Genomic DNA, 56,926 nt, shown 5'->3' on the forward strand with positions numbered 1-56,926 from the left:
GCAACATGCTTTACAGCAAGGTGCTCAAGACCAAGAGCTTGCTCGCGCACAAAATCTCGTTTTTCGTTTAGCATGGGGAGGGCTACTCTGCATTGATGACGATTCTGTCTATGACGGTTAGTCCTCTGCCTTTTTCACTTCTATAAGGTTTTTGTTCAGAAGATTCAAGAAGGATTCTTCTACGTGATTTATTGTAGGGGTGGTACGCTGAGGGTGATATTTCTAGGTGTTTTTGTCTTCACCTTTTAGAATGTCTAGAGACATGACCGGTAATTTCCGTTGTTTAAGGAGCAGTTATGGACGTTAAATTTGGTATTAGAAATATGCCTCGCGAAGTAGTTATCGAGTCCGATAAAGACCCTGTTGAATTGCGTCAGCTCATTGCACGCGCCATGGATAAAGGTGAGGTTCTAGAGCTAGAAGACGACAAGGGTAACGTCGTATTGATTCCTGGAGATAAAATCGGTTTCGTTGAAATTGGTTCAGAGACAAAGCGTCGCGTCGGCTTTAATTTCTCAGCATAATATACCGTTGATATAGACGGTGAAGACGATAGTGGAGGGCCTATATTTTTAGGCTCTCCACTTTTTTCTTGTCAGCTTTGTTAGAATGGCTAAGATAAGACGGTTGTCCGGTCGTTATCCACCAGTAATGTTTAGTAGTGTCACCTGCTGAGATAAGGTGACTTGTTTTCTCACGATCGGCGTACCTCCATAGTTGCGCTTTCGCGCCTTTTCTACAGGAAACACATACGTGAACCAAGACCCCAAGACTTTTGCCGATTACGGACTACGCGAAGATATTTGCCAAGCTTTAGCTGAACGTTCCATCATTCATCCGTTCCCTATTCAGTCTCTCACGTTGCCTGTTGCTCTCGCCGGCAATGACATCATCGGGCAGGCGCAAACAGGTACCGGCAAAACTCTAGGTTTTGGTCTGCCCGCAATTCAACGAGTAATCGGCCCCGAAGATCCCCGTTGGGATTCGTTACACTCCCCTGGCTCCCCTCAAGCGCTAATTATTGTTCCGACTCGTGAGCTTGCTGTTCAAGTAGGCGAAGATCTCTCTGCTGCAGCAGCAGGTGCGGGAGTTCGTGTTGTGACGTTATACGGTGGTGTTCCGTATGAACAGCAGGTTAAACTTCTTGACCGCGGAGTTGAGATTATTGTTGGCACGCCCGGCCGACTCATTGATTTACAACGCCAGCAGAAGATGAATCTTTCGCAGGTAAAAATTGTGGTTCTTGATGAAGCCGATGAGATGCTTGATTTAGGGTTCTTACCCGATGTTGAAAAAATTCTTGCAAGTTTGCCCGAGATTCGCCAGAGCATGCTTTTCTCAGCAACCATGCCTGGGCCTGTGCTGACAATGGCACGCCGTTATATGCGTAAACCAATGCATATTCAAGCACAGTCTTCCGAAGATGAGTCGTTGACAAAGGCGTCTATCCGTCAAGTTATTTATCGTGCTCATCCTCTCGACAAAGATGAGTTAGTGGGTCGAGTTCTGCGCGCCAATGGGCGAGGACGTACCATTATCTTCACCAAGACAAAACGCTCTGCAGCAAAACTTTCTGATGAGTTACAGAATCGTGGTTTCCGTGCGGGTGCTCTTCACGGCGATTTGCCTCAGGTCGCACGCGAAAAAGCATTACAAGCGTTTCGTGATAATGCCGTTGATGTCCTTGTCGCTACAGATGTAGCAGCCCGAGGTATTGATGTTGATGACGTCACTCACGTGATTAATTTTCAGTGCCCCGACGACGAGAAAACCTATGTACACCGTGTGGGTCGTACAGGCCGTGCCGGTCATACTGGTACCGCAATTACTCTTGTTGATTGGGAAGATATCCCTCGTTGGTCTCTCATTAACAAGGCCTTAGAATTGGGTGTTCCAGAGCCTGTAGAAACGTATTCTTCTTCTGAGCATCTTTTCCGTGACCTTGATATTCCTGAAGGCACTCGAGGTAAGATGCCTCATGCTCAGCCTAAGGATTCTGATGCTTCTGCTCAACGTTCACCGCGCAGAGGCGAGCGCCGCTCAGAACGTTCTTCCTCTTCTCGTCGCTCGCAGAATAATGGGCAAAGGCAGCGTCGCCCTCGCCGTCAAGAACATGACAATACGCGTTCAGACTCCCCCGTTGTGGAGAAAGATGCTTCTGGTCGTTCACGACGTCGTACCCGGGTAGAGGGCGAGCAAGCTCCGCGTCGTCGTCGGCGCAAACGCATCGTTAATGATGGTGATTCACAAGACTAGCCTGTATTGATGGGGGCGGTGTTCTTAACCCAAGGGGTTATGGGCACCGCCTTTTATATTGTTTGGGTGTGTTGAGGTGTGGTGTTCTTCTGGTGGTTCTGCCGGATGATTTCTTTGATACGTTCGACAGTTTGAGTTGGCGTGGTGTTTTCTGCTAGTCGGTTAGGCTTTCCGGCGCCGTGGTAATCGCTAGAGCCAGTTATGATGAGGTCATATTTTTGGGCAAGTTTTTTGAGCCAGTTGCGGTCTTCTTCGTTGTTGTCTCGATGATAGATTTCAAGTCCGTTTAGTCCGGCCTCAATCATCTGTTCTATGAGCTCTGCAGAGGCAACTTGTCCGCGGATACGAGCACGGGGGTGCGCCATGATGGGTACTCCTCCGGCAGCTTTAACCATGGTGACGGCTTCAACGGGGTGTACGGCACGGTACGGAACATAATATGCTGAGCGCTCTGCCAGTAATCCGGAGAAGGCTTCGCTGCGGGTTCTGATAATGTTTGCATTCACGAGGGCGTCTGCGATATGGGGTCTGCCGATAGTTGCTCCTGGTGATGCTTGAGCTAAGACGTCTTCCCATGTGATGGGGTATGTTTCAGAGAGTTTTTGAACGATTCTTTGAGCTCGTGTCCGACGAGAAGTGCGAGCCTGCGTAATGTGTTCGTTCAGGACGCTATCGTTTTGTTGATGTCCGTAGCTTAGTAGGTGCACGCTCAGCGGGCCGATAGCACACGATATTTCCATTCCGGGCAGAAAGTCTAGCCCCCATTGTTCAGCATGTTTTTGTGCGCTGCGCCATCCAGCGGTCGTGTCGTGATCTGTCAGGGAAAATCCGATGAGTCCGCAGCCGGCGATTTCGGCGACGAGTTCTTCTACGCTCTGTGTACCGTCTGATAGTACCGAATGAGTATGCAAATCATATGACATATTTCTATCTTAGGTTGCTTGTCTATGACAAAGATAGGTGTATAGATACCTCTGAACGTATTAGAGTTGTATCTATGGTTACTGATGAACATAAATCTTCTGATATGACAGATGAACAGCCCCTTGAGCAAAGAGTGAACAATCGCTCTCAGCCTCCCCAGTCTGAAGCTTTTATTGAGTTTATGGCATCGAATTGGGCACCGGATGAGACGCCATTGCCTCAGCGTGCGCAAGTAGCAGATTATGCGGCTGAACGTCGCGCCCGTATTTCGCGCCTTTTCCCTGGTGAGCGTCTTGTGATTCCTGCTGGTGCTTTTAAAGTGCGTTCTAATGATACCGATTACCGGTTCCGTCCTCATTCTGCCTTTGCGCACCAAACGGGTCTTGGGCTAGACCAAGAGCCTGATGCTGTACTCGTTTTTGAACCAGTTGAGCAAAACCACGGAGATAATGGTTCGCATCACGAGGTGACGCTTTATTTCCGGCCTCTTGCTGGACGAGATAGCGCGCAGTTCTATGCTGATCCTCGCTATGGTGAATTCTGGGTTGGTCCACGTCCTACCCTCGCAGCGGTGGAAGCAGAGTACGGTATCCGTACCGCGGACCTTTCGGAGTTAGAAGTCGCTATCACTAAGAATGCGGGTAGTCAGGCTCTTGGTGGTATTAATATCCGTCTTGTGCGTAACGTCGATCTGAATATTGATGCGCTCGTTGATACGTCCCGTTATAACACTGGGGTGAATTTAGAGAAAGCTGACCAGACCGATGCTCTTTTGACAGAGGCTCTTTCTGAGGCGCGTCTTGTTAAAGATGAGGTGGAGGTCAAGAATCTTCGTCGTTCTGTACAGCACACTATTGAGGGCTTTGAGAATGTGGTTCGTGCTCTGCCTCGGGCGGTAGGCCATCATCGTGGTGAGCGTGTGGTTGAGGGTGCGTTCTTCGCAAAAGCACGTGAAGAAGGCAACGATCTCGGCTATGACACTATTGCGGCGTGTGGAAATAATGCCACTATTTTGCATTGGATTCGTAATAATGGTTCGGTTGATGAGGGAAAGCTGATTCTTGTTGATGCTGGTGTAGAAGATGACACTCTATATACTGCTGACATCACTCGAACGCTACCGGTGAGCGGGCGTTTTACTGAAGTGCAAGCAAAGATTTATCAGGCGGTTCTTGACGCTGCTGACGCGGCTTTTGAAGTAGCTGTTCCTGGTCGCCGGTTCCGTGAGGTTCATGAGGCGGCTACTGCTGTCTTAGCAGAGCGTCTTGAACAGTGGGGTTTGCTTCCTGTATCGGCAGAGGTTGCTTTGTCAGAGCAGGGAGGTCAGCATCGTCGTTGGATGCCTCATGGGACAAGCCACCATTTAGGTCTTGACGTTCACGATTGCGCTCAGGCCAAACGTGAGCTGTATCTTGATGGTGTCATTGAGCCGGGTATGGTGTTCACGATTGAGCCAGGGTTGTATTTCAAGGAAGAGGACTTAGCTATTAGTGAAGAATACCGTGGTATTGGTATTCGTTTAGAAGACGATATTCTCATCACTGAAGATGGTCCGGTGAATCTTTCAGCAGATCTTCCACGTACTGTTGCTGAGATTGAACAGTGGATGGATTCTTTGCGTTCATAGCAGAGGATTATGCCAACGGGGTGTGGGGTGTTCACCATGTCTGGTGAACACCCCACACCCCGTTTTATGGTGATGGACAGTTGTTCCTCAGCTTTTCAACTCACCAGTTCAGATGATTCTGGTAGTTATTCTTGAGTACCAGCACTGTTGTCGTGAGGTTTGGTGTTAGAAGGTTGCGGTTGAGGTGGCGTTGATTGCCCCGGCTGACGGATTGCTTCTTGAAATTGTTCGGGGTTTTCGATGCGGATTCCGTAGCGTCCAGTTCGTTGTTGGGAACGAATTTGTTCAATGCGTTCGTTAGGTTCTGGTGCTGGTGGTTTTTGCCGAATCGTTTGTGCGTATTCCTCGGGGTCTTCTATTCTCAAACCAAATTTTGATGAAGATTCTTTTTGAGGGCTGTTAACGGTGGGGGAAGGAATCGGTTCAGCCGTTTTTTGTGGAGGAGGGGTGTTTCCGTCAAAGCTCTGTGGTGGTGTGGGCGGGGTAAAAGGTACGGGGCCTTCTGGCACCATTGGCGTAGGTTGAGTGCCTCCGAGGATATGTTGAGCTTGTCCTGCGGTGCTGGGGTGAGCCATCAGAATATATTTTTGAGGAACTAATTGTGCTCGGGTTTGGAAGTTTCCTTGTTTATTGCTTCGAGAATAAGACAGAACACCAAAAATCATCCATACAGCGATACCTAATGGGATGGAAGATAGTAGGTTAGCTGCGAAGTTTCCGTTACTCAATAATGCGGTAGCAAGACCGATGAAGGCACCGAAGAAAGCACCTTGAGCGGCAGAAGCTAAAGCAACTTTCGGATAAGAGAGTTTGTTACCAAGAAACTCGATTTGTTTCAGGCTTTCTCCTTGAATGAATAAGGTTCGTAGCGGGAAGTTGGCGTTGTTGAGGGTGTTGAGTGCTTGGTTGAGTTGTTGTCGGTTGTTGTATTCTCCAACGGGGATTCCTTCGGGAAGGTTACCTGTGTTCGAGAGAATTGCTGATATGTTTTGTTCGTCCATGCTCTATATTTTCGCGAAGTCACCTTAGTATTTCCTGAAAAAACGGCGAGTATCGCAAGTGGCGAAAATTTTTCCCTACATTGTGTCGTATTCAGAGGTGTTTTGAACTAAAGATTATCCGTTTCTTGTCACAGATAGGCTATGGTCTCTTCAAAAATTGGTGAGAACGCGTAGTCTATTAAGGGTGAGTACAACACCGAATAAAATTTTTATTGCCCGCCTACTTGGTATGGACGTTTTTGACCCTATGGGTGACCGTCTTGGTCGTCTACGCGATGTTGTTGTGCTCAAACGAAGTTTTGGGCCTTTAGCTGTCGCCACAGGAAATATCTCGCAACGTGGTAAAGAACCTATTGTTGTGGGTATTGTGATTGAAGTACTCGGCAAAAAACGTATTTTTGTGCCGATGACTCGTATCACCTCTATCGATTCTGCTCAGATTATTTGTACGGGGCTTGTCAACCTTCGACGTTTCGAACAGCGCGGTTCTGAAGCGCTTGTGGTTGCAGAAATTTTTGACCGTAAAGTTCGTTTGGCAGATGGTTCTGGAGAAGCAACGGTTGAAGACGTTGCAATGGAACAGCGACGTAATGGTGATTGGTTCATCTCAGAGCTGTTTATCTCACGTATCCCAGAAAATGGTGGGCTACTACGTCGCCGAAAAGCTACCCTTGTTGTTGATTGGGATGAGGCAATTCTTTCAACTGATTTAGAACCTCAAGCAGCGACAACATTCGTTGCTAATCATGAGCACGCTAATGCTGCAGACTTGGCAGACGCTATCCATGAGATGAACGATAAACGTATGGTTGAAGTCGCCCATGAGCTACATGATGAGCGCCTTGCTGACGTTTTACAAGAGTTACCTGAAGATGATCAGGTTGAGATTCTTTCGCATCTGGATGTTGAGCGCGCGGCTCAAGTTCTTGATGAGATGGAGCCAGACGATGCAGCTGACTTGCTCAATGAACTATCTGACGCTCAACGTGAACAGCTACTAGTTCTAATGGAACCAGAAGAAGCAGAAGACGTACGTCGTCTACTTGAGTATGAAGAGGGAACCGCCGGTTCATTGATGAATCCGGTGCCTATTATTCTCTCCCCTGAGGCTTCTGTGGCTGAGGCTTTAGCGCATATCCGACAAGAGGAGATTCCTCCGGCAATGGCGGCAGCAGTACTAGTGGCAAGACCTCCATTAGAGACTCCCACGGGTAAATATTTGGGTATGGTGCATATGCAACAGCTGTTGAGGTACCCGCCCAGCGAACAGGTCGGCAATCTTTTAGACTCTTCCATTGAGCCAGTCTCAGATATGACCAGTCTTGAAGAAATCTCTCGTGTATTAGCAACCTATGATTTGACTATTTTGCCAGTCGTTAATGAGTCACAGCGTCTTGTTGGGGCGGTGACTATTGATGACGTTCTAGATGCGCTCTTACCTGAGGACTGGAGAACATACGATGATGGCACACCCATACGAAAGGTAGGTCGCCGCTTTGAGTGAGAAAAACCGCGAACGTCATAATGACCGTCTAGCAACTCCCCAAGCTGCTCGTCATCGTATCGCTACCGGGGGGAAACCGAATCCTGACCGTTTTGGGCGTGCTACCGAAGCTATTGCTCGTTTTATGGGAACCCCACAATTTATTTTGTGGATGACCGTTTTTTGTACGCTCTGGCTTGGGTGGAATACTCTAGCCCCAGATGAGTTACAGTTTGACCCTCGAGCCTTAAATTTTACCCTTTTGACGCTGGCGTTATCTTTACAGGCTTCTTATGCTGCTCCATTACTTCTGTTAGCGCAGAACCGTCAAGATGACCGTGACCGTGTGATTGCTGCTCAAGACCGTCAGCGAGATCAGCAAAATCTTGAAGAAACACAGTACCTTACTCGCGAAATTGCCTCTTTGCGTATTGCTCTTCGTGAGGTGGCAACACGTGATTATGTACGTAGTGAGTTGCGTGATGTGATGGAAGAACTTCAAAAATTACAGCAGGTTCTAGATCGTTCAGAATCTCAGGGGTTAGAGAATACTCCTGAAACACAGTCTACGAAGATAGTGACGGAAGATATAAGTACTCCTAAACGACGTTTGTCTCAGATTAAAGTCAAAGATGTCGATGAGCTCTCGCAAGAACATGGCGAGTAGTCTTCTGTTGTTTTCTGTATTTTTCTAAGGATATTGATGTCTTCTATCGACGAAACACTATACGAGGCGTTGTGCACGGTCCATGACCCAGAACTTCGTCGTCCAATTACCGAGCTTGGGATGGTCGAGAAGGCGTACTTTGAGCAGGGAGTTGCTCACATTCACGTTTTATTGACGATTGAAGGGTGTCCACTTAAGACAACGATTGAGCATGATATTACGCAGGCGTTATCTGGTATCGAGGGTGTCCAGCAGGTTCAGGTTCATATTGGGTATATGAACCCTCAACAACGGCAAAAGTTACGGAGTACGTTGGGGCATAAGTCTAAGAATCCGTTTAGTGCTGAGGATTCTTTGACTCGTGTCTATGCGGTGGTCTCAGGTAAGGGCGGTGTGGGAAAATCGTCGATGACCGCTAATCTTGCGGCATCTTTTGCAGCTGATGGGCTATCTGTGGGTGTGGTTGATGCTGATGTTTATGGTTTCTCTATTCCCGGCCTTTTTGGCATTGAACAAGCCCCGACACGTTTTGAAGATATGATTCTTCCGCCGGTGCTCTCTGTTCCAGAGAATGTTTCGGGGCATGGCTCTGGCTGTGTCAAAGTCATTTCTATGGGAATGTTTGTTGCTGGTAATAAGCCGGTGGCCTGGCGTGGTCCGATGCTTCATCGTGCTTTAGAGCAGTTTTTGACTGATGTTCATTTTGGCGCTATTGATATTCTTCTTCTTGATTTACCGCCGGGTACGGGTGATATTGCTATTTCGATGGCTCAGCTTTTACCGACAGCAGAGTTGGTGTTGATTTCTACTCCGCAAAGTGCTGCCGTTGATGTTGCAGAGCGTGCTGGCACGATGAGTGTGCAGACTCAGCAGAAGGTTGCTGGTGTTATCGAGAATATGGCAGCGATGCGTATGCCGGATGGATCGATGCTTGATATTTTTGGTGCAGGAGGCGGCGTGAAGCTTTCTGAGCGTCTTTCTGCGACATTAGGGTATGATGTTCCGCTTCTTGGTTCTGTGCCTTTAGATGTCTCTCTACGGACGGGAGGGGACGCTGGTGTGCCTCTGGTCTGGGCTGATACAAGCTCAGAAACAGCTCAGTCTATTAACCGTATTGCTCGTCAGCTATCGCATCGTGCGCGGAATTTGAATGGTAAACCGTTACCGTTCAACGTCTAAGGAGATTCTTCTCTACGAGCAGTAAGGTTTTCGCCAATGATGATGGATTTTGCCTAGCTAGAGGATAAGAGCGAATACAGTATTGAGAAAAGGTATCGGTTTAAGTAGCTTCAATATCGAAAGGTGCGTATGCGCCTTGAGGTAAACGCTGAGTATTTTGTGCTGGTGGCTTGTTCTCAGCTTCTCGTTCTGCTGCCAGACGTGCGCGTTCTTCATCGTCTTCAGCGAGAGCTTCACGCACGATAGTTCGCGGGTCGTATTGGCGTGGATCATATTGTTTCCAGTCAAAGTCGCCTAGCGGGTTATCCCCCATGACTTCTTTGAGGTCGTCTTTTGCCTCAAATGCCATGGCGCGAACCCATTTAACGCCTTCTTTGAGTTTTTGGGCGTACTCAGGCATGCGTTCTGGCCCGATGACCACGAACACCAGGATTACAAGGACGATAAATTCCATTCCGTTAATACCGAACACAATATGGAAGATTACCAGTTAATTCGGAAGAAAACCGTCAAGCGTCGCACAGTTCATCATCTTTGCCCAGAAAAATATGAGCGATACACTCTGCTATTGAGCGCGGTGAGGCATAACAATTCAAGAGCTGTTATTTTTGTCAAAAGTGTTCAGGCAACAAAACTGCCGTGAAAACCGGAGAAGTTTTCACGGCAGTACAGCGTTATATGGTGCTTTTATGAAGTGCTGGATTGGTCAAAATCTTTGAGACAGTTCTTGAGGTCTTCAATTTCTTGTTCTGATACTTCAAGCACGAGTCGACCGCCTCCTTCAAGAGGTATTTTAACAATAATGCTCCGGTTTTCTTTGAGAATCTCTAAAGGTCCGTCACCGGTGCGTGGTTTCTGGGCAGCCATCTTTTTACTCCTTAATAATGAGTCCCATGGTCATGGTTCAAACTCATGTGACAGCAACCATAATAAACTAGCTGAGGTTTATTGTCTCGTTATGTTGCTCAGTTATCGTAGTATTCCTCAGAGTTCATAACTTTTAAGGTGGATAGTCTCCCCCACCAGGTAGCTCTTTCCAATGCCAGAGCCAGCCAACCCACACACTTTGGAAGATAGCTGAAGCGACGATCCAAAGAACTCTATATGCTCGTGAACCGCTCAACCCGATAAAGACCAAAAGTACGGGGAATAACGGCAAGAGAAGCCGGAATGTGGAGCTTTGTGGGTATAAGAACAGCAGAAGATATATCAGGTAGCTATAACACCAGAGGTTAAGCACCGGGTGTAATACACGACGAGCACATCGCGAGGCCATCAGAAAAATAAAGCCGAGAATGCTCATGATGAGCACAGGAACACCCGCTGGCCCAAAATATTCTTGGCTTTGAGCTATCCATGGTTGAAATAGGACAAGATGGCTCTGCCGCCATGCAGTTTCTGTTGCGGTATATGCGTCGACTTTTCCGGTATAAGCCCATGCGATAAGAGGCCAAGAGATAGCAGCCGCACATATGCTGATTGCACTAACACCTTGTCCGAGATGTTTTATAAGAACTCCACGTAACGTACTGACGGTGGAACGTGTTTGTGGTGTTTGGTGGTAGCTACGGTACATGCAGAGAAGCCACCAGATTCCCGCTAAAGCCCCTAATGGTACCCCTACTGGGCGAGAAAAAGCGGCGAGGATTCCAGCTATTGCCCCTAGTGCCCATCGTTGGGTCATTATGAGGTAGAGAGTCAACCCAAGAAACACCATATTTAGCGCTTCAGCATAAGGCACTTGAAGGACAGGTGCTACTGGCGCCCACGCAAAAGCAGCGGTAGCCCATAACGCTAAATGGTGTGGAGACTCTACAGCAGGATTAGAACCGTTATTCAGGTGTAGGCGGTGCTGTCTGCACCAGCTGATAGAACGGTTAAAGAGGAGATACACCACAAGGGAGGCAATAAATCCCGATACGGTAGCCAGTGCTATAGCTGCTGGATAGTATGCGCTACCAGTAAGTTCTTGGATGAATTTTACGCTCATCGGGTAGAGCGGATAGAACGCCCAAGTATTTTGGGTCACCGTGCCTTCGCTATTCGTGGGTAGTGTATGAGGGTACCCGTCGAGGGCTATTTTTTCGTACCATCCAGAATCCCAAATACTGATGAACTCAGCATAGGACATGGGCCCCGTTTTCCATGGAGTGTATTGATCTTGAGCACCAATAACGCTAAAAATTACCCAACCCCATATTCTGCTGAGGGCAAAGATGCTCAGGACTTGAATACTCCAGTGGGTTTGTTGCCAGAAAGCGAAGACTCTGCACCATAGAAGATAAAGATGTGCACTAAAGGTTTGTGCATACGTGTTGATTCGATGAATGAGCTGTTGCATAACAGGTGAGGGCTTTTATCTTTCGTGCATAATGTTGCAGTATTTTAGTCGTGAAGATTTCGTAGCATATAATGCTCAGCTATTGTGTGGAGGAGGTCTCTATCTTCTCTATAGCGTCTCGCGACTTCTCTAAGGCGTCTCGCAATGCGAGATTATCATGTTCTGTTTTAATAAGTGCGGTGATTAATTCTTCACGAGAGAACTCTTGATATTCGGCAAAGTTTTTTGAAGATTCAGAAGCTGACGAAGAGACTTTCTGTGGCAAATCGATTCCGTCTTCTCCCATATGAATCAAGGCTTTACGAAAAGGATAGAGCCGGTCACTACCTAATACGGCAACGCCCATCATTGTCACAGCAAGAACAAGAAAAGTGACGCCGACTAGAAGATAATTCATCTTTTTCCTCTCGTTTTTCTCCCCCATTGAGAAAAAAATTTATGTGTTTTACTCTAAGCTATCTTAAGCGCGCTTCTCATGATGAGACAGACCGCTCTAAGCTTGTATTCCGTGGCTGTTTTCAGTCTCACGATTTTTGGCTTAATAAAACTCTGCCGTAACCGATAAACGTCATCTGTAACATGCAAGTTACATAAGCCCGTGTACGGTAGAACTGTATATTTCAGGTGTCTGCATTCTCAACGACTATTCCCTCTTTATCGCATAGGGACTTTTCTCTGCAGACATATCTACTTTCGTCAGGAGGAACCTAGTGAACGATTCGCTTGTTCAGCTCACATCGGTCAATAAGCACTATGGCGATTTGCACGTTCTCAAAAATATCAATCTTGAGGTGGGCAAAGGAGAGGTCATTATTCTGCTAGGACCCTCTGGTTCTGGTAAATCTACGCTATGCCGTACCATCAACCGTCTTGAAACTATCGATTCCGGTGAAATTCGTATCGACGGAAAGCTCCTTCCCGAAGAAGGCAAAGAACTCGCAAAGCTACGTGCAGAAGTAGGAATGGTCTTCCAATCCTTTAACCTTTTTGCGCACAAAACAATCCTCGAAAACGTCACTCTTGGTCCACGTAAAGTCCGTGGCATGAGCAAAGCAGATGCAGATAAATTAGCCATGGAATTACTCACCAAAGTGGGTGTTGAGTCCCAAGCTCATAAGATTCCAGCTCAGCTCTCTGGCGGGCAACAGCAGCGTGTCGCCATCGCCCGTGCTCTAGCAATGCAACCTAAGGTGATGCTCTTTGACGAACCAACTAGTGCACTCGACCCAGAAATGGTTAACGAAGTTCTCGACACCATGGTATCCCTTGCACGTGAAGGTATGACCATGATTGTTGTAACTCACGAAATGGGATTTGCACGTAAAGCAGCAGACCGCATCGTCTTCCTTGCAGATGGAGAAATCCTCGAGCAAGCAACCCCAGACGAGTTCTTCACCAACCCCAAGTCTGAGCGTGCAAAAGATTTCCTTTCCAAAATTCTCAACCACTAATTAGGAGGTAGTATGAGCGTCATTCACCGCCTCAAAAGTAACGTTGTGAAGACTCTTGCGCTTATAGCAAGTGCTACTCTCGTTCTTTCTGGATGTGCAGCAAACTCATCAGAAGGCGATAAGCTACGCATCGGCATCAAATACGACCAGCCTGGACTAGGCTACCAAGATGGCAAAAACTACACCGGCTTCGATACCGATGTAGCCCGCTACGTAGCGCAAGAACTCGGTTACCCAGAAGACCGTATCGAGTGGGTTGAGTCGCCCTCAGCAAACCGTGAAAACATGCTGACGAACGGTCAGGTAGACATGATTTTTGCAACCTACTCCATCTCAAAATCTCGTCTTAAAACTATCGACTTTGCAGGCCCCTACTTTGTTGCAGGTCAAGATCTTCTTGTTCAAGCAGATAACAACGATATTAAAGGTCCAGATTCCCTCAACGGAAAAAACCTCTGCTCTGTCACGGGTTCAACCTCAGCAAAGAAAATTCAAGATAAATTTGCTTCAAGTGTTCAGCTTGTTCAGCAAGGCTCCTACTCAGACTGCGTTGTGGCACTCAACGCAGGAATGGTTGATGCGGTAACCACCGATGACATCATTCTTGCTGGACTCGGCTCCACTAAAGCAAATAAAGGACATCTCAAACTCGTCGGCAACACTTTCACCGACGAACGTTATGGAGTTGGTCTGCCTAAAGGTAGCGATAAGTGCGAAGCTATTAATAAAGCTATTAACAAAATGGTAGAAACTGGCGAATGGGAAAAGGCACTGGCCAAGAATGTCGGTGACTCAGGTTTCGTCTATAACAAGGAGCTTAATCCTCCTCACCTTGGCACATCATGCGCCACATCCTAACCATTCATTCTTAGATTTACGGAGACTAACGTGACTTTTAGCGAACAGCTCTCCACGCTCTTTAGCACCTATGATGTGCTTGGTGCGTTTTGGGTTAATATACAGCTCACTTTTTGGGCAGCTATTGGATCATTTGTTATCGGCTCCATTCTCGCTCTCATGAGAATTTCGCCGGTACCTTCACTCCAACTAGCAGGAACAGCGTATGTTCATATCTTCAGAAATACGCCGTTGACTATTCTGATGACCCTCGCTATTTTGGGCGTGTGGACACAGTTCCAGCTACAGCTGGTTTCAGATTTTCAGATGAACTTCTTCCTCTACGCAGTAATTGTCTTGGCGCTATACCATGCGGCTTTTGTGTGTGAAGCAATTCGTTCTGGCGTCAATACCGTTCCTATCGGACAGGCAGAAGCGGCACGAGCCATTGGGTTAGGATTCTTCCCCGCTGCTCGTCATATCATTTTCCCTCAGGCGTTACGCGGTTCCATCACTCCTTTGGGCAACACGTTGATTGCACTTGCAAAGAACTCTACAGTGGCAACAGTTGCTTCAGTAGCAGAGGCATCGGGCATGATGAAATCCATGATTGAATTCAACTCAGACATGATTTTTGTGATTTTCATGGTCTTTGCAGCAGGATTCGTCATCATCGTTGTTCCCATCGGTTTATTGACCACATGGTCCTCACGTAAATTGGCGGTGAAACGATGAAAACTCAACAAACGACTTCGGTCCTCTTTGATACTCCAGGCCCTCGCGGTCGAGCGCTCACACGAGCTTTCAATATCATTGCGATTATCGCGTTGCTTGCGTTCTTCGGTTATGTTCTTATGGTCATGAACCGTCAAGGGCAGCTTGAAGCCGAAAAGTGGACAGAACTTTTCACCTACCGTGCGTGGGAATCATATTTTATCCCCGGCATTATCTCAACCTTTAAAGCGGCCTTTATCGCTGTGATTACCTCAGTGATTTTTGGGATGATTTTTGGGTATATGCGTCTGGCTCAAAACGCTTTTGTACGCGCTATCGGCACAGTAGTTGTTGAGTTCTTCCGGGCAGTTCCCGTACTCATCATGATGATTTTCTTCTGGCTCTTCTTGGGACGTTTCTCCGTGTTCTCTCCCTCAGAGCTTCCTTTTATTGCGGTAGTTCTCGGATTGACACTGTATAACGGTTCAGTCATCGCTGAATTACTTCGTTCAGGCGTCAAACAGCTCCCTAAAGGCCAAGGAGAAGCCGGCGTAGCAATTGGCTTGACTCCTGGTCAGGTTCTTCGCAATATTTTGATGCCTCAGGCGATGCTCACGATGATGCCTTCCTTGCTTTCACAGTTTGTGGTCATTCTCAAAGATACTGCGTTAGGTTATATCATCTCTTACCCAGAGCTTCTTGCCGCAGCACGTCGATTTGGTTCGGGTGAAGGCAATATTCTTCAGAGCCTACTCCTAGCAGCCGTACTCTTTATCATCATCAATTTTGCTTTGACGATGTTCGCAAGCTGGCTATCTGGTTTCTTGAGCTCACGTTCGTCCTCAGGTATTAAGAAATCTGATGGTGTTCCAGGTGAGGTTGATAATCCGAACCCCGACACAATTCAGATGTTTAAGATGCCTAAAGCCTAGAAGTTTTTTAGCTTCTTATGCATAAAGCTTTGGTGTTGTCGACGATAACTTCGTCGACAACACCAAAGCTTTTTCTATGTCCAAATAGAAGAAGCTATTTCTGTGATAGCCACTCTTTGAGGCTCGTAAAGCAATGATAGATTTCTTCAACGTCAACATGTTCATCATCAGTATGAGCAAGTAAGGCATCACCGGGCCCAAAGTTCACCGCAGGAATACCCATCTGAGAAAAACGTGCAACATCGGTCCAACCGTATTTAGGTTTTGGTTCTTCTCCGACGGCAGTTATCAGTTCTTGCGCCAGAGGAGCGTCAAGTCCTGGGCGGGCAGCTGCAGATTGGTCAACAAAGTCAAGTTCGTATCCGGCAAAGACCTGGCGCATATGAGCGGTAGCTTCTTCAAGAGTGTGTTTTGGTGAGAAACGATAATTGATGTGTACTGAACATTTGTCAGGAATAACGTTGCCTGCTACTCCCCCAGAAATTTGAACAGCATTTAGCCCTTCTCGGTAGGCAAGGCCTTCAACCTCATAGGTTTGAGCTTCGTAAGAGCAAAGGCGATTCAGCACATCATTCATTGCATGAATTGCGTTTTTTCCGACCCATGACCGTCCAGAATGTGCGGCGATACCTTGACAATGAACCCAAAAACGCATGGTTCCGTTACAGCCACCTTCAATGGTTCCGTGGGTAGGTTCAAGAAGAACTGCGAAATCTGCGTCGTTGAGAAGATGAGGATGATGCCGCATTAATCGTGCTAAACCGGATAGTTCACTGGCAACTTCTTCGTGATCGTAAAAAACATAGGTGATATCGTATTGGGCGTGTTGTAGGGTTGCCGCTAAAGCCAGTTGTACGGCAACACCTGATTTCATGTCGGTAGCGCCACGTCCATAAAGTTTCTTCGCCCCGTTCTCTTCACACCATTGGGAGGGCACAGTTCCTTTGGATTCGGGGTGGTGAGGTAGTGGAACAGTATCAAGGTGACCGGCAAGAATAACTCGCTGTTTCTTTCCCCATTCAGTTCTGGCGATGATGGAATCTCCGTCGCGAGTAACAGACAAATATTCTCGTGAGTTTAAGGACGCTTCAACGGCATCGGCAAGTTCAGTTTCGTGGCCGGAGACTGAGAAAATATCGATTATCTGAGCGCATAGCTCTGCTACGTCGCCGGAGAGATTTAGGGTAGTGGGCTGTGGGGTATGTTCTGTTCGATAATCTTCACTCATAGGTTTTATCTTACTCAGTTGCGTATCTTTGAGGTGATTCTCTGTGAGCTTTTCTCAGTCGGTGATACTGGCTTTAACGCACAGCAAGAACAAACTACACTAGAGGGTATGAGTGATAATAATGTACGTTTAGCTTCTGGAATCGGTATTGCAACAGTTGTTCTTCGTGGCGACAATGCTGGAACTGTTCTTGATACGTGGTTCCCTCGTCCAACGTTGGGAGATACTCCTGTTGACCTTCGTTCAGAATTAGAACCGTTAGTTGGCTCTGATGAGTCTCGTAATGTGCGCACCGAAATTGTTTCTGTGCGTATCGATATAGATCAGCCACCGGCTGATGCTTCTGACGCTTATCTTCGGTTACATTTGCTATCGCATACGCTGGTAGCCCCTAATAACATTAATCTTGATGGTCTATTTGGGCAGTTAGCTAATGTTGCTTGGACAAATTTTGGTCCGGTTCTTGCCAGCGAACTCCAAGACCTTCAGATTGGTCTTCGTGCTCGTGGACATCTTATAATTTCTCACGTGGATAAGTTCCCCCGCATGATTGATTACGTTGTTCCGGCCGGTGTACGTATTGGTGATGCAGATAGGGTACGTCTTGGCGCTCATCTATCTGCAGGTACTACGGTGATGCACGAAGGATTCGTCAACTTCAATGCTGGTACGTTAGGTGTTTCTATGGTTGAGGGGCGCATCTCTCAAGGTGTTGTTGTTGGTGATGGTTCTGACATCGGCGGGGGTGCTTCTACGATGGGTACTCTCTCTGGTGGTGGCACCGAACGTGTCAGCATTGGTGAGCGTTCTTTGCTTGGTGCTGAGGCAGGTGTTGGTATCGCTCTTGGCGATGATTGTGTCGTTGAAGCTGGTTTATATGTAACAGCTGGTTCTCGAGTGACCTTATTACAGCCTGGTCAAGATCCTGTGACGGTGAAGGCTGCCGAATTATCGGGAGTGTCGAATATCCTCTTCCGCCGAAATTCAGTTTCTGGTGCGATTGAGGTATTACCTCGTGCGAATAATACGGTTCAGCTCAATGCGGACTTACATTCAAACTAATCATTAGCTAATCTAAGGCGTAGTATTTATCTGATACTACGCCTTAGGTGGTGCTTGGGGTGTTTCGTCCTTTGTTGTGGCTACAGATGTAGTACAAAGTCTTCTAGAGTTTCTGAGAATAAAATTGCAGAGAAACAGTAGAGTTAAAAGAAGAGTTTGGTCTTGATCGGATTCGTTGACTGTTGTTGAAGACTATTATTGAGGGAGAAAAATGAAAATTCTAGTTACTGGTGGTGCCGGATACATTGGCTCACACACTGTTTTAGAGTTGCTAAATGCTGGTCATGAGGTTGTTGTGATGGATAACCTCGCTAACTCTTCTGAGGAGTCTTTACGTAGAGTCAGTGAGCTCAGCGGCAAAGAGGTTGCATTCCATCAAGTTGATCTTCTTGATATGCCGGCGATGCGGAAGCTCTTTTTAGAGCAGAAACCTGAAGCTGTCATTCATTTTGCAGGTCTTAAAGCTGTAGGTGAGTCTGCTGAGAAACCGTTGTGGTATTACCAAACGAATGTGGCAGGTACTCTGAATCTTCTCTACGCAATGGAAGAATCTGGTTGCCGTTCTATCGTCTTTTCTTCTTCTGCTACGGTGTACGGTGAACCTGAAGAGATGCCTCTAACCGAAAAAATTAATATGGACGCCCAGTCTTGTTATGGTCGCACTAAAGAACATATTGAAGATATGCTCCGTGATTTAGGTGCTTCTGATGAGTCTTGGAATATTGCTCTTTTGCGCTATTTTAATCCTGTCGGTGCACATGAGTCTGGCAGAATCGGTGAGGACCCTTCCGGTATCCCGAATAATCTGGTGCCGTTTATTGCGCAAGTTGCGGTGGGCCGTCGTGAATTCTTAAGTATTTTCGGCAATGATTATCCCACCGTCGATGGTACTGGCGTTCGGGACTATATCCACGTTGTTGATTTGGCTGACGGCCATTTGAAGGCTCTTGACTACATCACTACTCATGGCGGGGTACGCACCTGGAATTTAGGCACTGGTAATGGTTATTCGGTACTTGAAGTTCTTCACGCCTTTGAGAAAGCGTGTGGCAAGGAGCTCCCCTATCGTATAGTTGCACGTCGTCCGGGCGATGTGGCAGTGTCTTTTGCTGATCCATCGTCTGCTCTTGCTGATTTGGGTTGGTCTGCTCGTCATGATATTGACACGATGGTACGTGACCACTGGAACTGGCAGAAGAATAATCCTCAAGGTTATGGGCAATAATACGAGATTATAAGACCTGTTATATCTGCTTCCGTTAAAAGGTTGGGGGTCGATAGCGTTGACGCTATCGACCCCCAACCTTTGATTTCTTGATACGAATACGGAACGGTTAGGCCCGTTTAGGAGTGGTTCTCTTGACTTCCGGGGTAATGTCGTAAAGGTTCTCCAACGTACACTTGACGTGGGCGCCCGATTCTAATTTCGGGGTCGTGAATAAGTTCACGCCATTGAGCAATCCAGCCTGGCATACGGCCAAGGGCGAAGAGAACGGTAAACATTTCTTCGGGGAATCCCATTGCTTTATAGATAAGTCCGGTGTAGAAGTCTACGTTGGGGTAGAGTTTCCGTTCGATAAAGTAATCGTCGGCTAGCGCTTTTTCTTCTAGTTTTCGGGCGATGTCGAGGAGTTCGTCGTTACCGCCTAGTTTGTTGAGCACTTCGTCAGCAGTTTTTTTGATGATGCGAGCGCGCGGGTCGTAATTTTTGTATACGCGATGCCCAAATCCCATTAGTCGTACGCCGTCTTCTTTACGTTTGACTTTTTCCATGAAGGCTTCGGGGCTGATACCTTCTGATTGGATGCTACGTAGCATGTTCAATACGGCTTCGTTTGCGCCTCCGTGCAGTGGCCCGTGGAGGGCGTTGATGCCCGCTGAGATGGAGGCGAAAATATTGGCTTGTGCTGATCCGACCATGCGTACGGTAGATGTTGAACAGTTTTGTTCGTGATCTGCGTGCAATAAGAGCAAGGTGTCTAGGGCTTTAGCTTTGACGGGGTCTACTTCATATTCTTCGGTGGGGAATCCGAAGCACATCCTTAAGAAGTTCTCAGCGTAGTTGAGGTTGTTTTGTGGGTACATGAAGGGTTCGCCTTTAGATTTTTTATAGGCGTACGCTGCAAGTGTTGGGACTTTAGAGAGAAGTCTGAATGTTGATATTTCTACTTGACGTTTATCGAAGGGGTCTAGAGAGTCTGCGTAGAAGGTGGACATGGTTGAGACGGAGGACGCTAAGACGGCCATGGGGTGTGCGTCGCGGGGGAATCCGGCGTAGAACATTTTGAAGTCTTCGTGCACCATCGTATGGCGGCGAACCATGGTGTCGAAGTCTTCGTATTCTTTGACGGTGGGTAGTTCACCGTAGATGAGAAGGTAGGCGACTTCTAGAAAGCTGGCGTTTTCGGCGAGTTCTTCGATGGGGTATCCGCGGTATCGTAAAATGCCGGCGTCACCGTCGATGTAGGTGATGGCAGATTTGGTAGTTGCGGTGTTCATGAATCCGGGGTCGTAGGCAACCTGTCCGGTATTTTTCATCAAACCCGCGATGTTAAATGCGCCGTTGCCTTCGGTGGGAGTGACGTAGCTTAGTTCTTGTGCGGTGTCGTGATAATGCAACACAGCGGTATTATTTTCAGACATTCTTTCCTCCGTGTATCGAGAAATGTGGTGTCTCGGTAGTAGCTATTTGTGTGGGACGCTATGTATGCCATGGTGGTGGCTTTTTCTACCGAGAACACTAAAGTAATCTCTATTACACCCTACAGGTAAGAATGTTATAAGTCACATCCATGTGGGCTTGTTGCGTATTTTTCTAGTCAAATTGACATTTATCGGCGCAACCGCTCTACTGCACGGTCAATGTCTTCATCGCTTCCGGTGAGAGCGATACGCACGTATCCTTCCCCTTCAGAACCATAAAACACGCCTGGCCCAACCAAAATACCCAAACGAGCAAAACGCTCAACGGTACTCCACGTATCTTCGCCGGCACTACCCCACAGGTAGAGCCCTGCTTCAGATTCTTCGACTTGAATACCGAAGTTTTGAACAGCGGGCAAAAGCCTCTCACGACGAGCACGGTATACATCTTTTTGCGCTTGCACGTGCTGGTCATCATCCAGTGCTGCAATCATTGCAGATTGCACGGGCGCAGGAACAATCATTCCGGCATGTTTACGAGAGTTAACGAGATTGAGAATGAGCTGCTCATCGCCTGCAACAAAAGCGGCTCGATAACCAGCCATATTAGATTGTTTAGATAAAGAATATACGCTCAGTAGATGATCAAAACGACCTTGCGTAACATACGAATCAAGTAGAGAAGGAACAGCAGTTCCTCCTCGTTGAGCATCCCACTGTCCCCAACCAAGTTCGGCATAGCATTCGTCGGAAGCTACGATTGCCCCGAGATCGCGCGCCTGTTCGACCAGCGCTCGCATCTGTTCGAGAGAGGTTACTGCACCGGTAGGGTTTGAAGGAGAGTTGACCCAGATGAGTTTGACACGTGAGCGCGTATCTTCGTCGAGTTCTTCTAGGCTGTCTGCCGCAATGTGTTGGGCTCCTGCTAGTTGTGCCCCGATGTCGTAGGTTGGGTACGCGATGCGCGGGCGCACAACGACATCGTGAGCCCCTAGCCCTAAGAGGAAAGGTAGCCACGCAATCAATTCTTTTGAGCCTACTGTTGGCATAATTTGTTGGGGGTTCAGCCCTGTTACTGAACGACGGCGTTCGTACCAGCAGGCAATAGATTCTCGAAGTTGTAAGGTACCGTGTGTGGTGGGGTATCCGTGCGCGTCCGACGTGTTCACCAAGGCGTCTCGAACAATAGAGGGTGTGCTGTCGATGGGTGTACCGATGGAGAGGTTGACCAGAGGACCTTGATATTGTTCTGCAATTTCTCGGTAGGGTGCGAGTTGTTCCCAAGGGTACTCTGGCAGGTTAAGACCGAATGTAGGCATGAACGTTTTCCTCAATAGTTAGGTCGGTAAATGAGATGTTCTCATATCTTATCGTTGTATAGGTGCCCTGCCGAAAAGATATTTCACATCAAGAAATTTTTTAGGCAAAAAAGAACTTCTATGCGCTATGAGGTGGCACATAGAAGTTCTTCATCAAAAATATGTTTAGTCTTGGTTTTGTGGCGGTAGTCCGGCAATCCACGCGACGTCGCTGCCTGTTGGGCCTAAACGTGCAGCTCCACCGGGAGAGCCAAGTTCGTCGAAGAAGTCTGCGTTAGCAGCGGTATATTCTGACCATTCTTCGGGAACGTCGTCTTCGTAGTAGATTGCTTCTACGGGGCATACGGGCTCACACGCGCCACAGTCTACACATTCGTCTGGGTGAATGTATAGTGTGCGTTCGCCCTCGTAGATGCAGTCCACGGGGCACTCTTCAACACATGCGCGATCTTTAACATCGACGCAAGGCTGGGCGATAACGTAAGTCATGCAATAGCCTTTCTGAGCCGGTACGGCGGATTCTTAGACGCACTTTGTAGTGCAAAACCTCTACCTATGGTAGTCCGATTGAGTCGAAACTGAAGACTTTAGTGGTGGAACTGACACAGTTTTTACCCTGAAGTTATTTTCTTTATCAAATAACTTAGCTTAGCCTTAGCTTAGTTTTAGCTGGAAAAATTATGACAGAGAATGAGCTATACGTTGAGCGATAAGGGCCGCGCCCAAAGCACCAAAAGCCCACACCACGCCGGCAATTCCCACTGGAATTTGAGGATTCAACAACACTAATAATGAGCCTTCTTTACCAAACCCAAACAATCCGATAAGAACAAAAGCCACAATACCAACCAGTACCCCGCCCCAAGAGGTTCCAGAACGCAAAGCGCTCCACAGGCTTGCACAAAATACCATCACAATAGCCAAACAACTCCCCCACGGCACAAACCATGAACCAGTTGAGGCATACCAAATTGAGGCATGATACATCGTCCCTATAAACCCAGTGATAATGCCCAAAGAAACTGCTATAACCACAGAGTTCAACGTTGTCGGATACAAATCAGCATCTTGGGCAAACTCACCCTCATACGAGGACGAACCCGACGGAATCTTAGATTGTTTCATCTTTTCTTCTCCTGTGATGCGGAAACCACTGTTGCTGTTGGAGCAGACCATATCAGACGATATGTTTCTCGAGCAGATATTTTTTGAACCACCAAATTCGAGAATTGATAGCTATCTTCACTAGCAATAATCACCTGAGTACGATGAGCTGCCATAGCCTCACGTTTACGAGCGACAGAGCCATCAATCACAGCCTGAACTCGATTGTCTTCAGAAGAATAGTCTCCTTCTAAACCCCACAAGAGACAAGGAGCATCGGCCGTGCCCCCTAAATTCTTGACCGCTTCTAAGCTCACTTCATGAGTTCTCACATGATCAGGGTGACCATATCCTCCCCCCGCATCATACGTCACCACAACATGCGGACGATAATGTTTAATCACACGCATCAGAGCCTGAACTTGAATATCTAAAGAAGTTCTCGTCAAGCACTCTTGGGAAGCCTGCGGATTTGCTTCAGGACGCCCATCAGCACCCCATACCATCCCAGAATCATAAAAAATTGCTGGCGTCTCCTTCCCCGCAGAAACACCTTCACCTAGAAAAAGGTGCTCATGAACACCCAGAGACTGTATTGCCTCACTCAATTCACCAGAACGATACTCTCCCAGAGCCTGACCACCATCAGTGCACTGTGGCTGTCCAATTTCAAGATGTTTAAGTTCGCACGGAATCACTTCACCCAGCTCACCACGCGTCATCGTCACTAAATCTACTTGAGCACCAGAATCTGCCAAAAGCCCCATTGTTGCACCAGTAGAGGTAGATTCATCATCAGGGTGAGCATGAACGAAAAGAACACGCGCATCGCAAGGTTCCAAACCCTCAGGCAGCAGAGAATACACGGCGTCTTCACAGATATTGTGTCCCTGTTCTGGATAATACGGTGTGGGTTCTTTTTCCTGAGAGAGCATCTATTCATTCCTCCTACATATCGAGATTTCGCATATACAAATATATGGTGAAGGGGCTACCACCACCGATGGTAACCCCTTCACTTATGAAGTGTTAGAGCTTTGCTTTATTCACAGAAGCTCCATCCTCGACACTGTACCGATTAGTCGCGGTGACGACGACGATATTCACGAATACGTTCGTTGGAGTCAAGAATCACTTTACGAATGCGAATAGCTTCAGGAGTAACTTCCACACACTCATCTTCACGTGCCCATTCAAGAGACTCTTCGAGGGTGAGTTTCTTAGGCGGAGTCATGTTCTCGAAGTTATCCGCAGTAGAAGAACGCATGTTCGTTAGCTTCTTCTCCTTGGTGATGTTCACTTCCATATCGTCGGCACGTGAATTCTCACCGATAATCATGCCTTCATAGACTTCGGAGGTTGGCTCAACGAAAATCGTGCCTCGTTCTTGAAGGTTGATAATGGCATAAGGTGTTACGACACCGGCACGGTCAGAAATCATCGAGCCGTTGGTACGGTATTCGATGTCTCCAGCCCAAGGCTCATAGCCAGTTGCGTAGGAGGAAGAAATGCCTGCGCCGCGGGTTTCAGTCAAGAATTGGGTACGGAAACCGATCAATCCACGAGCGGGAACAGAGAATTCCATACGAACCCAGCCGGTGCCGTTATTCGCCATGTTCTCCATACGGCCTTTACGTGCTGCCATCAGCTGAGTTACTGCGCCAAGGAATTCTTCTGGAACGTCAATAATCATGTGTTCCATTGGCTCATGCAATTTTCCGTCAATGGTCTTGGTAACAACCTGAGGTTTACCGACGGTCAATTCGAAGCCTTCACGTCGCATCTGCTCCACCAAAATAGCAAGCGCGAGTTCACCACGACCTTGTACTTCCCAGGCGTCAGGACGCTGAGTAGGAAGAACCTTCAAAGAAACGTTACCGATAAGCTCTTTGTCGAGACGGTCTTTAACTTGACGTGCGGTGACTTTAGCACCTTTGACTTTACCGGCAAGAGGAGAGGTGTTGATACCGATAGTCATCGAGATTGCTGGGTCGTCAACAGTGATGAGCGGGAGCGCTTTAGGGTTATCAGGGTCGGTGAGGGTTTCACCGATGGTGATGTCTTCGATACCGGCAACTGCCACAATTTCGCCAGGTCCAGCTTCTTCTGCTGGTACGCGCTCGAGTGCTTTAGTGACCAGAAGTTCAGAAATGCGAACGTTCTTGAGCTGTCCGTCCTGACGTGCCCATGCAACGGTCTGTCCTTTTTTGATACGTCCGTTGAAGATACGCAACAATGCTAGACGCCCCAAGAAGGGTGATGAGTCAAGGTTGGTTACGTGTGCCTGAAGAACTTCGTTGGGGTCGTACGTTGGTGCTGGAACGTGATTGATGATGGTCTCAAAAAGAGGCTCAAGATCATCGTTATCAGGAAGAGCGCCGTCTGCTGGCTGGTTCATTGACGCAGCGCCAGCTTTACCGGAGGCATAGACGATGGGTACATCAAGCAAAGAATCTGCGTCGAGGTCGGGAACTTCGTCAGCGAGGTCGGAGGCAAGGCCAAGAAGCAAGTCCATTGATTCGGAGACGACTTCGTCGATGCGCGCATCAGGACGGTCTACTTTGTTGACTACCAGAATAACAGGTAGTTTTGCTGCTAGTGCTTTACGTAGCACGAAGCGAGTCTGAGGAAGAGGTCCTTCAGAAGCGTCGACCAAGAGAACGACACCGTCGACCATGGAGAGTCCGCGTTCGACTTCGCCGCCAAAGTCAGCGTGGCCGGGGGTGTCAATAACGTTAATGGTAATTTTTTCGCCCTGTGCAGAAGGGCCGTCGTAGAACACGGTGGTGTTCTTTGCCAAAATGGTGATGCCTTTTTCTTTTTCGAGGTCACCAGAGTCCATCACTCGGTCTTCAACGTCAGCGTGTGCAGAGAATGCGTTGGTCTGCTTCAGCATTGCATCAACGATAGTAGTTTTGCCGTGGTCAACGTGCGCCACAATTGCTACGTTGCGCAGGTCGCTGCGCGAAGCGGTGTTTTCAGACATGCGTATAAGTCTCGCTTAAATCTAGGGAATAAAAGATGCCCACTCAAGAACAAGTTATTTAGTAGTACCCACACAAAAAATGAGCACTCTGCAAAGAGGGCTTAGTGACATCATACCCGTCTTCATACTCAGATGCCCTCTACGGTGATAAAACTCCCTAAAAGATTTAGCTCATAGTTTTGTTTAAAAATTATGAGGCGGGTGTCCATCAGAAAACGATGGACACCCGCCTCCCACATCAAAGAGCACCGTGTGTGGAGTGCTACATCTTATTTTTTACGTGAGTTCCACGGCATCTTTCGAGAAGTTTTAGCAGAGCGGTCTGCTTCGACTTCTTCAGCCGTGACCATGCGAAGAGCCTGCGTATCAGTAATCTTCTTGATAGCTGCAGTATTTGCTTCGACCTGTAACGTCACATCATCAACGACAGAAGCAACGGCTTCTTCAACCGCTTCTTCGACAGCTGCTTCAACCTTCGCGTCAACAGCTTGTCCAACAGCTTGGTCAAGAGCCTGGTCCACAGCATTTTCAATAGCTTGTTCCATATGTGCTTCAACGTGTGCTTCAACTTGCGCTTCAACGCCTTCAGCAACCATTTCATCGACGGTTTCGCCAATACGTTCGTGAAGTTCTGCTGCGATTTCTTCTCGAGCGCTACGACGCTGAGCACGGACGAAGAGTCGATGTTCGTAACTCAACGCTTTGTAAAGCGAGATACACATCATGATAATCACAAAAGAGAACGGTAATGCCGTCAAGATTGCGATGGTTTGAATTGCTGTTAGCGAGTCTGTACCACCGACCAGAATCAAGACGATTGCGGTAGCAGCTGCTACAAGAACCCAGAAGACGCGAATCCACGTTTTAGGTTCAGGTGAACCGTTGGTAGAGAGCATACCTAAGACAAGTGCGCCAGAATCTGCTGAGGTTACGAAGAAAATCGTAATCAAGAGGACCGCACCAACGGTTAAGGCAGTACCAGCTGGCAAGTTCTCAAACATCTTAAATAGTGCGTTCTGAGCAGATACACTTCCGTCTGCTTCAAGGAGGCTCTTATTTTCAAAGAGTTCCTGATGCAGAGCGGTTCCACCAAGGACGGAGAACCAGAAGAAGGATGTCAGTGCTGGAACGATGAGGACGCCCATGACGAATTCACGAACGGAACGTCCTTTAGACACACGTGCGATGAACATTCCCACGAAAGGTGACCATGAAATCCACCAGCCCCAATAGAAGGTGGTCCATGCAGCTTGGAATTTCTCCCCTTCGTCGCCATAAAGGGCGAGGGTGTCGAAGGTCATGGACACCATGTTTTGGAGGTAGTTACCAATGGATCCAACAAACTCGCGAAGCAAGAAAATTGTTGGCCCAACCACCAAAACGAAGATACATACGATAGCTGCAAGCAGAAGGTTTCCGTTGGAGAGGAGCTTCATACCTTTTTCGAGTCCAGTCACTACAGAGAAAAGGGTGATACCCATCAATACAACAATGATTCCGACAAGCCATAGCTCGTTATCGGCAGGAATGTTGAGGTAACCAAGGCCAGCAGCAATCTGCATGACACCGAGACCTAGTGAGGTTGCGACGCCGAAGAGAGTTCCTACGAGCGCAACGATGTCAATGACGTCGCCCCATCCGCCTTTGACTCGATCACCGAGTAGGGGTTTGAGTGAGTAGCGGATGGATAGTGGCAGCTTGAGACGGTGTGCAGAGTATGCAATCGCCAAACCTACGATGACGTAGATAGCCCAGGGGTGGAATCCCCAGTGCAGGAAGGATTGGCTCATTGCTGCTTGAGCTACTTGTTGTTCGTTACCGCTCACGCCAGGACGTGGGGTGACGTAGTGCATGAGAGGTTCTGTTGCCCCGTAGAATACGAGGCCGATACCCATGCCTGCGGCGAAGAGGAATGCAAACCAGGTGGTAAAGGAATATTCAGGTTCGTCGTCGTCATTTCCGAGTTTGACGTCGCCCATGCGGGAGAATCCGAGGTAGAGCGCAAAAATCACGAAGAACGCAATGATTGCGACGTAGTACCAGCCGAAGTAGTTAATAACGTCGCTTTGTAGTGCGTTAAAAATTCCTTTAGCTTTTTGAGGGAAGAGGAGGGTGAACCCGATAAAAACCGCCATAATAACGGCAGCGGGCCAGAATACTTTACCGGAGAGGTTTCCGGCGCGCATATTGGCGCGGGTTTCTTGGCTTACGTCTGCTTTACGTAAGTCTGGAGCCCCCTCAGGTAGTGAAGTTTCAGTCTTAGCCATATGTGTTATTGCCTTATATCTCTGGTTACGAACTGTGATGTTTTCGTTAGTAAAAAACCCTGTATGGACAGGGCTAGCTCGTCCAGCATATCGAAAATATGAATCAATATCTACTAAATCATCAGATTACTTATAATTTATTAAGTAGGCTCATTATTTTTTCTCGAAGCACCCGTCAAATTTATGTCCCCTGTCACTAAATGAGTTTTTCTTCCGTGAAAACTAGGCAGAGCACCCACAAGAGAGGAAAATAAGAATTATGACTAACAACATCGTAAATCCCACCCAAACTACAGCATGGGATGCCCTCACACGTCACCATCAAGAGCTCAAACCCAACCTCCGTGGCTGGTTCACTCAAGACCCTCAACGCGCAGACAAGTTGAGCTTTACCGTGGCAGACCTTCACGTAGATCTCTCCAAGAACCTCATCAACGAGCAAACCCTCGAACTACTCACAGAACTAGCTCAACAGGTACAGCTTGAACAACGCCGCGACGCAATGTTTGCAGGCGAACATATCAATATCACGGAAGACCGCGCCGTACTCCACACAGCTCTACGCCGCCCACAGGGAGCAACACCAGAACTCATCGTCGATGAACAAAACGTTGACCACGATGTACACGACGTTCTCGCTAAAGTTTATGCCTTCGCAGAGCGCGTACGCTCTGGAAAATGGGTTGGCATCACCGGAAAACGCATTGAAACTATCGTCAACATCGGTATTGGCGGTTCAGATCTTGGCCCCGTCATGGTCTATGAGGCCCTCAAGTCTTATGCGCAACAGGGGCTAAAAGCACGTTTCATCTCAAACATTGACCCCACCGATGCCGCCGAGACCGTCCGCGACCTCGACCCTGAAACCACTTTATTTATTGTCGCTTCCAAAACTTTTGGAACACTCGAGACACTCACCAACGCGCGCGTATGCCGCGAATGGTTACTTGAAAAACTAGCAGCAACCGGAGCGCTAGATGGAAAAGAAAACCGCGAAGCCGTAGCACGCCACTTCGTAGCAGTTTCCACCGCTCTCGACAAGGTGGAAGCCTTCGGCATCGACCCCGAAAATGCCTTTGGGTTCTGGAACTGGGTGGGAGGACGTTACTCCGTAGACTCTGCTATTGGAACGTGTCTTGCCATCGTCCTTGGACCGCAGGTCTTTGAAGAATTTCTTGCCGGCTTCCATGCTGTTGACGAGCATTTCCGCACCATTGAACTCTCTCAGAACGTTCCTGCACTTATGGGATTACTCAACATCTGGAACGTTAACTTCTTGGGAGCAGAAACCCACGCAGTACTCCCCTATGACCAGTACTTGCACCGCTTCCCTGCATACCTACAACAGCTGACCATGGAATCTAACGGTAAGGGCGTCACAGCAGACGGAAAGCCCGTTATCTACAACACCGGCGAGGTTTTCTGGGGAGAACCAGGCACTAACGGGCAACACGCCTTCTACCAGCTCATCCACCAGGGCACTCGAATTATCCCCGCAGATTTTATTGCTTTTGCAAACCCCATTCACCCAACCCGTGACGGTGAGCAAGACGTTCACGAACTGTTCCTTGCAAACTTCTTCGCACAGACTAAAGCGCTGGCATTTGGTAAAACGGCAGAAGAGGTTCGCGCAGAAGGAACGGCAGAAGAAATTGTTCCTGCCCGCGTCTTTACAGGCAACCGCCCGACGACCTCTATCATGGCTTCACGCCTAACCCCTTCTGTCCTTGGACAGCTCATCGCTCTCTATGAGCACATCACCTTTGTTCAAGGCATTGTATGGGGTATTGACTCCTTCGACCAGTGGGGTGTTGAGCTAGGTAAAGAACTTGCGTTACAACTTGCTCCAGCTGTTGGTGGAGATAGCGACGTTCTTGCACAACAGGATTCTTCAACTCAAGGTCTCATTCAGTTCTATCTCAAGAATCGTACGGTCTAAGTAACGTACAAGATACATCTCAAAAGGGTGGGGTGAACACACCGTGCGGTGTGTTCACCCCACCCTCTATTTAATATGCTCAGTTACTGAGACGACGATCTTCGCTCCGTTGAATCAGCTGATGAATTTTAGCGTTTCTGATATTGCACTAGCTCATTAAGTATCGTTTCAAGAGTGTCTACCACAAGTGACTCGTCAAGGGTCGGGATACTCTTTGTTCCTTCTACTCCCCCAGTTTCTGCTGAGGCGCTGAATTCTTGAAAGCTTATCTCTGTCAATGCTGGTATATGAATAAATCCAGCATAAATATCTGGGGTATGGGCATAATGGTGCAATAGTTCGTACATCACGTGGTTACACACGTATGTGCCGGCGCTATACGATACTTCAACAGGCAATGACAGTTCTTGCATTCTAGCAATCAGAGAAGGTACGGGAAGTCTTGCGAAATAAGCAGTATCGCTTTCAGCTCGAATATGTTGATGTCGGCGTTGGTCTCCGTCATTATCGGGAATACGAGCCTCATCATAGTTAATAGCCACGTGTTCGATACTGATACAAGAACGACCAACAGCAACCCCTAAACTAATAATGATGTCGGGATTCTCTTCATCGAGTATTTGTATCAGCTGCTGAGAGCTCCTCGCAAAACTTACTGGCAACTCACGAATAACACATTGTATCTGTTCGCTACAGAACCGATGTTTGTACCGTTGCTGAAGTTTCTGTGCAACCGGTTCGGTGGGGTTGACAGGAACTCCGGGGAATGCCCCAAAGTATGTTACAAGTATTTTCATGCTTTCCTCCCTTGGCAAATGTCTCGTCAAAGCCACTATCCCCTAGACTATCGATATGCGCAAACATCATTCTTCCCGCACAGACCATCACCTCATACATCATCAAACGCTAGAACAAGATACTCCTGAAGCGCTTTTACTTGATGGCGACGCATATGAAGAAGAACGGCATAGCGAACAACGAACCCCAGCACAGCCTTTAACTCATTGTTCTGCGGTACAAGCAGTCACTCGATTTTATCGTTTCTTTAGTCTGAGGGAGGGGCAAGCAAGTACCTCTGAGTTCGTGTGGGGCATGGCGTGGTCTTGTTGTACGACGCTAGGAATTTTTATGTTAACCGTGTGGATGCATACGCAGGTAATGGCAGATGTTGTCGGCTCATTTTTTCGGGTGCTCTACATGCTGATGATTTATTGTGCGCCAGCTTGGTTTATCATCCACATTATGCCAACACTTTCTTTACTCAGACGGTTTTTCAATGGCAGAGTGTAGTTCTTGAGCAACCAGAGCCGGAAAGATATGAGCGGTATTTAGGGGTGCTTGATGTTCTAAGTGCGTGTCTGCAGGGTTCACCCATTGAGCTTGGACAATTTCTGCTCTCAATAAGAAAGATGACTCGGGGACACTCGACATAATTGGCAGGTATCGAAAAACTTTTGCTCTTACGGTGCGTCCAGGTTCGTTCAGAGCCTCAGCTTCGAAGGTTCCACAATAGGTGAGGTCTTCTTCTGCGCAGTTGATACCTAGCTCTTCAAAGACTTCTCGGCGAGCAGTTTGTGCCGGGCTCTCGTGAGGTTCAGGTTTTCCTCCAGGGAGCATAAAACCGGTGGTTCCGTTTTTGCGGACTGTTAACACTTCGCCGTTCTGGTTCATCAAGATGACGGCACTCACGTAAATGGGTGGAGGAAAAGTCATAAGTCTTAGCATACCTCGTAACGATTGGGTAGCTGATATGGCTTTTTCTCAAGAGATAAAGTCATATACACGCTTAGTTCTCTGTGCTAGAGGACACATTAGAGTATTGTTGTATACAGCACAACCGTATACAACACACACGGGAGACGAAACCCATGTCCAAAATTATCTACACCCACACCGACGAAGCACCGCTTCTAGCGACCTACTCCTTCAAGCCCATTGTTGAAGCCTATACTCGTCAAGCAGGTATCAACATCGAAACGCGAGACATCTCGTTGTCTGGACGCATCCTTGCACAATTCCCAGAACGGCTCACCCCAGAGCAGCGCGTCGATGATGCGCTCACCGAGTTAGGTGAACTCGCACAAACCCCTGAAGCAAATATCATCAAGCTCCCTAATATCTCAGCATCATTGCCTCAGCTCAAAGCAGCTATCCAAGAGCTTCAATCTCAGGGATACGATATTCCCGATTATCCCGAAGAAGTGCAGACCCCAGAAGACGCCGACATACGAGCACGGTATGACAAGGTCAAAGGATCAGCAGTAAACCCTGTTCTCCGTGAAGGAAATTCTGACCGCCGTGCACCACTATCGGTCAAAAACTATGCACGAAAAAATCCGCATCGTATGGGAGCATGGTCTCAAGATTCAGCAACTTCAGTTGCCACAATGAGCGCTGGAGATTTCCGAGACCATGAGCAGTCTATCGTTATGGAAGCAGAAGACACACTGCGTATCGAACACGTCGATACTGAAGGTCAAGTGACTGTTCTCAAAGAATCTCTTCCTGTGCGTGCAGGAGAAATTATCGATGGAACGTATATGGATGTCGCAGCACTTCAAACGTTCCTTGCAGAAAGTATTGAACAGGCAAAGAAAGATCACGTACTCTTCTCCGTCCACCTTAAAGCTACGATGATGAAGGTCTCCGACCCCATTATTTTTGGGTACGTTGTTCGAGCATTCTTTGCTGAACTTTTTGAAAAGTATGGAGAAGAACTTAAACGTCTTGGGCTCAACGGAAATAATGGTTTAGGCGCTATTCTTGACGGTGTCGAACAGTTATCTGAACAAACACGCGAAGATATCATGCGCATGATTACTCGCCGATTGGCTGAAGGCCCCGACCTAGCGATGGTCAATTCTGATCGAGGAATTACCAACCTTCACGTTCCTTCAGACGTTATTGTTGACGCTTCAATGCCTGCGATGATTCGCTCCTCTGGTCATATGTGGAACGCTAGAGGAGAAGAGCAAGACACTCTTGCTGTTCTACCAGATTCTTCTTACGCGGGTGTATATCAAGTCGTTATCGATGATTGCAAGAAAAACGGTGCGCTTGACCCCACAACTATGGGAACTGTACCTAACGTTGGGCTCATGGCGCAAAAGGCCGAAGAATACGGTTCTCACGATAAAACCTTTGAAATTGAGTCAGAAGGTACTGTGCGTATCGTCAATTCTGCGGGCGAAACGCTCATGGAACACCATGTTCAGGCTGGCGATATTTGGCGCGGATGCCAAACCAAAGACATCCCTGTTCAAGACTGGGTCAAGTTAGCAGTTACTCGTGCCCGTGAATCTCAGACCCCCGCAGTATTCTGGCTCGACGATTCTCGCGCCCATGACCGTGCACTAGCCCAAAAAGTACGTCGCTATCTCAAAGAGCACGATACTGAAGGTCTTGAGATTCACATTTTGTCTCCTCAAGAGGCAACACAATTTTCTCTGGATCGTATTCGTCAAGGGAAAGACACCATATCCGTCACAGGAAACGTTCTACGTGACTATCTAACGGACCTCTTCCCTATCCTTGAGCTAGGTACCAGCGCAAAAATGCTCTCCATTGTCCCACTCATTAATGGCGGTGGGCTCTTTGAGACAGGTGCCGGTGGTTCCGCTCCCAAGCATGTTCAGCAGGTCATAGAAGAGAACCATCTACGGTGGGATTCTCTCGGTGAGTTCTTGGCGTTGGCAGCATCTTTAGAACACCTGGCAAAAACAACCGGCAATGCTCAAGCTCAGGTGCTTGCCGATACTTTGGATCGTGCAACAGGAACGTTCCTGACCGAGAATAAGTCTCCATCACGTCGTGTAGGAGAACTTGATAACCGTGGTTCTCACTTCTATCTGGCGTTGTTCTGGGCTCAAGAACTTGCCCAGCAACAGCAAGATACACAGTTGGCAGAAATTTTTGCCCCTGTTGCTCAACAACTAGAACAGCATGAAGACACCATTGTTGAGGAACTTCTCCAAGTACAAGGTCATTCTGTTGAGCTAGGTGGGTATTATCGTCCACGTTCGTCGCAGGCAGAGACTATCATGCGTCCTTCGACGACGTTCAATCAGGTTCTTGAGACCCTGATGTAAAAGCTCTTTGTCGATACAAGAAACCGTTGCTACCACCATATATGCGAGGTAGCAACGGTTTCTTCTTTATTCTGGCAATAAAACGTTCTGGGATTCTTCTAAATAGCATTTTGCACATAAGGATTCATACCCGACGTGCACACCATCAATAGCGACTTGAGATCCAGAAAAAATAAACTTTCCATCAACGGTACGGCCGTTGAAGAGTGCTTTGCGTCCGCAACGACAAATAGTCTTAAGCTCTTCAAGAGTATGCGCTATCTCTAATAATCGTGCTGAGCCAGAAAATGCTTTTGTTTGAAAATCTGTACGGATTCCGTAGCACATGACCGGAATATCATCGAGCACAGCAATCCGCATTAAATCGTCAACTTGTGTGCTGGTCAGAAATTGCGCTTCGTCTACTAAGAGACAAGAGATAGGAAGCGACACTCCGTTATCTGCTGTTTTTAAACATGTTTGTGTAAAGAGTTCTCGTACGTTTGCTTCCATTCCGATAAGAAAATCTACTTCACGGCTAACACCTAAACGAGAGAGAATTTTTTGGTCGCCTTTAGTATCAACTTGTGGTTTGGCTAGGAGAACTTTCTGTCCTCGTTCTTCGTAGTTATAGGCAGCTTGCAATAGTGCAGTAGATTTTCCAGAGTTCATTGCACCGTAGCGAAAATATAGCTTTGCCATCTCATCTCTCGTTCTTTTAGAATTATGCCTCACTTATTCTAACGGGTATTTGAACACATCAAAGACCCAGCCTCTTAGACCGTTGGTATATAAGCTCAATGCTGTTCTTCGCCGGAGACTACACAGCAAGCACCTACGACACCACACCAAGATGAGCAGAGGGCAACTATACTTATATGTGAGCTATCCGTAATCCCGAGCTAAAAGAACAGACTAGAGGTGTTCAGATGATTTCTACTAGCGACGTTGAAGCGTTGTTGGCACCCCCTGCTAGAGAGACTGACCCTCTAGACATTATTATGGAGCAGAACAAGTCCCGTTTAACAGAGCTTGTTCCGGTACGCATCGGGCGTATGTCGGAGTCTCCTTTTGCGTATTATCGTGGCACGGCAGGACCTATGGCGGCAGATTTGGCAACCCGCCCCAACTCGGGGGTTTTCCCCTTAATCTGTGGAGACGCACATATTGGAAATTTCGGGTATTTCGCTTCTCCCGAACGTAATTTGCTCTTTGACCTCAACGATTTTGATGAAGCAGGTCGAGGCCCCTTCGAATGGGACCTCAAAAGATTAGCAACATCAGTGTACCTAGCAGCTATAGATAACGGTGAAAACGAACAAACAGCAACAACTCTCGCTGAAAAAACTTCTAAATATTATCGACGAACCATTTTACGGATGAATCAGCAAAGCGCATTAGACCGATACTATGAGCGTGTTAACACCGATAATCTTGAAGAACTGATTAAAGAAGAATATCAACCAATCTTTAATAAATTTGAGCGCAAAGCACGTAACCGTAATTCAGAGCAGGCGCTTCATAAATTCACTGTCACAGATGACCACGGCAATATCCGCATTGTTGATCAGCCACCACTCACCTTACACACCGATGAGATGAGCCTTGAGTCCATGCGCGAGTTATGGCAACAGTACCTTTATTCTGCTCGCCCAGATATCCGTTATCTGCTCAGAAACTTCCGTATGAAAGACCACGTTCTTCGCGTTGTAGGTGTTGGTTCTGTTGGAACACGTTGCTTCATCACACTTCTTCAAGACCAGCTTGGTAATCCCCTCTTCATTCAAGTGAAAGAAGCACAAGATACGGTGTTGCACACTTACGGAAAAATTGAGCAGACTTCGGAATCTCTAGGCTTTCCTGACCGCCCCATGGGTAATGGCTTCCGTGTTGTCGCCGGACAGCGAGTAATGCAATCACAGTCAGATGCGTTCCTCGGGTGGATTACTGATGTTCCGACTCGACAAGGAACAACCACCGATTATTATGTGCGTCAGTTCAGAGATATGAAGGGCTCTATCAATATTTCTGCATTAGACGCTGAAGGTCTTAAACAGACAGCGAAAGTGTGCGCATCGCTTCTGGCGCGAGCACATGCGCAGTCACGCCATATTGACGATATCGCGGTATATTGTGAGGCCGATAAAATATTTGATGTGCATATGGGGCGTTTCGCCCATTCCTATGCACAGATTTGCACCCAAGATTTTCGCCGTTTGCACAGCGCAGTTGAGGACGGAAAATTACCTATTCAATATGCACTCTAACCCCTAAATATAAGGAGCCGCCCATGAGCGATTTTGTTCCCTACCTTGTTCTTCCTGTCCTTTGTGGAGTAGGAGCTAAATTCCTAAGACTTCCCCCGATGCTCGGTTTTTTATTGAGCGGAATTATTCTGAACATTCTAGGGTACGAACCAGTAGAGGCCATCTCGAAACTTGGTGATCTGGGTGTGACTCTCATGCTCTTCACGATTGGTTTGAAGCTAGACCCTCGTTTACTTTTTAGAACTGAAGTTTGGCTCACTAGCGCTGTTCATCTTGTCATTACCACGGGGTGTGGGGCATCTTTTATTCTTTTTCTGACCGCTCTAGGGTTAGGTGTTCATGAAGTAATCCCTCTAGAGCAAGCAGCTATTTTAGGTTTTGCGCTCTCTTTTAGCTCTACAGTCCTTGTTGCAAAGACTCTTGAAGAACGTTCTGAAACGCGTTCTTTATATGGGCGCACGGCATTAGGTATCCTCGTTGTTCAGGATCTTTTTGCAGTATTATTTGTGGCTGTTTCTGGTGAGCATTCACCGACGTGGTGGGCTTTAGGACTAGTTTTCTTAGTTCCTGCTTCGTGGCTTTTCAAAAAAGGTCTTGCGCAGATGGGGCATGGTGAGTTGCTCGTTCTGTATGGCATTGTTCTTGCTTTTGTTCCAGGTTATTGGCTTTTTGACATGGTTGGTGTCAAAGGTGATTTAGGTGCTCTTGTGATGGGCATGCTGGTTGCCTCTCACCCGAAGTCTAATGAGCTTTCACGTATTCTGTTCTCGTTGAAAGAGCTCATGCTTGTTGGTTTCTTTGTCTCCACCGGACTTGCCGGTGTACCGTCGTTGAGCCAGTCATTATTTGCGTTCTTGCTGTTATTCTTGCTCCCTATCAACACCGTGGCATATACAGCAATTTTGCGGTGGGCGGGTCTTTCTCCTCGTACTTCGGTGTTGACGTCGTTGACGCTGACTAATTTTAGTGAGTTCTGCATTATTGTGATTGCGATGAGCACTAGTGCTGGTTTGCTTGATTCTTCCTGGACTATTACTTTCTCGTTAGCAGTATCGTTGAGTTTTGTTCTCGGAACTATATTAAATATGCGTGGTTCTTCGTTGCCGTCTCGTCTTGCGGCGTTGGTTCCGCCGGTGCCTGTTCATCGACGCCATCCTGAAGAGCGCCCCGTTGAGTTGGGTGATGTTCAAGCTGTTATTTTTGGTATGGGCAAGATTGGTCGTGCGACCTACGATGATTTAGTTCAGAACTATCAATTGCCAGTTGCTGGGGTTGATACATCGGAGCTTCGAGTGAGTGCCCTTGCAGAGCAGGGCTATAACGTGATTGAGGCTGATGCAACCGATGAGAAGTTTTGGGAGCGCGTTACGGATAACCCACAGGTACATCTTGTGATTCTTGCGATGCCGGTTCATGGTACGAACGTTGATGCGATGCGTCATGCGATTGAGGCTCACTCTCATTGTGCTTTTGTGGCGGTGTCTCAATATGCTGATGAGATTAAAGAGCTTAAAGAGTTGGGGGCTGATACTGTGGTGAATCTTTATGACGGTGCAGGTTCTACTCTTGCAGAAGCTGGTTATAAGTCTTTTATTGAGAAGTTCCACCCGCGTACGGGTTCTATCACAACAGCATCTTCAGAGAGCTAGTTTGAGATAATAGAAAAGTCCTGGTCAGCAAATGCTGTCCAGGACTTTTCTCTATTTTAGAGGGTATTAGTGTTTTCTTTTGTCTACGCGTAGGCCGGATACGTCGACATCTTCTAGCGGAATCATGGTAGATTTAGTGACCATTTTGTGGATGAGCCAGACGGCAATAAAGATTGGCAAACCGATATATGCGCTGGTTACTTCAAGGAGCTGTCCGTTGAATACTGCTTGGTAGTTTTGTCCGAGGATAACGATAACGCACATGACGAAAGCGACGATAGGACCTAGTGGGAACAGCGGAGCGGTGTAGGGAAGGTCGGAGAGGTCTTTTCCCTGTGCAATGTAGGCACGGCGGAAACGGTAGTGGCTGATAGCAATACCGACCCAGCAAATGAATCCGGAGAGGCCTGAGATGTTAATAAGCCAGGTGTAGGCGGAGCCTTCACCGATAATAGCGGTGAGGAATCCGAAGATTCCAACGGCGGCGGTGGCTAGCAGAGCGGGCATTGGTACACCACGGCTGTTGACCTTTGCGAAGATTTGAGGGGCTTTTTTCTCGATGGCAAGTGCGTAGAGCATGCGTGAGGAGACGTAGAGTCCTGAGTTGCCGGCGGAGAGAACAGCGGTGAGGATTACAGCGTTCATGAGTCCTGCTGCAAAGGCAATGCCGGTACGTTCGAAGACAAGGGTGAATGGTGAGTATGCGATGTCTGTTGCGTCAGTGCGGAGGAGGTTGGGGTCGGTGTAGGAGATGAGGAATCCGATGACGATAATCGCGCCGATGTAGAACAGCATGATACGCCAAAAAACAGATTTAATGGCTTTGGGGACGTCTCGGCTGGGGTTCTCTGCTTCTCCTGCTGCGACGCCAACCATCTCGGTGCCTTGGAAGGAGAATCCTGCGACCATGAAGATGGAGATGATGGAGAGCCATCCGCCGACGAAGGGTGCTTCTCCGTTTGTCCAGTTATGGAATCCTGGGGAGGTCCCTCCGATAATTCCGAAAATCATGGCAACGCCGGCAATGAGGAAGACGATGACGGTAATGACTTTGATGGTTGCTAACCAGAATTCCCCTTCTCCGTAAGCTCGGGAGGAGAGTGCGTTAAGGGCGGTTAGTAGGATGAGGAAGGTTGCTGCCCAGACCCATCCTGGTACTCCTGGTAGCCAGAAGTTCATGACGATACCGGCTGCGACGAGTTCTGCTGCGACGGTGATGGCCCAGTTGAACCAGTAGTTCCATCCCATTGCGAAGCCGAAAGATGGTGAGACGAAGCGTGCGGCGTAGGTTTGGAAAGAGCCTGGTACTGGTAGGTGTGCGGACATTTCGCCGAGAGATTGCATGAGGAGCAATACCATGAGTCCGATAAGTGAGTAGGCGACGATAGCGCCGCCGGGGCCTGCGGTGGCGATGGTTTCGCCGGAGGCTACGAATAGTCCGGTTCCGATAGCGCCGCCGATGGCGATCATTTGCATGTGGCGGCTTTGTAGGCCACGTTTGAGTTGCTTTTCTGAGGTGGGCAACTCGTGTTTGGTTTCGGACATAGTTTTGCCTTTAACGTTGTGAGGGGAAATGTACATCAAAGGTACATAAGAAAATCTTATGTACCTTAAGTTATTTTTCAGATTACCAGTTATGGTCTTTAAAAACAGGGGTATATTTGCGTAATCCTCAGCACGAAACCCATAGAAAACCATAAAAAAGCTTTCACACACCACAAAAAAGAACCGGCAGTGTGTAACACACTGCCGGTTCTTCATCTAACACCTAAAAGATTGAAACCCCACTTATGATGGAGTATCTGTGCGCAGAAATTTCACTGAAGTCTCGTGCTGAACAGTACGAGAGACCGTGCAATCTTTCTCATGAGATAGCTGTAAAAGTCGTTCAATCAAGGAAGCAGCTTTCTTGCCACCTTGGTCTTCGGGAAAAGCAAGGTCAAAAGCTACCTGAACATCGTCAAGACGAACCGCACCGTTTTCTTCAATACGCAAGGCAGAAGGAGTAACTTTAAAAACCTCTGGTTCGGTGTGTCGAGAAGTCACCACATCAACATCAATGGACGCACATCCGGCAATAGCAGCTAATAGCAAGTCCACGGGGCTAAGTAGCCCCTCCCCTCGACCGAAATCAAGAGTCGACCCCTGAGCATTAGTTACACGGTAGTGAGAAACCCCTAAGCGTTCAACCTGCACACTACGATAGTTTGGGTCCATCTCACGAGTAGGAATATCAGTTTTAGTATTTTCTTGTTCACTCATTTTTATCCCCTCACTGGGAAAGATATATAGTTTAGAATGTCCTAACGAATACAACATTAGCTTGTCGTATTCTATTCCAGTTTCGTGAGAACTTTTCTAAGATATCTATATGTCCGATAGCACAACGCCATCTCAAACACCGAAGGATGACGCCCCACCAATCCATGGAACGTATCAGCAAACATTCCCTCACGAAAGCGGATTTCATGAAGCGTTTAGGCTCACCGGCGTTATATGGGGTGGTTTTGTCTTTATGGGTATGGGGCTAGGAATCCTCCTCACCTCTTTACATCTTCCATGGTGGCTTGCTCCCGTTATTTCTTTCTTTGTGTTTGCAGGTTCTGTTGAATTCTTGTTAGTAGGAATGATTGCCTCGCACGCACCACTACTTTCTATTGCAGCCAACACTTTTCTCGTCAACGCACGACATCTTATCTATGGTCTATCTTTTCCGCTGCATCAGGTCAAAGGAAAACTTGCAAAAACATACTCTATCTATGCTCTCACCGACGAAATCTTTGCACTGACAGCAGGAAAAGATGCGACAAAACTACGTTCATCTAGCATTTTATGGATGCAAGCAATGCTTCATGTGTGTTGGACGGCAGGCAGCGCTATGGGTGCTGTTATCGGGGCGAGTTTCCTCTCCCACATTAAAGGTGTTGATTTTGTGATGACGGCGCTCTTTATTATTTTGGCGTTAGATTCTTATCGGGCTACACACGATAATATCTGTGCCGTGCTAGCAGTATTCTCTGGGGTGGTTGCGATGGTGTTTTTCCCACAGTCCATGCTCACAGTTGCTCTTTTGTTGTATGTTTTCTTACTAATTTTGCGATATTTTGCTCTCGAATTTGCAGAGAAGAAGGCTCAACATCATGCCTAACGTCGAATATATGCTTCTTGCTGTAGCAGTTGCCAGCGCCGTCACTTTTGTTCTACGAGCAGTTCCTTTTGCCGTTAAAAATGCGTTAGAAGATTCTCCCCTGATTGAAAACTTAAGCCGTTGGATTCCCTCAGGTGCAATGATTCTTTTAGCAATTTATGCGCTTTATCATCTTGATTATTCTTCTCCTGAGAACGTTATCCCCTATCTTTTAGGTGCTGTTGTCACAATCGTGGTGCATCTGAGCACTCAACACATGGTGGCTTCTCTCGTCAGCGGAACGGTCGTATGCGTCTTGCTCGCAAACATTGTTTTCGTCTAAAGGTTCAAGAACTAAGAGGTTAAACACCATGGGGTGGTTGTACAGAGCATCTGTACAACCACCCCATACGTGTTAAAAACGAGGTGATTTATTCTTATGCTTTGAGGACAGCGAGCGCTGCTTCATAGTTTGGTTCGTCGTGGATTTCTTCCACAAGCTGAGAGTGCAAGACCACGCCCTGCGCGTCTAATACGACAACAGAACGAGCGAGTAAGCCAGCTAGTGGTCCGTCTTCAAGAAGAACACCGTAATCTTGCCCGAAGGTGGAGCGGAAGTCTGAAGCAGTGACAACGTTTTCGATACCTTCAGCGCCGCAGAAGCGACCTAGTGCGAAAGGGAGGTCCTTAGAAACACACACAACAACGGTGTTTTCTAAGGACGCAACTTCTTTGTTGAATGTGCGTACAGACTGAGCGCATACGCCAGTATCAACGGAAGGGAAAATATTCAGAACGATGTTCTTACCTTCAAAGTCTGCGTTGGTTACCTCAGAAAGATCTGCACCAACAACAGAGAATGCTGGCGCGTGTGCACCAACTGCGGGAAGTTCACCAACGGTGTGGACGGTATTACCTTTTAGTTTTGTTTCTGCCATGACTCTATTCTTTATCACTTGCCTGAGAAACAGCAAGGAAAATGGCGAAAGTATCTCTCAAAGCGTCATATTTTTCTGAAGAGGTGTACCTCTAACGGATGTTGTTCTTCTTGCCAGAAACCGATAAGAGTTGTACAGCTTATCTAGAGGAGCACGTCTTAAATTAACTTAGGTCTACCTAAGAGAGTCAAAGCTCTCTAAGCTAGAAGTATGAGCAAAACTTATCACTATGAACATAAAGTTCCCGGCGGAAAACTTGTTGTTGCAGACCTTTGCGCTGACGGTGCAGAAGTAACTGAAGCACAAATATCAGGAGATTTCTTTGTTGAACCAGATGAAGCGTTCCTTGCTCTCTCCCCTGCTCTTGTAGGAATGCCTGTACGGGCAGGCGTTGAAGATATTGTTCGACGTCTTGAAAAAGCGCTTGAGTCACACCCAACGACTCAGATGCATGGGGTGAGCTGTCAGGACATTGCCTTTGCGGTGCGTCGAGCTTTAGCAGAAGCAAAGATTTTTTCTGACTTTGAATGGGAAATAATTGACCCAGGTGTTCTCCCCACTCCGCTTAACGTTGCTTTAGACGAGTACCTTGTCGAAGAAATTCGACAGGGGCGACGCAAACCAACCCTACGTTTTTGGCACTGGGATGACTGTGCCACTGTTATTGGCGCATTTCAGTCGTATCAGAATGAGCTATACCCCGAGGGTATTCAAGAGCACCAAGTGCAAGTAGTACGCCGTGCAACCGGCGGCGGTGCCATGTTTATGGAAGGTGGAAACTGCATCACCTATTCCATCTATGCGCCAGAATCTCTTGTAGCAGGTCTTTCTTATGAAGAGTCGTATGAGTTTCTTGATCAGTGGGTGCTTCAGGCGTTAGCGGAGCACGGTGTGAATGCTTGGTATCAGCCTATTAATGACATCACCTCTGATGCCGGAAAGATTGGTGGAGCAGCCCAGAAACGAAGCTACGGTATCGTTCTTCACCATGTCACGATGAGCTACGATATCGACGCCGATAAAATGCTTGAAGTTTTGCGTATTGGTAAGGCAAAAATCTCTGATAAGGGTGTACGTTCGGCAAAGAAACGTGTAGACCCACTACGCCGGCAGACAGGCGCTACTCGTGAAGAAATTATTCAGACCATGAAAGCGGTGTTCGCTTCTCGTTATGGGGCAACAATGGGTGAGCTCACGGCCCAAGAACGTGAACAAGCCCAAAAACTTGTTGATGAAAAGTACGGCACGACTGAGTGGACACATCGAGTGCCCTAAAGGTGAGGTAGGCGCTGAACTGTCATAGGGGCAAAGGCTCTGGGGCGGCAACCTTGTAAAGAAGGTTACCGCCCCAGAGAAGTGTGTTAAAAGAAAGTCTTAAGGTTAGTGTGCAAGCCCTGGGAAAGCGCCAAGCATGCCAGCAATGAGCATCTGCATTCCGATAACGCCTAGTAGGAGACCCATTAAACGGGTCATAATATTCAGGCCATTTTGACCTAAAAATTTTACGATACCGCTACCGTAGCGGAAGCAAAGATACGTCACCACGCACAAGAGGCCAAAAGCAGCCAAGGTGATAGGGATATCAGATAAATTTCCTTGAGCAGAATAGTTCATTGCAGTAGCAATAGTTCCAGGTCCAGCAAGTAGCGGCATACCAAGGGGCGATATTGCAACAGATAGTAGCTGCTCTTTGCTCGCTTCCTGATCAGATTGGCTTGGGTGAGCAAAAGAAGAATGGTTCCCTTGTAGCATATGGTAGCCGATCAGAAAGACGAGTATGCCTCCAACAATCCGTAGAGCGGGCAACCCGATACCGAATTCTTCAAAGATGAGTTTTCCAGAAAGTGAAAACACCACGACAATAGAGAAAGCAAAAAGTAGTGAACGGGCCGCTACCGAATTACGTGTTTTAGTGTCGTCTCCTTGAACCAGGCTGATAAACACCGGCAAGTTTGATAATGGGTTCATGATGGCAAAAAACGCCATAAATATGGTCATGAATTGAGCAAGCATAGTGTTTTTCTGTCGATAAAATTCTTCCTTAGCACCGCTCATTATACCGTTCATGAGCTACCGTCAAGAAGTAACTCTGCGTATCTCATTTGGGAGTAAGTATTTATTTTGAGGATTTTTTCTTTTATTCTAGATGCTAGGGAATATAAAAGAATACTCATCCATATTTAGGGGAATATGATGAATGCTCAGAAAAGGACGTTAGGGATTGTTGTTCTTTTCCTAACATTGTTCGCAACATTTTTGGCGCCATCTCAGGCAGCTGAAGTAACTACCCAGACGGTAGATTATTCTATGGTACAAGCTCTCAACGAGGCTGTTGTTGCACCACAAGCTGAAGCTCATGCCACAGTAAGCACGTTTAATACGATGGGAATCGTTTTTATAACAGCTCTTCTGACACCGTGGCTAGGGGTTGCCCTTTACCGCCGCTTTCAGGAGAACTGTATTCCTTAAACACTGAAGATATAAAGATGACGGTAGTAAAGTACCCTTTTATTGCGGGGTACTTTACTACCGTCATCTTTATCGGAGTTCTAGAAAAATTCTAGTTTGATTTTTTGACAACCTGAGATTTGAGGTACATCTGCCCTGCACCTGGAACTTTTGCTTCGATATCGTGACCGTTCACGGGGCTTTCAAGAAGACGGATGCTCTTGACTTTCGTACCGCTTTTAATATCGGCTCCCCCTTTGACTTTGAGCCCCTTGATAATAGTGACAGCATCGCCATCTGAAAGTTCGTTACCAACAGCGTCAAGAATTTTAGCGGTCTGTTCGGCGCTCTCTTCGGTGTTTTCTTCGACAGACCACTCGTGCCCACACATGGGGCAGACCCATAGGGTGCCTTGCTCGTAGCTATATTCTTCGGTGCATTCTGGGCATGCGGGTGCGGTGGACATGGCTGTCTCCTGTCATTCGTTAATCTGTGTTCGCCCCATTATCCCACAGAATCTTCTATCCTCATTGATGCAGACGGGGTGTACAAAATCCTAAAATTTTGCACACCCCCTCAATAATAAAGGTTTGGTTCATGAGAACGCAGAATTAATCGATAGCCTCTAAAGAGCGACCTTCTTCGTGCGCTTTACGTTTAAGCTCACGCACACGAGCGCGCTCACGCTTATTCCTATCCGTACGAATACGCAGCACCGTATACGCCACGAACAGCGCACTATAAATAACAAGAGAAACATACGTGTCAATCAGCCACGGCAAGTTTTCCGGCTCATACAACCGGTCAGAGAACACAAGGAATCGTCGAATAAACACAAAAATCACATTTGCGTACAACAAGAAGTAGAAGAAATACGATGCCTTATGGAGCTTCTGCCAGTTAGCAGCCTTCATTGAAAAACGAATCTTCTTGAAAGAAGTGATGAATAGTGGAATACCAACAATAAGCAGGAGGAGTGATGTCCAGAAGAGAATGTCATACGGAACTTCGGCATCGCCGTGATCAATGATCCAGCTCAAACCGTAGAGTAGAAGATGGCAGAACGACGTAATACACGCAAAAATGGAAATTTCTCCACGAATCGCGTATAGCTCTCTCGTAACTTTATTCCACGGCTTAATAACACCCTGGAACATCACGATAGTGAAGAACACGAAGCCAACCGAGCCACGCTTCATCTGATTCATAAAAGGCCACCACCACTCATCTACGGGGTAGCTATCGGTTAGTGACCAATGAATCCACAAACCAGAAACAATAAACGTGAACACTGTAATTACCAGGTAATACAGAACAGCGTGAGCACGAATAGAACGACGCAAAACAACAACAAGGGGAACAAGCACAGCAAAGGCTAAAATCACCATGTTTTCATGGACTAAAAAGTCTAAAACAGAAAGCATTGAGGCTCTTCTCAACTCATTTTACAGAACTTAGGAAAGCCTAACATAAGTTATAAAATTTTCAGTGTTTTACTAAATACTACGTGGGAAAGCAGAAGGTATACGACGTATACTCACCCACAGCGCATCAGCAATACCCCAACGACTAAAAGCTATCGCACTGTTTTCATCTGAACAATATTGTCAGCTAAAGTTTCAGCATCGTCATAATCACGAGTTACCAACACCGAAGTCACTTTCGCAGCCTGCAAAAGCAATTTAATCTCTTCTCTCACGTTCTGCCTCAAATGAGTATCTAGATGAGAAAACGGCTCATCCAACAAAAGCACCTCAGGTTTCGGCGCTAATGCCCTGGCCACAGCAACACGTTGCTGCTGCCCGCCAGATAACTGATAAGGATAACGATTCTGGTAGCCGCCTATACCAACTAACTGCAACACCTCATCAACACGCTCTTTACGCTCTGAACGAGGGACACCTATCAAACCATAAGCAATATTTTTCTCAACCGTCATATGAGGAAACAACGCATAATCCTGAAAAATCATGCCAATATTACGATGCTCAGCCTCCACAAAACACCTCGTATCAGAGAGCACCCTACCCCTCCATCCTGATAACCCCAGAATCTGGTTTTTCAAGTCCTGCAATCAGACGCAACACCGTTGTTTTCGCACAACCACTAGGACCCAAAAAGAGCAATACACTCACAAGAAGGAACCTCTACACCAAAACCCATCTAACTGACGGACATGAGAACTAGGATACGAAAAAACAATATTAGTGAGTTTGATGGTTGTCATCGTAAAGTCTTATCTTTCTTGTCCGTAGATGATCCACCTGCCACCAGTAAAAGAACCGGAATAAACGCCAACCCAACAATGAGAAGACTCGCCAACGCTGATTCTGGAATCTGCTCATCATTAGCATATGGAAACACCGTCGTTGAGAGCGTCGAAAAATTATACGGTCGAAGAATTAACACGATAGGAAGCTCTTTAACCATGTCAATAAATGCTAAAAGAAAAGCACCATATAAAGCAGTTTTCATCATCGGAAGATCAACACGAACCAATGTTTTGGTTGGTCCGTGCCACAAACATCGAGAAGCTTCAGTAAAACGTGTACCAATGCGTTCAAAACCAGATTCTATCGGTTGCATCGACACCGCAAGATAGCGAATCAGATAAGCTAACACAATCATTGCTGGGCTTAACGTCAGAGGAAGTCCCCACGCATTTGCGACCCAAAAAATGAGAGACAAAACAGATAAGGCGATAACCGTTGAAGGAATAGAATACCCAACGACAGTAATGCGAGCCATCAACTTTGAAAACCGTGTAGGCGATATACGTTGATGTTCAGCCACAATCACCGCGCATAAGGTGGTCAGCAGTGCACCCACAAAAGCAACACTCAAGGTGGTGCTAAAAGCTTCAACAATTCCGCTACGACGATATTATCCCACGATAAAACAGCCCAATACACTATCTGTCCGACGGGAATCACTAAGGCAACAATAAAAGTTCCCCAGCACAGTGTAGGAACAACAATTTTACGCCACCGGTCAAGAGCAACAACCTGAATAGGTGTGACCTGAGCAGAAGCATACGCATAAGAACGCCGCCCACGAAGAGCCTCCCCCCCCCATGCTCACAGAGGTCACCACAATCAGAAGAATAGCAGCAAGTTTAAGACCCGGAGCAACATCATTAAAACCAAGCCAAGCCTTAAAAATTGCGGTCGTAAAAACATTCAACCCAAAATGAGACACCACACCATAATCACTCAGCACTTCAAACGCCATCAGCGTCGCACCGGCAACAACAGCGTTACGAGTCAACGGCAAAATTACCCGAAAATACGTGCGAGTTCTCGAAGCACCCAACATACGAGATGCTTCGAGTAGCTGACCGGCTTGACGGTCAAGAAAACTTCTAACCACCAAATAAATGTATGGGTACAGAAAAAGTGTAAAAACAAAAATTGCGCCATAGACATTTTGGATATCCAAAAAGCCCGGTGGAGGGGTCCATCCTAAATGTTCTCGGAAGAAGATATGTATCGGACCGGTGTACCCCGTCAGTGATACATAAGTGTACCCTCCAATATAAGGCGGGATAGCTAACGGCATCACCAATGCTACCGATAAGAACTTACGCCCAGGGAATTGGTAGGCTGTCACAAACCACGCCAAAGCGCTAGCCAGAATAATCCCACATAAAACACTGCTGATAGTTAAAAGAGCAGTTTCAACAAAGTAATCAGCAAGTAGATACTGTTGAATATGCCGCCAAGTATCGTTAACAGGTGAGAAAAGCCCCATGAGTACACCAAGAATCGGCAGCGCCATCACACATACGATGAGGCTACTTCCGGTGAGCCATCCGATACGGGCTTTCACAGTTAGCTGTCCTTTCAACAATGTTCAAGACAATAACAGATGTGCCGGGCACCGTTTAAGGTACCCGGCACATCACAGTGAATGGTGTTTATTTCCAGCCAACCTGATCAAAGATACGGGTTGCTTCAGGCTTATCCTTACCAAAGGTTGAGAAGTCTAAGTCTTGAGTGGTGAACTCGCCCCAAGATTTCTGTGGCTCAGGAAGAGCAGTCTTAGGGTTCAATGGGAACTCACCGTTCTCTTGTGCAATAAACTCTTGAGTCTTTTCGGAGGATAGGAATTCAAGGAACTTAATAGCATTGTCCTTATTCTTAGCTCCCTTAAGTACGGAAGCATAAGAAAGGTTGAGGTGAGTCTTCTTAGGGAAGATCATGCCTACTTTTTCGGTCACTTTAGCAACCTCGGGGTCAGATGAACGGTTCATCAGAGCCCAATAGTAAGAGTTCATGATAGAAAGATCGCCTTCACCTGCTACAACTGCTTTAGCTTGGTCGCGGTCGTTACCTTTAGGTTCGCGTGCGAAGTTATCGACAACGCCTTGCGCCCATTCAGTAGCCTTTTCCTGACCGTCAAGAGCAACGAAGCTTGCTAGAAGAGCTTAGTTATATGAGGAGGATGAGGAACGGGCTAGAACTTTACCCTTCCACCCTGGTTTAGTGATGTCCTCATAGGTTTTGATGGTTGAAGGGTCAACGGTGTCTTTGCTATAGGCAATGACACGTGCACGGGGAGACAATGCCCATCCAGTTTTCCCCACGATATTTTTCGGGGATGTTGTTTGCAATGGTCTCAGAGGTGGAGTCTGCAATAGCTCCTGCGTCGTTGAGCTATGAGATAGATTATGCACCAACGGTCAAGAAGACATCAGCTTCAGGGTTGTTAGCTTCTCGAATGACTCGTTCGATGAGTTCACCAGATTTTCCTTCAACGACGTTGAGTTTAATTCCGGTCTCTTCCTCAAGCATTTTGTAGACTTCTTTATCTGCATCATAGTGACGTGAGGAATAGAGGTTGAGGACTTTGGTATCGCTCTTAACTGGGAGCAACCGTAGTGGAGTCAGGGGCCCCAGAACAACCGACTACTCCAGTTGCGAAAAGAGCAGTTGCAAAGGTTGTAGCCAGAAAGCGACGCATAGAAACTCCTTAGTTTTGTTAGGCGTCAAAGCAAGATGGCTCCATATTATCAACTGTTTTTCAGGTTTGCCTAACCTCAGTTAACAAGGTGTGTTGCATATTACCATACCAATAAAACACGCTCTGACATGCTTGCTCTTTGACGAGCCCCTCTTTCAGCTAAACATATTTAGTTGTGATAAAAAGTAAATAAATTTTCTTCATCAACTAAAAATCACTCAGAACAAACCCCTCAACACGCCACTATTCTTTAAACTATACTCATGGCACACAAAGGAAATAATGTTCACCACTACTATTTACGGGACACTGTTCCTGCCATCAATTAAACATGAGGGTTTACATAGAAATCTTCAGCACCCATACTACTAAGCGTATCAGCAAGAACAATCTATGTTAGTGACACAATACCTAACATATTCATTTGACTTCCCAGTTAACGGTAAAGAGCACCTGGCGGGACTGCTTTGCTTGGAGCGCATCTTGTGCTCTGTCGAGCAGCTCCTCAGACTCATAACGGAGACGATTCCGCTCGTTGCGGTATTCGTCTTCCGCATCGTCAATCTTGCGTCGCCACTGACGTGCTTCCTGTTTGAGTTTGAGCTCTTCAGAGGCGCTGGAAGCCTTGCGTGCGACTTTGTTCGCCGTTGCTTCCTTCGCCTGGTAATCCCGAATTTTGGCGTCGAATTTCGCTTTCAAATCAAGACGTGCCGAATCAATCAAGGCCTCTTGTTGCAAAAAGAAAGTTGCATTGCGGTCTTCAACGTCACAGGCAAGCTCCTCCATCTGCCGCACGATATTTTCGTCAAAACCGTTACTCTCAACATGGTCAGCAGTGGTATCAGTACAGTACAAGTCGAGCAAATCTCGCACCTGCTCATGGTCCATAGGCGTACCGTCCTCAAAGAACCCAGCCATCAATAGCTAGGACTCACGTAGCTGCTGACTTCCAGCCTTCGTGGCAAAGCTAACTTCTTCAACATGTAGCCTTCCTCGCTTGCCACGCAGGCGTTTTGCATTAGCTGTTGCACGCTCTGAACCGCTAATTTTGAAGATGAGTCTTGCTGGTGAGGTTGCATGGTTTTTCGCTGTATCGATTACCCAGGCGCACAGGTCACTAGCATACCGGTACTGGTAGGCTCCCTTACGAGGCTCAGACTTGAAGTAATATTCACCGGTCGGGATACCCGCCTCTGGCTCATCACGGAGCGTGAACTGGGTACCGGACTCATTGAATGTGGCGATGCTTCCGAGTTCGTGGCGGGTAACATTAATGAGGAGGCGCTCAAAGGCGTTGAGGACGATGCCGGTTTGGGCGTCATAGGACTTGAGCTTATCGCGCACCTTTGGGTCGAGGTTGTCAAAGACCTTTGCACGGGTCTTTTTCATCTCCCGATTAATCTGCTTCGCATACTTCATCTCAAGTTCAGTGAAAGCAGCGTCAATCTCGGCTGCAGTTTTGCATTTGTCGAGGATACTGGAGATGTTTTTCTCAAAGTCCAGGCCGTCCTCAATCTGTCCGAGTACTTCGTCGGAGGCACCAAAGACTGAGGTGAAAAGCTGGAATTTCTCGGTGAGCAGTTCAAGGATGCGTTCTTCCGCCAAGTTGCCTTTGTTCGAGAAGTTCACGACCACGACGTTGTGTTTCTGGCCGAAGCGGTGGACACGGCCGATACGTTGCTCGATGCGTTGCGGGTTCCATGGCAGGTCATAGTTGACCAGCATGGAGCAGAACTGCAGGTTGATACCTTCAGCAGCAGCTTCGGTAGCGATCATGAGTCGACCACGTTCTCGGAACTCGTCTACGAGGGCTTTACGCCGGTCAGCGGCTGGGATTCCGGTGATAAGGTCGCCACCCTGGTTTTCCTCTAGCCAACGTGTGTAAATGGCGTTCGCTTCAGCACTGTTATTGGTGCCGTTAAACAGGACGAGGCCCTCACCCCACCCAGCGTCGGTGAGCGAACGGGCGAGATAGTCTTGGGTCACGGTCGAGTCGGTAAAAATGATCGCTTTTCAGGTGCACCAATCTCACGGAGCTTTTCGAATCCTTGCTCGAGAGCATCGACGAGCTTCACAGCTTTCTGATTCACTGTGATGGAGCGAGCCAAAGCCGCGTAGCTACGCAGCTCTGTAACCTCATCCAGCATTTCTGCTCGCTGCTGGGGATCGATAAGTTGTGGCGCGTCCGTCGTGTCGTTTTTCTCGGCTTCTTCACGAACTTCGCTGGTGATATCAGGGTCAGCGATAAAACCACCGGCGTCGTTACGTCGCCGCCCTGACCGAATTTCAGCTTCCAACCGGTCTGCTGTCTTCTCCAAGGTGGAGGCCATCGCATAGGAAGAAGACCCTAAGCGTTTACGCATGATGAGCGCGGAGAGATGCCGTTGGGATTTTGCAAACGCCCATAAAAACGGGCGTTGCAGGTAGTCATTAATCTTCTCGTAAAGCTCAATCTCAGCAGGGCTTGGGGTGAAAGCCACCGTCAACGGCATGCGCTCAGTGAAGCGAATGTACTTATCCGCATCCTTACGCAATGTGCGTTTAGCCACGTGTGATACACGCACAACCAGGTCGTCATTCCCAATTCCATCGGGGTTATCGAGATAGCGCTCCTTGAACGCATCCAGCGAGTGGAAATAGTCCGGCGCAAACACGCTGACAAGCCCGTAGAGTTCTTCTAGACGGTTTTGTAGTGGGGTTGCAGTCAGCATCACCGTTTTACCCGCGACCTGACAAATCCGAGCAACGTTTCCCGCAATCTTTGCTTGTCCCGTCCAATGGGAGCGTAACCGGTGCGCCTCATCACACACTACCAGGTCCCAAGAACGGATAAGTTTATGGGTTTGGGAATTCGCGAATTCGTAGGAGCAAATGAGAATCTCATCGCGGCCGTCTGGTGCAATGAGTGCATCGATGTTTTTACTGTCCATCAACGTGGCAGGCAACGCGAATTTCTCGTTCAGCTCCTGTTGCCACTGTTGACGTAGCGAAGATGGTCCGATAATGAGGATGCGGCGTTGACGTTGAGCCCAATACTGGCTGATAACGATACCGGCCTCGATTGTCTTACCGAGGCCGACCTCATCAGCCAATATTACCCCCTTCGTAAACGGGGTTTGTAACGCAAACAGTGCCGCATCCACTTGGTGAGGTTTGGGCTCCACCTGAGCGTCAAATAGCAATCCAGCTAACCGACCAACATGATCGGACGCGTAAGAACGGTCTAGCTCATGTGCGTAGAATTTGGCCTGATAGTCACTTAAATACTGCAATACACCCTCATTCCTAGATATTCCAACGGTCAGGACAACCTACCGCGTAATCCACGCCAATGGCCTCAAAGTGCTTCATCGCAGCCGTAATTTTTGCGTTCTCAGGTGGACGGCGCTTCATCGGATCTAAGGTCGACTTGGTCTCCCTCACAAAGTATAGTTGCTCGGCGCCGTCCTCGCCCTTGATGATGGCCCAGTCGGGGTTGTAGTCACCCACCGGAGTGGGGATGCGAAATTTATCAGGCAGTTTCATGAATAGTTTGATGTCATCACGGCCATCAAGGTACTTAGCGAAGTCCCACTCAACTGACGAGTCCCACACCACGTAGTCGAAGTCAGTTTTCTCCGTATTCGTTACCTTGTACAGGTGGTCGACGAACCAATCCTTCTCCTCCAAACCATCAGCCTGCAACTCACGAAGCTCGTAGATGCTACCGCCAATCGGCTCGTATTGAATGCCCTCAATCAGCGTGTGCGCAAGCACCGTCGCAATCTGTTCCGTCGCCATCTTAATAAAGTCATTCGGGTTCGCTAAAAAGTCACCAATGCGATTGGATCCGAGCAAGATGTCGATGATTGTCTTCCGCGTCAGTGAGGTTGCCTCTTGAAGCTGGGAGACAATGTCTGGCAACGGGTATGATTCTTTGAGTGTTTCGTCGCGCAAACCAAAAATTGTCCCCTTCGGTCCTCCACGGGTAAGTTCCATCCCCGTGCGAGTGATCTGAATACGGATTGGGTCAATAGGTGGTGCTTGTCTGATGCTCTCAATACTCCGCTCGATGAGTTTTTCACGGTCGAGAGCAACACGATAAGTGGTGCGAGCAGTAATGGTCTCCCAAAACTTCTCAAACTCTGGGGTGGCGTATACCTGTTTATTGAGGGTGCGAACCACACGCTTACGCTTCGGCTTGACGATTTCTTCAACCTTGCAGCCATCCACGATACGAATAACCTTATCCTCATAGCCTGCAAATTAGCCAGGTAGCTTGAGGTCAGCGGGCTTCCATTTATTCGTGACCTTACCTTCATCGTCGATATATTTCTCCGATGAGAGAAAGTTATATATCATCTCGGAACGCTTAGTACCGAGAAGACTCTCCTTACCAGTCGCTGGATCAACGATGGTCAGGGCCGCGAACTCGCTCTTACGCACATACCCAATCGCCACGCCAGCGGACTTATATTCAGCTTGCAGCGCGGCGGCGAATGCATTATACGATTCATTCGACACCACAGTAAGCTGGGCAATACCCGTATCTTTGACACGCTCACCAGACTGGTTCACAGGAAGGCGCAGTCCACGACCGATGGTCTGGCGCCGTTCAGTCTCAGTGGACATATCACGCAAGGTGCAGATTTGGAAAACGTTCGGGTTATCCCACCCCTCGCGTAGCGCTGAATGGGAGAAGATAAACCGAACTGGCTCGTCCATGTTCAGTAAACGAGCTTTGTCTTTCATGATGAGCTCGTAGGCATCATCGTCAGCTTTGGTCTTACCTGAGGAATCTTTGAACGTTATTTGTGCAGCCTTACCCTTGCCAGCCTTCATCTGTGCGAAATAGCCAGAGCGTACATCCACCGGATCAGCTGGGAGGAATGGATGAGCAGCAGGGATCTTCGCGTGCGTTCTTCCTTATAAATCGTATCGAAAGCCTCTGCAAAAGGTCCGTTGGCATCCAGATTATTAATACCTTCCCCGAGGTAGGAGGCGACCTTGTCAATGAAGAATAAGGAGAGTACCTTGATTCCACGCTCATGGAGCTACTTTTCTTTGCGGATGTGCTCACGAAGGGTTTCGCGTATCATCTCACGAAATACAGCGTCCTGGTCCTCACCATTCGCCTCCCCTACACGCAGGTAGCCATAGTTGGTCAGCTCAATCTGCTCAGGTTCGATGCTAATCTCACTAATCCGCCAATTCCCATCATATGCCGGGTTACCGCCAGACAACCGCTCAAGATCTGCGCCTTGGGTGGCACTAACCTTTTTCTTCGCGTAGTTGCCGTCCTTCTTGCGGCAAATTAATTCCAGGCTCGCTTTGAAGCTAGGGTCACGTTTGACCTCAAGGAGCTTCACATACGGTTTTGCCGTGTTACCGAGTTCGAGAGCATCGGAGACAACAATCTTCTTGATGAGCTCTAACCGGTGTGCGTCAATAGGGTCAAGCCGGTAGACGGCATTGCGGGTAGTGCGGTGTGTAGCCGAATATCTCAGCGTACACATCGGGTGTAAATCGGCCACAGCAGACTGCGCCAACATCGATTCCATGTTCTGTGGCTCATCCATGATGACAATGGGCCGGGTTGCCTGCAAATAATCCAACGGATGCAGCCCGGAAAGCCTGTCACGTTGCTGGTGAATGATACGAGTGTTTTTGTCCCCTCGAATCGAGTCGATTGTCATCACCAAAAATTGCAAGGATGTGCCCGTAGCGAAGTCCCGCACATCTTCAGCGCGGTCACCGGAATAGACGGCGTAGTCCATGTTAATTTGCGGGTACAGATGGCGGAAGTGCTCCCTCATGAGCTGGATACTGGTCTTCACACCCTCACGGATTGCCGCCGATGGGACCAAAATAATGTACTTATTAAATTTGTACTTCATAGACAGCTCAAACGCAGTACGCAGGTACACATAGGTCTTACCAGTGCCGGTCTCCATCTCAATATCAAGTTGGAAACCATCCACTAAGCCATCGCTAATTTCTAAGCCATTCTTATCCTGCACCCGTTGCAGGTTCTCAAGGATTGTTTTCTCGTCCAGGACGAGGTTATTGCCATACGCACCAATCTCTTCGACATTATTGAAGGTTCCTTGTCTCCCAGAGTCTGGTAGGTTCGGGCGCTGTTGCGGTGGGAGGCGTTGTAAATTGGTCAAAAGCTGATCTGCATCAGCAGGCTGTCCGTCGAATATGTCAGTGACGGACTCAATGACGCTGGTCTGGTAAGGCTGACGCGAGTCAAACTGAAATTTCATAAAAGTTAGCTCTTCCTATGCCATCCACAAATCGATATTGTGTATGTGGCATTTCTGTACCAGGTTCGTCTTTAATTCATCGTTGCATTGGAAGGCATCCTCCAAAATGACCAGACGCTCCGGTTCTTCAGAAACAAGAGCGCGCAGTTGTTCCAATGTCGGTTGGGTATGCTCATCCGTGTAGGCCATCACTAGTCCATCTGCGATGTTGAAAACGCTCAGCCCTGCAATCTTGATGGTCTCAATTTTTTCTGCCAGAAAGAAGATTCCTCTGCTCCGTCTGTCTTGATTAATTACTCTCCAGCACAAAATTCATATGCCACACCGTGGACAGAATATAACGAAGCATCCTCTCCTGTCTCATTAATGCGTGTAATTAGAAAAATATTAGAATATTACTTTTTACAATTGTCTGGCTACAATGGCGCAGATTTAAGAAAAAATAATAATAATAAAAGATAATAAAGATAAATTTGTTACAATAGATAATAGCGAAAGAAACATCGATACCACAAATTATCAAACACCTCAATCAATGCTGTCTTATATAAAAATTCAGGATACTGGTTTTAACGATGGCCACTTTTATGCAGATTCTAAAACCGACGACATTTCAATATTTAAAAACATATTCAGGATGATTTTTATTTTAATGAAACAAGATCAACACCATGAAATGACGATGAACTCTACAAATAAAGGAGAGTGTAAATAATGAAAAAAATTAAGTTACAACAAACCATGGAAGCTAGTAATAGATAAATAAATTAATAAATAGGACTCAAGACAAAAGCAAATATTAGCGCAACCTCAATAGCAAATCTCAGTAAAAGCGAGAATATCACTACTGATGTTTTACTTAGGATGCGCGAAGCATTAGATTGTGAATTAAATTATATTGTAGGAACTGTAAATATAGAGAGAGAAATAAAATAGCTGATAAAATATGAAATGAAAACTTTATAAAATATATGAATCTCATAGTAAATTACCCAAACTATAAAGGTTTGCTAATTAATAATTTTATATTAGATAAATTATCCTTAAAACTTGTCCCTCAATTAAAATAAATCCATACAGTCTTAGTCCTACAATCGCCATAATGTCTATAACCATCATAAACAATTAAAAGTAACAAGAACATCAAATTTAATATTTTCACGCAGTCCTTTACTACGCACCACCGTCTTACTATCATAGTATTCAAATTCATACTCACCTATAACTCTCAAATCTAGGTCATCAAAATCAAACTGTTCT

At 47.3% G+C, this 56,926-nt stretch carries 59 protein-coding genes and 2 pseudogenes (1 of these 61 running past the window's edge); 23 read left to right on the plus strand and 38 right to left on the minus strand.

The genetic code is table 11. The features are described 5' to 3' along the window. The 3 genes from ACN083_RS04270 to ACN083_RS04280 form a co-directional block, all read left to right on the plus strand. Window positions 1-121, plus strand: the 3' end of a protein-coding gene (locus ACN083_RS04270) for a TetR/AcrR family transcriptional regulator (RefSeq protein ID WP_419101651.1). 542 nt of this gene lie to the left of the window's left edge; the window shows 121 of its 663 coding nt (coding positions 543-663); its start codon lies beyond the left edge, outside the window; the stop codon is at window positions 119-121. A 175-nt stretch (window positions 122-296) separates the two neighbouring features. Continuing rightward, window positions 297-524 (plus strand): DUF3107 domain-containing protein, encoded by a 228-nt coding sequence (locus ACN083_RS04275; RefSeq protein ID WP_419101579.1) that lies wholly within the window; start codon window positions 297-299, stop codon window positions 522-524. A gap of 229 nt (window positions 525-753) precedes the next feature. Continuing rightward, window positions 754-2,256 (plus strand): DEAD/DEAH box helicase, encoded by a 1,503-nt coding sequence (locus tag ACN083_RS04280; protein WP_419101580.1) that lies wholly within the window; start codon window positions 754-756, stop codon window positions 2,254-2,256. A 53-nt stretch (window positions 2,257-2,309) separates the two neighbouring features. Here ACN083_RS04280 and ACN083_RS04285 read toward each other — a convergent pair whose 3' ends face one another. After that, the gene (locus ACN083_RS04285; protein WP_419101581.1) at window positions 2,310-3,179 is read right to left on the minus strand and encodes a PHP domain-containing protein; all 870 of its coding nucleotides are present in this window, start codon (window positions 3,177-3,179) and stop codon (window positions 2,310-2,312) included. 104 nt (window positions 3,180-3,283) lie between these two features. On the opposite strand from ACN083_RS04285, the gene ACN083_RS04290 reads away from it, so the two are divergent. Then, a complete protein-coding gene (locus ACN083_RS04290; protein ID WP_419101652.1) occupies window positions 3,284-4,807 on the plus strand; it encodes an aminopeptidase P family protein in 1,524 nt (507 codons plus the stop codon). Window positions 4,808-4,932: 125 nt separating this feature from the next. On the opposite strand, the gene ACN083_RS04295 is transcribed toward ACN083_RS04290, so the two are convergent. Continuing rightward, window positions 4,933-5,808, minus strand: a complete 876-nt coding sequence (locus ACN083_RS04295; protein ID WP_419101582.1) for a general stress protein — start codon at window positions 5,806-5,808, stop codon at window positions 4,933-4,935. Between the two features lie 184 nt (window positions 5,809-5,992). Between ACN083_RS04295 and ACN083_RS04300 the strand changes: the two genes are divergently transcribed. The 3 genes from ACN083_RS04300 to ACN083_RS04310 are packed head-to-tail and all read left to right on the plus strand — an operon-like array spanning window position 5,993 to window position 9,137. Beyond that, the gene (locus tag ACN083_RS04300) at window positions 5,993-7,312 is read left to right on the plus strand and encodes a magnesium transporter MgtE N-terminal domain-containing protein (protein WP_419101583.1); all 1,320 of its coding nucleotides are present in this window, start codon (window positions 5,993-5,995) and stop codon (window positions 7,310-7,312) included. After that, window positions 7,305-7,958 (plus strand): DUF1003 domain-containing protein, encoded by a 654-nt coding sequence (locus ACN083_RS04305; protein WP_419101584.1) that lies wholly within the window; start codon window positions 7,305-7,307, stop codon window positions 7,956-7,958. Before ACN083_RS04300 ends, ACN083_RS04305 begins: the two co-directional genes overlap by 8 nt. A 36-nt stretch (window positions 7,959-7,994) precedes the next feature. Continuing rightward, window positions 7,995-9,137 (plus strand): Mrp/NBP35 family ATP-binding protein, encoded by a 1,143-nt coding sequence (locus ACN083_RS04310; protein WP_419101585.1) that lies wholly within the window; start codon window positions 7,995-7,997, stop codon window positions 9,135-9,137. Between the two features lie 100 nt (window positions 9,138-9,237). On the opposite strand, the gene ACN083_RS04315 is transcribed toward ACN083_RS04310, so the two are convergent. From ACN083_RS04315 to ACN083_RS04330, 4 genes are all read right to left on the minus strand, one after another. Further along, a complete protein-coding gene (locus ACN083_RS04315; RefSeq protein WP_419101586.1) occupies window positions 9,238-9,609 on the minus strand; it encodes a Sec-independent protein translocase TatB in 372 nt (123 codons plus the stop codon). A gap of 215 nt (window positions 9,610-9,824) precedes the next feature. Next, window positions 9,825-10,004 carry a DUF3117 domain-containing protein gene (locus tag ACN083_RS04320; RefSeq protein WP_419101587.1) on the minus strand — a complete coding sequence of 60 codons (180 nt, stop codon included), beginning with the start codon at window positions 10,002-10,004 and terminating at the stop codon, window positions 9,825-9,827. 133 nt (window positions 10,005-10,137) lie between these two features. Next, a complete protein-coding gene (locus ACN083_RS04325) occupies window positions 10,138-11,478 on the minus strand; it encodes a hypothetical protein (RefSeq protein ID WP_419101588.1) in 1,341 nt (446 codons plus the stop codon). A 79-nt stretch (window positions 11,479-11,557) separates the two neighbouring features. After that, a complete protein-coding gene (locus ACN083_RS04330; RefSeq protein WP_419101589.1) occupies window positions 11,558-11,875 on the minus strand; it encodes a hypothetical protein in 318 nt (105 codons plus the stop codon). A gap of 313 nt (window positions 11,876-12,188) precedes the next feature. On the opposite strand from ACN083_RS04330, the gene ACN083_RS04335 reads away from it, so the two are divergent. Genes ACN083_RS04335 through ACN083_RS04350 form a run of 4 tightly spaced genes read left to right on the plus strand, consistent with a single transcriptional unit; the run spans window position 12,189 to window position 15,412 of the window. Then, complete coding sequence (locus tag ACN083_RS04335; protein ID WP_419101590.1) at window positions 12,189-12,929, plus strand: amino acid ABC transporter ATP-binding protein; 741 nt, start codon at window positions 12,189-12,191, stop codon at window positions 12,927-12,929. Between the two features lie 12 nt (window positions 12,930-12,941). Further along, window positions 12,942-13,787 (plus strand): glutamate ABC transporter substrate-binding protein, encoded by an 846-nt coding sequence (locus ACN083_RS04340; RefSeq protein WP_419101591.1) that lies wholly within the window; start codon window positions 12,942-12,944, stop codon window positions 13,785-13,787. A 30-nt stretch (window positions 13,788-13,817) separates the two neighbouring features. Then, window positions 13,818-14,501, plus strand: coding sequence for an amino acid ABC transporter permease (locus ACN083_RS04345; protein WP_419101592.1), 684 nt, complete (start codon window positions 13,818-13,820; stop codon window positions 14,499-14,501). Beyond that, a complete protein-coding gene (locus ACN083_RS04350) occupies window positions 14,498-15,412 on the plus strand; it encodes an amino acid ABC transporter permease (protein WP_419101593.1) in 915 nt (304 codons plus the stop codon). The genes ACN083_RS04345 and ACN083_RS04350 overlap by 4 nt, the downstream gene beginning before the upstream one ends. Window positions 15,413-15,506: 94 nt before the next feature. Here the strand turns inward: ACN083_RS04350 and dapE are convergent, their stop codons facing one another. Further along, complete coding sequence (dapE, locus tag ACN083_RS04355) at window positions 15,507-16,640, minus strand: succinyl-diaminopimelate desuccinylase (RefSeq protein ID WP_419101594.1); 1,134 nt, start codon at window positions 16,638-16,640, stop codon at window positions 15,507-15,509. Window positions 16,641-16,748: 108 nt separating this feature from the next. Between dapE and dapD the strand changes: the two genes are divergently transcribed. Together dapD and galE are read left to right on the plus strand one after the other, a co-directional pair. Beyond that, window positions 16,749-17,702 (plus strand): 2,3,4,5-tetrahydropyridine-2,6-dicarboxylate N-succinyltransferase, encoded by a 954-nt coding sequence (dapD, locus tag ACN083_RS04360; RefSeq protein WP_419101595.1) that lies wholly within the window; start codon window positions 16,749-16,751, stop codon window positions 17,700-17,702. A 211-nt stretch (window positions 17,703-17,913) separates the two neighbouring features. Continuing rightward, window positions 17,914-18,927, plus strand: coding sequence for a UDP-glucose 4-epimerase GalE (galE, locus tag ACN083_RS04365; RefSeq protein WP_419101596.1), 1,014 nt, complete (start codon window positions 17,914-17,916; stop codon window positions 18,925-18,927). A 119-nt stretch (window positions 18,928-19,046) separates the two neighbouring features. Here the strand turns inward: galE and ACN083_RS04370 are convergent, their stop codons facing one another. The 7 genes from ACN083_RS04370 to ACN083_RS04400 all read right to left on the minus strand — a co-directional run bounded on the left by ACN083_RS04370 (window position 19,047) and on the right by ACN083_RS04400 (window position 28,021). Beyond that, window positions 19,047-20,345, minus strand: a complete 1,299-nt coding sequence (locus tag ACN083_RS04370; RefSeq protein WP_419101597.1) for a citrate synthase — start codon at window positions 20,343-20,345, stop codon at window positions 19,047-19,049. Window positions 20,346-20,533: 188 nt separating this feature from the next. Beyond that, the gene (gene dapC, locus ACN083_RS04375) at window positions 20,534-21,664 is read right to left on the minus strand and encodes a succinyldiaminopimelate transaminase (RefSeq protein ID WP_419101598.1); all 1,131 of its coding nucleotides are present in this window, start codon (window positions 21,662-21,664) and stop codon (window positions 20,534-20,536) included. Window positions 21,665-21,829: 165 nt separating this feature from the next. Beyond that, window positions 21,830-22,153, minus strand: a complete 324-nt coding sequence (gene fdxA / locus ACN083_RS04380; protein WP_419101599.1) for a ferredoxin — start codon at window positions 22,151-22,153, stop codon at window positions 21,830-21,832. A 189-nt stretch (window positions 22,154-22,342) separates the two neighbouring features. Continuing rightward, on the minus strand, window positions 22,343-22,789 hold the full coding sequence (locus ACN083_RS04385; protein ID WP_419101600.1) for a hypothetical protein: 447 nt from the start codon (window positions 22,787-22,789) through the stop codon (window positions 22,343-22,345). Then, on the minus strand, window positions 22,786-23,703 hold the full coding sequence (locus tag ACN083_RS04390) for a PIG-L family deacetylase (RefSeq protein WP_419101601.1): 918 nt from the start codon (window positions 23,701-23,703) through the stop codon (window positions 22,786-22,788). The genes ACN083_RS04385 and ACN083_RS04390 overlap by 4 nt, the downstream gene beginning before the upstream one ends. A 143-nt stretch (window positions 23,704-23,846) precedes the next feature. Continuing rightward, window positions 23,847-25,754, minus strand: a complete 1,908-nt coding sequence (gene typA / locus ACN083_RS04395; RefSeq protein WP_419101602.1) for a translational GTPase TypA — start codon at window positions 25,752-25,754, stop codon at window positions 23,847-23,849. Window positions 25,755-26,023: 269 nt separating this feature from the next. Further along, window positions 26,024-28,021: a BCCT family transporter gene (locus ACN083_RS04400; RefSeq protein ID WP_419101603.1), complete on the minus strand. Its 1,998-nt coding sequence runs from the start codon at window positions 28,019-28,021 to the stop codon at window positions 26,024-26,026. Window positions 28,022-28,280: 259 nt separating this feature from the next. On the opposite strand from ACN083_RS04400, the gene pgi reads away from it, so the two are divergent. Then, window positions 28,281-29,960, plus strand: coding sequence for a glucose-6-phosphate isomerase (gene pgi, locus ACN083_RS04405; protein WP_419101604.1), 1,680 nt, complete (start codon window positions 28,281-28,283; stop codon window positions 29,958-29,960). Between the two features lie 128 nt (window positions 29,961-30,088). Here pgi and ACN083_RS04410 read toward each other — a convergent pair whose 3' ends face one another. Beyond that, window positions 30,089-30,757, minus strand: a complete 669-nt coding sequence (locus ACN083_RS04410; RefSeq protein ID WP_419101605.1) for a pyroglutamyl-peptidase I — start codon at window positions 30,755-30,757, stop codon at window positions 30,089-30,091. A 55-nt stretch (window positions 30,758-30,812) separates the two neighbouring features. Here ACN083_RS04410 and ACN083_RS04415 point away from each other — a divergent pair, with 55 nt between their 5' ends. Then, on the plus strand, window positions 30,813-31,250 hold the full coding sequence (locus ACN083_RS04415) for a hypothetical protein (RefSeq protein ID WP_419101606.1): 438 nt from the start codon (window positions 30,813-30,815) through the stop codon (window positions 31,248-31,250). Here the strand turns inward: ACN083_RS04415 and ACN083_RS04420 are convergent. Further along, window positions 31,218-31,673: an NUDIX hydrolase gene (locus ACN083_RS04420; protein WP_419101607.1), complete on the minus strand. Its 456-nt coding sequence runs from the start codon at window positions 31,671-31,673 to the stop codon at window positions 31,218-31,220. The genes ACN083_RS04415 and ACN083_RS04420 overlap by 33 nt on opposite strands. Before the next feature lie 155 nt (window positions 31,674-31,828). Here ACN083_RS04420 and ACN083_RS04425 point away from each other — a divergent pair, with 155 nt between their 5' ends. After that, window positions 31,829-34,048, plus strand: a complete 2,220-nt coding sequence (locus ACN083_RS04425) for an NADP-dependent isocitrate dehydrogenase (protein ID WP_419101608.1) — start codon at window positions 31,829-31,831, stop codon at window positions 34,046-34,048. A gap of 66 nt (window positions 34,049-34,114) precedes the next feature. Here the strand turns inward: ACN083_RS04425 and ACN083_RS04430 are convergent, their stop codons facing one another. Continuing rightward, window positions 34,115-34,729 (minus strand): thymidine kinase, encoded by a 615-nt coding sequence (locus ACN083_RS04430; RefSeq protein WP_419101609.1) that lies wholly within the window; start codon window positions 34,727-34,729, stop codon window positions 34,115-34,117. A 227-nt stretch (window positions 34,730-34,956) separates the two neighbouring features. On the opposite strand from ACN083_RS04430, the gene ACN083_RS04435 reads away from it, so the two are divergent. Beyond that, on the plus strand, window positions 34,957-36,294 hold the full coding sequence (locus ACN083_RS04435; RefSeq protein WP_419101610.1) for a DUF2252 domain-containing protein: 1,338 nt from the start codon (window positions 34,957-34,959) through the stop codon (window positions 36,292-36,294). A gap of 23 nt (window positions 36,295-36,317) precedes the next feature. After that, the gene (locus ACN083_RS04440; RefSeq protein ID WP_419101611.1) at window positions 36,318-37,943 is read left to right on the plus strand and encodes a cation:proton antiporter; all 1,626 of its coding nucleotides are present in this window, start codon (window positions 36,318-36,320) and stop codon (window positions 37,941-37,943) included. 66 nt (window positions 37,944-38,009) lie between these two features. Here the strand turns inward: ACN083_RS04440 and ACN083_RS04445 are convergent, their stop codons facing one another. Beyond that, window positions 38,010-39,488, minus strand: coding sequence for an amino acid permease (locus ACN083_RS04445; RefSeq protein ID WP_419101612.1), 1,479 nt, complete (start codon window positions 39,486-39,488; stop codon window positions 38,010-38,012). 243 nt (window positions 39,489-39,731) lie between these two features. After that, window positions 39,732-40,205 (minus strand): OsmC family protein, encoded by a 474-nt coding sequence (locus tag ACN083_RS04450; RefSeq protein WP_419101613.1) that lies wholly within the window; start codon window positions 40,203-40,205, stop codon window positions 39,732-39,734. Between the two features lie 109 nt (window positions 40,206-40,314). On the opposite strand from ACN083_RS04450, the gene ACN083_RS04455 reads away from it, so the two are divergent. Both ACN083_RS04455 and ACN083_RS04460 read left to right on the plus strand, forming a co-directional pair. Continuing rightward, entirely contained in the window at window positions 40,315-41,091 is a 777-nt protein-coding gene (locus tag ACN083_RS04455) for an AzlC family ABC transporter permease (RefSeq protein WP_419101614.1), read from the plus strand. Next, the gene (locus ACN083_RS04460; protein ID WP_419101615.1) at window positions 41,084-41,413 is read left to right on the plus strand and encodes an AzlD domain-containing protein; all 330 of its coding nucleotides are present in this window, start codon (window positions 41,084-41,086) and stop codon (window positions 41,411-41,413) included. Before ACN083_RS04455 ends, ACN083_RS04460 begins: the two co-directional genes overlap by 8 nt. Before the next feature lie 94 nt (window positions 41,414-41,507). Here ACN083_RS04460 and tpx read toward each other — a convergent pair whose 3' ends face one another. After that, window positions 41,508-42,008 (minus strand): thiol peroxidase, encoded by a 501-nt coding sequence (tpx, locus tag ACN083_RS04465; protein WP_419101616.1) that lies wholly within the window; start codon window positions 42,006-42,008, stop codon window positions 41,508-41,510. A 210-nt stretch (window positions 42,009-42,218) separates the two neighbouring features. Between tpx and ACN083_RS04470 the strand changes: the two genes are divergently transcribed. Continuing rightward, entirely contained in the window at window positions 42,219-43,283 is a 1,065-nt protein-coding gene (locus ACN083_RS04470; protein WP_419101617.1) for a lipoate--protein ligase family protein, read from the plus strand. Between the two features lie 105 nt (window positions 43,284-43,388). Here the strand turns inward: ACN083_RS04470 and ACN083_RS04475 are convergent, their stop codons facing one another. Then, entirely contained in the window at window positions 43,389-44,021 is a 633-nt protein-coding gene (locus ACN083_RS04475) for a MarC family protein (protein ID WP_419101618.1), read from the minus strand. Window positions 44,022-44,201: 180 nt separating this feature from the next. Here ACN083_RS04475 and ACN083_RS04480 point away from each other — a divergent pair, with 180 nt between their 5' ends. Continuing rightward, window positions 44,202-44,477 carry a hypothetical protein gene (locus ACN083_RS04480; protein ID WP_419101619.1) on the plus strand — a complete coding sequence of 92 codons (276 nt, stop codon included), beginning with the start codon at window positions 44,202-44,204 and terminating at the stop codon, window positions 44,475-44,477. Window positions 44,478-44,568: 91 nt separating this feature from the next. Here the strand turns inward: ACN083_RS04480 and ACN083_RS04485 are convergent, their stop codons facing one another. The 15 genes and pseudogenes from ACN083_RS04485 to ACN083_RS04555 form a co-directional block, all read right to left on the minus strand. Next, window positions 44,569-44,922, minus strand: a complete 354-nt coding sequence (locus tag ACN083_RS04485; protein WP_419101620.1) for a zinc ribbon domain-containing protein YjdM — start codon at window positions 44,920-44,922, stop codon at window positions 44,569-44,571. Between the two features lie 145 nt (window positions 44,923-45,067). Beyond that, window positions 45,068-45,880, minus strand: coding sequence for a hypothetical protein (locus ACN083_RS04490; RefSeq protein ID WP_419101621.1), 813 nt, complete (start codon window positions 45,878-45,880; stop codon window positions 45,068-45,070). A gap of 152 nt (window positions 45,881-46,032) precedes the next feature. Continuing rightward, window positions 46,033-46,455: an ABC transporter ATP-binding protein gene (locus ACN083_RS04495; RefSeq protein ID WP_419101622.1), complete on the minus strand. Its 423-nt coding sequence runs from the start codon at window positions 46,453-46,455 to the stop codon at window positions 46,033-46,035. 25 nt (window positions 46,456-46,480) lie between these two features. Continuing rightward, window positions 46,481-46,591 carry an ATP-binding cassette domain-containing protein gene (locus ACN083_RS04500; protein ID WP_419101623.1) on the minus strand — a complete coding sequence of 37 codons (111 nt, stop codon included), beginning with the start codon at window positions 46,589-46,591 and terminating at the stop codon, window positions 46,481-46,483. Window positions 46,592-46,679: 88 nt separating this feature from the next. Continuing rightward, entirely contained in the window at window positions 46,680-47,300 is a 621-nt protein-coding gene (locus ACN083_RS04505) for an ABC transporter permease (protein ID WP_419101624.1), read from the minus strand. A gap of 147 nt (window positions 47,301-47,447) precedes the next feature. Continuing rightward, window positions 47,448-48,284 (minus strand): ABC transporter permease, encoded by an 837-nt coding sequence (locus ACN083_RS04510; protein WP_419101625.1) that lies wholly within the window; start codon window positions 48,282-48,284, stop codon window positions 47,448-47,450. Between the two features lie 88 nt (window positions 48,285-48,372). Continuing rightward, window positions 48,373-48,867 (minus strand): annotated as a pseudogene (locus ACN083_RS04515) (extracellular solute-binding protein); the annotation flags it as partial. A 15-nt stretch (window positions 48,868-48,882) separates the two neighbouring features. Next, window positions 48,883-49,041 (minus strand): hypothetical protein, encoded by a 159-nt coding sequence (locus ACN083_RS04520; protein WP_419101626.1) that lies wholly within the window; start codon window positions 49,039-49,041, stop codon window positions 48,883-48,885. An 82-nt stretch (window positions 49,042-49,123) separates the two neighbouring features. Continuing rightward, window positions 49,124-49,249, minus strand: coding sequence for a hypothetical protein (locus tag ACN083_RS04525; RefSeq protein WP_419101627.1), 126 nt, complete (start codon window positions 49,247-49,249; stop codon window positions 49,124-49,126). A gap of 589 nt (window positions 49,250-49,838) precedes the next feature. After that, window positions 49,839-50,273, minus strand: a complete 435-nt coding sequence (locus ACN083_RS04530; RefSeq protein WP_419101628.1) for a hypothetical protein — start codon at window positions 50,271-50,273, stop codon at window positions 49,839-49,841. A 69-nt stretch (window positions 50,274-50,342) separates the two neighbouring features. Further along, the gene (locus tag ACN083_RS04535) at window positions 50,343-51,047 is read right to left on the minus strand and encodes a hypothetical protein (RefSeq protein ID WP_419101653.1); all 705 of its coding nucleotides are present in this window, start codon (window positions 51,045-51,047) and stop codon (window positions 50,343-50,345) included. 81 nt (window positions 51,048-51,128) lie between these two features. Next, window positions 51,129-51,404, minus strand: a pseudogene (locus ACN083_RS04540) (helicase-related protein); the annotation flags it as partial. Continuing rightward, the gene (locus tag ACN083_RS04545) at window positions 51,401-52,510 is read right to left on the minus strand and encodes an SNF2-related protein (protein WP_419101629.1); all 1,110 of its coding nucleotides are present in this window, start codon (window positions 52,508-52,510) and stop codon (window positions 51,401-51,403) included. The pseudogene ACN083_RS04540 and the gene ACN083_RS04545, both read right to left, overlap by 4 nt. A gap of 193 nt (window positions 52,511-52,703) precedes the next feature. Beyond that, window positions 52,704-53,630 carry a hypothetical protein gene (locus tag ACN083_RS04550; protein WP_419101630.1) on the minus strand — a complete coding sequence of 309 codons (927 nt, stop codon included), beginning with the start codon at window positions 53,628-53,630 and terminating at the stop codon, window positions 52,704-52,706. 33 nt (window positions 53,631-53,663) lie between these two features. Beyond that, window positions 53,664-54,239, minus strand: a complete 576-nt coding sequence (locus ACN083_RS04555; protein WP_419101631.1) for a hypothetical protein — start codon at window positions 54,237-54,239, stop codon at window positions 53,664-53,666. Between the two features lie 2 nt (window positions 54,240-54,241). On the opposite strand from ACN083_RS04555, the gene ACN083_RS04560 reads away from it, so the two are divergent. After that, window positions 54,242-54,421: a hypothetical protein gene (locus tag ACN083_RS04560; RefSeq protein ID WP_419101632.1), complete on the plus strand. Its 180-nt coding sequence runs from the start codon at window positions 54,242-54,244 to the stop codon at window positions 54,419-54,421. A gap of 30 nt (window positions 54,422-54,451) precedes the next feature. Here ACN083_RS04560 and ACN083_RS04565 read toward each other — a convergent pair whose 3' ends face one another. Then, window positions 54,452-55,666 (minus strand): DEAD/DEAH box helicase family protein, encoded by a 1,215-nt coding sequence (locus ACN083_RS04565; protein WP_419101633.1) that lies wholly within the window; start codon window positions 55,664-55,666, stop codon window positions 54,452-54,454. Between the two features lie 15 nt (window positions 55,667-55,681). Then, window positions 55,682-55,975 carry a hypothetical protein gene (locus tag ACN083_RS04570; RefSeq protein WP_419101634.1) on the minus strand — a complete coding sequence of 98 codons (294 nt, stop codon included), beginning with the start codon at window positions 55,973-55,975 and terminating at the stop codon, window positions 55,682-55,684. Window positions 55,976-56,926: the final 951 nt, after the last annotated feature.

It is taken from the genome of Rothia sp. CCM 9418, assembly GCF_048512825.1.
Taxonomy (GTDB): Bacteria; Actinomycetota; Actinomycetes; order Actinomycetales; family Micrococcaceae; genus Rothia.

Excerpts from the sequence above, each read along its gene's own strand:
- ACN083_RS04275 (WP_419101579.1), top strand. The coding sequence starts at position 297 with ATGGACGTTAAATTTGGTATTAGAAATATGCCTCGCGAAGTAGTTATC.
- ACN083_RS04285 (WP_419101581.1), bottom strand. The coding sequence starts at position 3,179 with ATGTCATATGATTTGCATACTCATTCGGTACTATCAGACGGTACACAG.
- ACN083_RS04290 (WP_419101652.1), top strand. The coding sequence starts at position 3,284 with ATGACAGATGAACAGCCCCTTGAGCAAAGAGTGAACAATCGCTCTCAG.
- ACN083_RS04295 (WP_419101582.1), bottom strand. The coding sequence starts at position 5,808 with ATGGACGAACAAAACATATCAGCAATTCTCTCGAACACAGGTAACCTT.
- ACN083_RS04310 (WP_419101585.1), top strand. The coding sequence starts at position 7,995 with ATGTCTTCTATCGACGAAACACTATACGAGGCGTTGTGCACGGTCCAT.
- ACN083_RS04320 (WP_419101587.1), bottom strand. The coding sequence starts at position 10,004 with ATGGCTGCCCAGAAACCACGCACCGGTGACGGACCTTTAGAGATTCTC.
- ACN083_RS04325 (WP_419101588.1), bottom strand. The coding sequence starts at position 11,478 with ATGCAACAGCTCATTCATCGAATCAACACGTATGCACAAACCTTTAGT.
- ACN083_RS04330 (WP_419101589.1), bottom strand. The coding sequence starts at position 11,875 with ATGAATTATCTTCTAGTCGGCGTCACTTTTCTTGTTCTTGCTGTGACA.
- ACN083_RS04340 (WP_419101591.1), top strand. The coding sequence starts at position 12,942 with ATGAGCGTCATTCACCGCCTCAAAAGTAACGTTGTGAAGACTCTTGCG.
- ACN083_RS04350 (WP_419101593.1), top strand. The coding sequence starts at position 14,498 with ATGAAAACTCAACAAACGACTTCGGTCCTCTTTGATACTCCAGGCCCT.
- dapE (WP_419101594.1), bottom strand. The coding sequence starts at position 16,640 with ATGAGTGAAGATTATCGAACAGAACATACCCCACAGCCCACTACCCTA.
- dapD (WP_419101595.1), top strand. The coding sequence starts at position 16,749 with ATGAGTGATAATAATGTACGTTTAGCTTCTGGAATCGGTATTGCAACA.
- galE (WP_419101596.1), top strand. The coding sequence starts at position 17,914 with ATGAAAATTCTAGTTACTGGTGGTGCCGGATACATTGGCTCACACACT.
- ACN083_RS04370 (WP_419101597.1), bottom strand. The coding sequence starts at position 20,345 with ATGTCTGAAAATAATACCGCTGTGTTGCATTATCACGACACCGCACAA.
- dapC (WP_419101598.1), bottom strand. The coding sequence starts at position 21,664 with ATGCCTACATTCGGTCTTAACCTGCCAGAGTACCCTTGGGAACAACTC.
- fdxA (WP_419101599.1), bottom strand. The coding sequence starts at position 22,153 with ATGACTTACGTTATCGCCCAGCCTTGCGTCGATGTTAAAGATCGCGCA.
- ACN083_RS04385 (WP_419101600.1), bottom strand. The coding sequence starts at position 22,789 with ATGAAACAATCTAAGATTCCGTCGGGTTCGTCCTCGTATGAGGGTGAG.
- ACN083_RS04390 (WP_419101601.1), bottom strand. The coding sequence starts at position 23,703 with ATGCTCTCTCAGGAAAAAGAACCCACACCGTATTATCCAGAACAGGGA.
- typA (WP_419101602.1), bottom strand. The coding sequence starts at position 25,754 with ATGTCTGAAAACACCGCTTCGCGCAGCGACCTGCGCAACGTAGCAATT.
- ACN083_RS04400 (WP_419101603.1), bottom strand. The coding sequence starts at position 28,021 with ATGGCTAAGACTGAAACTTCACTACCTGAGGGGGCTCCAGACTTACGT.
- pgi (WP_419101604.1), top strand. The coding sequence starts at position 28,281 with ATGACTAACAACATCGTAAATCCCACCCAAACTACAGCATGGGATGCC.
- ACN083_RS04410 (WP_419101605.1), bottom strand. The coding sequence starts at position 30,757 with ATGAAAATACTTGTAACATACTTTGGGGCATTCCCCGGAGTTCCTGTC.
- ACN083_RS04415 (WP_419101606.1), top strand. The coding sequence starts at position 30,813 with ATGCGCAAACATCATTCTTCCCGCACAGACCATCACCTCATACATCAT.
- ACN083_RS04420 (WP_419101607.1), bottom strand. The coding sequence starts at position 31,673 with ATGACTTTTCCTCCACCCATTTACGTGAGTGCCGTCATCTTGATGAAC.
- ACN083_RS04425 (WP_419101608.1), top strand. The coding sequence starts at position 31,829 with ATGTCCAAAATTATCTACACCCACACCGACGAAGCACCGCTTCTAGCG.
- ACN083_RS04430 (WP_419101609.1), bottom strand. The coding sequence starts at position 34,729 with ATGGCAAAGCTATATTTTCGCTACGGTGCAATGAACTCTGGAAAATCT.
- ACN083_RS04435 (WP_419101610.1), top strand. The coding sequence starts at position 34,957 with ATGATTTCTACTAGCGACGTTGAAGCGTTGTTGGCACCCCCTGCTAGA.
- ACN083_RS04440 (WP_419101611.1), top strand. The coding sequence starts at position 36,318 with ATGAGCGATTTTGTTCCCTACCTTGTTCTTCCTGTCCTTTGTGGAGTA.
- ACN083_RS04445 (WP_419101612.1), bottom strand. The coding sequence starts at position 39,488 with ATGTCCGAAACCAAACACGAGTTGCCCACCTCAGAAAAGCAACTCAAA.
- ACN083_RS04450 (WP_419101613.1), bottom strand. The coding sequence starts at position 40,205 with ATGAGTGAACAAGAAAATACTAAAACTGATATTCCTACTCGTGAGATG.
- ACN083_RS04455 (WP_419101614.1), top strand. The coding sequence starts at position 40,315 with ATGTCCGATAGCACAACGCCATCTCAAACACCGAAGGATGACGCCCCA.
- ACN083_RS04460 (WP_419101615.1), top strand. The coding sequence starts at position 41,084 with ATGCCTAACGTCGAATATATGCTTCTTGCTGTAGCAGTTGCCAGCGCC.
- tpx (WP_419101616.1), bottom strand. The coding sequence starts at position 42,008 with ATGGCAGAAACAAAACTAAAAGGTAATACCGTCCACACCGTTGGTGAA.
- ACN083_RS04470 (WP_419101617.1), top strand. The coding sequence starts at position 42,219 with ATGAGCAAAACTTATCACTATGAACATAAAGTTCCCGGCGGAAAACTT.
- ACN083_RS04475 (WP_419101618.1), bottom strand. The coding sequence starts at position 44,021 with ATGCTTGCTCAATTCATGACCATATTTATGGCGTTTTTTGCCATCATG.
- ACN083_RS04480 (WP_419101619.1), top strand. The coding sequence starts at position 44,202 with ATGAATGCTCAGAAAAGGACGTTAGGGATTGTTGTTCTTTTCCTAACA.
- ACN083_RS04485 (WP_419101620.1), bottom strand. The coding sequence starts at position 44,922 with ATGTCCACCGCACCCGCATGCCCAGAATGCACCGAAGAATATAGCTAC.
- ACN083_RS04490 (WP_419101621.1), bottom strand. The coding sequence starts at position 45,880 with ATGCTTTCTGTTTTAGACTTTTTAGTCCATGAAAACATGGTGATTTTA.
- ACN083_RS04525 (WP_419101627.1), bottom strand. The coding sequence starts at position 49,249 with ATGCTTGAGGAAGAGACCGGAATTAAACTCAACGTCGTTGAAGGAAAA.
- ACN083_RS04555 (WP_419101631.1), bottom strand. The coding sequence starts at position 54,239 with ATGAAGGCTGGCAAGGGTAAGGCTGCACAAATAACGTTCAAAGATTCC.
- ACN083_RS04565 (WP_419101633.1), bottom strand. The coding sequence starts at position 55,666 with ATGAAATTTCAGTTTGACTCGCGTCAGCCTTACCAGACCAGCGTCATT.